Genomic DNA, 57,671 nt, shown 5'->3' on the forward strand with positions numbered 1-57,671 from the left:
AGGGTTCCCCGATCCCGTCATGCATCGGAATCGACTCTCGGAGTTCACATGCTCACCCCATCACTTCACTCGTCCCCATCACCGACCGTTCACCGATCCGATCTTCGGGGCGACTGCAGCCGCTGCTTCGCACTGTGTTGCACGGCTTTCGGATTCACGAGATCTTCGGACTTCGCCGAGGACAAGCCTGCCGGGTCGCCGTGCCGGCATCTCGATGCGCCCTTCTCGTGCACCATCCATGAGACGCTGTCATCCCGCGGCTTCCGCGGTTGCACGGTCTTCGACTGTTTCGGTGCGGGACAGGTGGTCTCCCAGCAGCTGTTCGCCGGCGTGAGTTGGCGGGACCGACCCGAGACCCGCGACCGGATGTTCTCGGCATTCGCCGTTGTGAAAGAACTGCACGAGATGATGTGGCACCTGCTCGAAGCCCAGCAACGTACCTACGATCCGGATATCGCCGACGACGCGCGGGAGCTCGTCGAATCCCTTGCCTCCCTAACCCGAAGGAGCGTGGACGAACTCGAGTCCCTCGAGATCGGCGGGATACGCGCATCCGTTCGACCGGTCCTGCTGGAGGTCAGTGCGGAGGTGCGCGCTTCGTACTTCGCGGACGACGAGGGGATGGATCCCGATCTCGTCCCGGGCGCCGACCTCGCGGGCACCGATCTGCGTGGCCACCGGTTGTGCGGCGCCGACCTGCGGAACGCACTGCTCATCGGCGCCGACCTCCGAGGATGCGACCTCGCGGGAGCGGACCTGCTCGGCGCGGATCTCCGCGGCGCGCGGGTGGAGGACGCCGATCTGTCCCTCGCGCTGTATCTCACCGGCCCGCAACTCGCCGCCGCGCACGGCAATCGACGGACGGGAGTACCCACGGGCGTGCCGGTACCGCGGAGTTGGTCGAGCGAGTAGCCGATCGGGAAGGGCGCGGCCACCCCGCGCCCTTCCTTTCGCTCAGGGAAACCCGATGCGGCGGCACACCAGCATGTGGTGGGCGCCCTTCTGGAATCGGTAGTCGACCTCCACGACCTCACCGTCGATACCGTGTTCCCGGAGGTCGTCGAGCAGTTCGTCCAGGTAGGGCCAGAGGACCGAGGTTCCGGACTCCACGAGCGGGAAGATGCGCAGTTCGTCCCGGGCGACACGCATCAGTTCCCGGATCGCGTCGAGGTGGAAGGTGCGGTCGAGTCGGTCGGCGTAGCTGAACAGCAGGTGCGAACTGAGCACGAGATCGAATGCCGCATCGGGGAACGGCAGGGAGGGCAACCACCCGGCGACATATCGGTGCGGATGCCGACGGATGTCCTCGGCGAAATCCCGGACCGCCTGCCGCCGCACCCGTGCGTGTTCGTCGGGGTCGGCGAAGAACGTCCAGTCGTAGTTCTCGGCGTGGTCCCGGATGTACCGGTTCCCGCGCTCGGCCTCAGCAGCGGCAACGACGGTGAGGTGCTCAGCGTCGGAGTCGGAGTAGGCCGTGTCGCAGGCCGTCACGTCACCACCGAGGCGGTTCACCACGGCGGTGAAGCCCGCCGCGCCGGCCGGGCAGTCCAGGATCCTCCGCGACAGATCGTCGTCGGAGAGGTCGAACATCGACCGGTACTCGTCCAGGGAGCGCGAGCTGATGAGGATCGCGCCGATATCTGCCGTGTTGGGAGTCACCGGGCCATCACCGCCCCAGTAAAGCACGGCCGAAAAGGGCATCGGATCGGGGCCGGACAAACGAAAACGAGGTCACGATCTCCGAAGAGTTCGTGACCTCGTCCGTCGCAGTTCGTGGAACTGCACACTGTGGGCGAAGGGGGACTTGAACCCCCACGTCCCGAAGGACACTGGCACCTGAAGCCAGCGCGTCTGCCATTCCGCCACTCGCCCGAGCAACGCCGAAAACAGTAACACACACCGGAGCCGAACAACTATTCGCCTGGTCAGAGGGCCGCGAACACTTCCGGCTCGATCGCCGAGCACATCCGGGCGAGACGTGCCGCATACCGCAGGGTCGAATCCGGGGAAAAGTGGATACCATGCAGTGACGAGATCTGCATTGCGACACGCTGAGTACGGAAAGGGGGTCGCCATGGGCATCGCCCAGCGCTTCGAGCGCAAACTCCAGGCCGCGATCGGCGACGCTTTCGCCCGCGTGTTCGGCGGCGGCGTCGTGCCCCAGGAAGTCGAGGCGGCGCTGCAGCAGGAGGCAACGGACGGCGTCCGACAGCTCGATCGGGGCCACATGCTCGCCCCCAATCACTACGTCATCACGATCAGCGAAACCGATCACGACGCCCTCGCAGCGGATCGGGACTTGACTGTGAAGGCATTCTCCCGTCACCTTGAGGACTTCATCCGAGAACAGGGATGGCAGACATACGGTGAGATCCAAGTCGTCTTCGAGTCGTCGTCGGCACTGCACACCGGGCAGTTCCGGACTCGCGGCTCGGTAGATCCCGATGCGGGGCGCTCAGCGACGCGTGCTCCGTCACCGCGGAACCCGCAGAACCGCCCACCCGTGACCTCTGAACCAGGAGCTGGCCCAATGACGCAGAACCCCGGCTACGACCCCAGCCGTGACCCCGCCGAGGCGGAACCGCAGTACGCACGCAACGGTCACGCGCACGTCGGCCAGGAGCAGCGCTACAACCAGGGCTACGGCAACGCCGGCTACGACCAGGCTCCCGGCGGTTACGACCAGCAGGGCGGTTACGACCAGCAGGGCGGTTACGACCAGCAGGCGTACGGCCAGGCATACAGCGAGCAGGACTACCAGCAGGGCGGCTACGACCAGGGTGGCTACGACCAGCAGGGTGGCTACGACCAGCAGGCCTACGGCGCTCGAGGCGCCCAACCGCAGGCGTACGGCCAGGACTACCCGCAGCAGGGCGGGTACGACCAGCAGGCGTACGGCCAGCAGGGTTACGCACAGCCCGGTTACGACCAGGCCTACCAGGACCAGGGCTACCAGCAGGGCGGCTACGACCAGCAGGCCTACGGCCAGCAGAGCTACGCACAGCCGGGTTACGACCAGCAGCAGGGCGGTTACGACCAGGGCTACGCCGCCGCGGCTCCCGGCTACGACCAGGGTTACCAGCAGGCCGGCTACCAGTCCCCGGCCGCCGGTCGGGTGCTGACCGCGACGCTCCAGCTCGAGGACGGCAGCGGCCGCTACTACCAGCTCCGCGAGGGCAGCAACATCATCGGCCGCGGTCAGGACGCACAGTTCCGCTTGCCCGACACCGGAGTCTCGCGTCGCCACATCGACATCCGCTGGGACGGCCAGGTCGCGATGCTCTCCGATCTCGGGTCGACGAACGGAACGACGGTCAACGGCGCTTCGGTGCAGGACTGGCAGCTCGCCGATGGTGACGTGATTCGCGCCGGGCACTCCGAAATCCTCGTGCGCATCCTCTGATCAGCCGGTATCGAAGGACCTACCGGACCCGTTCATACCGTCCGACGCGTGTGACAGCGCGTCGGACGCTGCATGGAGTCGTCCGGTGTCCGTATTGTGAGTGACCGCACGACCTGGAATACGACCGGTCGACTACCCCGAAGGAGGATGCACCGTGCAGGGGCTGATTCTGCAGCTGACCCGAGCGGGATTCCTCCTCCTGCTGTGGTTGTTCGTATGGGCGGTGTTGCGCACGCTCCGGTCCGACATCTACGCCGGTGCCGCGCGACCGCTCCCGCGTTACTCGCCCAAGCAGTCGGTGCTGCCGACGCTGAGCCGTAACAAGACCGCCAAGTACCTGGTGGTCACGCAGGGCGCGCTGGCCGGCACGAGGATCACGCTCGGCACCCAGCCGGTTCTCATCGGCCGTGCCGACGACTCCACACTCGTGCTGACCGACGACTACGCATCCACGCGCCACGCACGCCTGTCGCCACGAGGTTCCGACTGGTACGTCGAAGACCTGGGGTCGACGAACGGCACGTATCTCGACCGCGCGAAGGTCACCACCGCTGTCCGTGTCCCGCTCGGAACCCCGGTCCGGGTGGGCAAGACCGTGATCGAGCTCCGCCCGTGACCCTCGTACTCCGATATGCCGCCCGCAGCGATCGCGGCCTCGTGCGCTCCAACAACGAGGACTCCGTCTACGCCGGTGCCCGCCTGCTCGCCCTCGCCGACGGCATGGGCGGCCACGCGGCCGGTGAGGTCGCCTCACAGCTGATGATCGCGGCGCTCGCCCACCTCGACGACGACGAGCCGGGCGGCGACCTCCTCGGTAAGCTCGCCGCGGCCGTCCGCGAAGGCAACGCCTCCATCGCCGACCAGGTCGAGGAAGAACCCGAGCTCGACGGCATGGGCACGACGCTCACGGCCATCCTGTTCGCAGGCAGCAAACTCGGACTCGCCCACATCGGCGATTCCCGCGCCTATCTGCTGCGCGACGACCAGCTCACCCAGATCACCCGCGACGACACCTTCGTGCAGTCGCTCGTGGACGAGGGCCGCATCACCCCCGAGCAGGCGCACACGCACCCGCAGCGGTCGTTGATCATGCGCGCCCTGACGGGCAGCGAGGTCGAACCGACCCTCACCGTGCGCGAGGCCCGCGCCGGCGACCGCTACCTCGTGTGCTCCGACGGTCTGTCCGACGTCGTCAGCGACGAGACGATCGCCGACACCATGCGGCAGGGCACGCACGACGAGTGCGCCGACCGGCTCATCGAGCTGGCGCTGCGCAGCGGCGGCCCCGACAACGTCACCGTGGTCGTCGCCGACGTGATCGATCTCGACTACGGCCAGTCGCATCCCATCGTCGCCGGAGCGGCATCCGCGGACGACGACGAGGACACTCCCCCGCCGAACACCGCAGCGGGTCGCGCCGCCGCGATGCGGCCACCGCGCGCCACCCCGAAGCGGGTCATCAACAAGACCCCGGAGCCGGCGCCGAAGAAGAAGCGCAGCCGCCTGTGGTGGCCGGTCGCCGCCGTCGTGATCATCGCGGTGCTGGTCGGTGGTCTGTTCGTCGGCCGCCAGCTGATCCGCAACAACTACTACGTCAGCGCCGACGACGGTCGCGTGACCGTGCTGCGCGGCATCCCCGGCGACGTCTTCGGCTACTCGCTGCAGGAGGCCGCGCGCGTCGGGTGCATCACCGACGAGGGCGACCTCACGCTCGTCGACCCCGCCAGCGCGTCGTGCCGGGTGATGCTCGTCGACGATCTGTGGCCTGCCGCCCGCGAACAGGTCCGTGCCGGTCTTCCGTCGGGGTCGCTCGACGACACCCGCGAGCAGATGCAGCGGCTCGCCGAACTGGACCTGCTGCCGGTGTGCACCCCGGAGGAACCCGAGCCCACTCCCGCACCGGCCCCCGGGCCGGGCGAGCCGGCGCCGGCTCCCGGACCGAACGGCACCCCGCCCACCGAGACACCCACGGTGCAGCCGCCGGCGTCCGGTGAGCCGCAGCCGGGCCAACCGGCACCGGCCTCCCAGCCCGGCGAACTGCTTCCCGGCGAGCCGACTCCCGGCGAACCCGCTCCGAACACGGAGCCGGCTCCCGAGCCCGCGCCCCAGATCCCCGGTCAGAACTGCAGGGTGGGCGCCTGATGTCGGTGTCCCATGGTGTGGGGGACTTCCCGAGCCCTCCGGGAGGTTTCGCCCCGGCGCCCGTCCAGTCGACCCGGCGCAACACCGAACTGGCCCTGATCGTCGCGGCCATCGGTGTCACGACGGTGTCGCTCATGCTCGTCGAGGTCTCGATGGAGCAGGCGCTGACCCTCGACCTGCTCAAGTACGGGGTGACCTTCGCTGCGCTGTTCCTCGCCGCGCACCTCGCGGTCCGGCGCTTCGCGAAGTACGCCGATCCCCTGCTGTTGCCGATCGTCGCGCTGCTCAACGGTCTCGGACTCGTGCTCATCCACCGGCTCGACCTGTCCGATCAGGAGAACGCCCGTTACATGGGCCTGCCGCCGCCGTCGCCCGATGCGACGCAGCAGGTGCTGTGGACGGCGCTCGGCATCGCGCTGTTCATCGTCGTGCTCGTGTTCCTGCACGACTACCGTCTGCTCGCGCGGTTCAGCTACACGCTCGGTCTCATCGGCCTGATCGCACTCGCGATCCCGGCCCTGCTGCCGAGCAAATTCTCCGAGGTCAACGGCGCCAAGATCTGGATCCGGCTGCCCGGTTTCAGCATCCAGCCCGGCGAGTTCGCGAAGATCCTGCTGATCATCTTCTTCGCATCGGTCCTCGTGGCGAAGCGCGACCTGTTCACCACCGCAGGCAAGCACTTCCTGGGAATGGACTTCCCCCGCGCCCGCGATCTCGGCCCGATCCTGGCGGCCTGGATCATCTCGATCGGTGTGATGGTCTTCGAGAAGGACCTCGGCACGTCGCTGCTGCTGTTCACCACCGTGCTGGTGATGCTCTACATCGCGACCGAACGTGTCGGCTGGCTGATCATCGGATTCTCGTTGCTCGCCGTCGGCTTCTACGCGGCGTACCAGATGTTCGGTCACGTGCGGGTGCGCGTGGAGACCTGGCTCGATCCGCTCGCCGACTACAACAACACCGGCTACCAGATCTCCCAGTCGCTGTTCGGTCTCGCGACCGGCGGGGTCGCCGGCACCGGCCTGGGCAGCGGACGGCCGGGGCAGGTGCCGTTCGCGAAGACCGACTTCATCGTCGCCGCGATCGGTGAGGAACTCGGCCTGATCGGCCTGGCTGCCATCCTGCTGTTGTTCCTGATCCTCGTCGTCCGCGGCATGCGCACGGCGCTGGCGGTACGCGACAGCTTCGGCAAGCTGCTCGCCGCCGGCCTGTCGTTCACCCTCGCCGTCCAGCTGTTCGTGGTGGTCGGCGGTGTCACGAAGTTGATCCCCCTGACCGGCCTGACCACACCGTTCGTGTCCTACGGTGGTTCGTCGCTGCTCGCAAACTATCTGCTCCTGGCTCTGTTGATGAAGATCTCGCACGCTGCCCGCCAACCCGCGATCCCCCGTAAGAAGGCGCCCACGCCGATCGCCGAGGCCAAGACGGAAATGATGGGGCGCGAATGAACGGTCCGCTCCGCAAGGTCGCGATGGCCGTGATGTTCATGGTCGTCGCGCTGCTCGCAAACGCCACCTACGTGCAGGTCATCAAGGCCGACGATCTCCGTACCGATCCGCGCAACTCGCGTGTGCTGATCGACGAGTACTCCCGTCAGCGCGGACAGATCGTCGCGGCCGGTCAGGCTCTCGCGGTGTCGGTGCCCACCGACAGCCGCTACAAGTACCTGCGCGAATACCCGGCGCCGCCGACCCAGCCGATGAGCCCGCTGGCCTACGCGCCGGTGACCGGCTTCTACTCGATGCAATACGGCAGCACCGGACTCGAACGGTCCGAGGATTCGCTGCTCAACGGTTCCGACAACCTGCTGTTCGGACGTCGACTGTTCGACCTGGTGTCGGGCCGCAACCCACGCGGCGGAAACGTCGTGTCCACGATCGATCCGGTCGTTCAGCAGGTGGCCTACGACGAGCTGACCTCGAAGGGTTACACGGGCTCGGTGGTCGCGATCGAACCGAGCACCGGCAGGATCCTCGGGATGGTGAGCACGCCGAGTTACGACCCCAACCGGTTGTCGGGACACGACGGCGCCGCGACCTCGCAGGCCTGGGACGAGCTCAACGCCGATCCCGAGAAGCCGATGCTCAACCGCGCGATCTCCCAGACCTACCCTCCGGGCTCGACCTTCAAGGTCGTCGTGACGGCGGCCGCGCTCGAGAACGGCGTCACCCCCGACACGCAGTTCACCGCAGCGCCGCAGATCACCCTGCCCGACACCGCGACGACCCTCGAGAACTACGGCGGGGCCGCGTGCGGCGACGCATCGACGGTGACGCTGCGGGAGGCGTTCGCGCGGTCGTGCAACACGGCCTTCGTCGAGATGGGCATCGACGACGGACGCGAGGCCCTGGTCTCGCAGGCGGAGAAGCTCGGCATCGGCGAGACCCTCGACGTCCCGCTGCCCGTCGCGGCGAGCACCGTCGGCCCCATCCCGGACGGCGCGGCACTCGGCCAGTCGAGCATCGGCCAGCGGGATGTGGCCCTCACTCCGTTGCAGAACGCGTCGATCGCCGCGACCATCGCCAACGGCGGGGTGCGCATGAAGCCGTATCTCGTCGACCGTCGGCAGGGGCCCGACCTGACGGTGCTCGAGGAGACCAAGCCCGAATCGCTGGGCCAGGCGATCTCGCCGGAGGTCTCGGCGACCCTCACCGACCTGATGATCGGTGCCGAGAACAACGCCGGCGGTGGCGGTGCCATCCAGGGTGTGCAGATCGCGTCGAAGACGGGCACCGCGGAACACGGCAACGATCCGCGGAACACCCCGCCGCACACCTGGTACATCGCATTCGCACCTGCACAACAACCCCGCATCGCCGTCGCGGTGATCGTGGAGGACGGCGGCGACCGAGCACTCGCCGCGACCGGCGGTTCGGTGGCCGCCCCGATCGGACGGGCCGTCATCTCGGCCGGATTACAGGGAGGCTGACATGGCTCTGAGCAGCGGCGCCATGATCGCCGACCGTTACCGTCTCCAGCGACTCATCGCGACCGGCGGAATGGGTCAGGTGTGGGAAGGACTCGACACCCGACTCGACCGGCGGGTCGCGGTGAAGGTCCTCAAGGCCGAGTTGTCCGGCGACGAGGACTTCCTCGCCCGGTTCCGTTTCGAGGCCCGCACCACCGCCCAGCTCAACCATCCCGGCATCGCCGGGGTGTTCGACTACGGCGAGACCACCGACGCCGAGGGCCAGTCCATCGCCTATCTCGTGATGGAACTCGTACACGGCGAACCGCTCAACGCCGTCCTGTCGCGGCTCGGACGCCTGTCGCTGCCGCACGCGCTCGACATGCTCGAGCAGACCGGACGCGCCCTGCAGGCGGCCCACAACGCCGGCGTGGTGCACCGCGACGTCAAGCCCGGCAACATCCTCATCACCCCGACGGGCCAGGTGAAGATCACCGACTTCGGTATCGCGAAGGCAGTCGACGCCTCCCCGGTCACCCGCACCGGCATGGTGATGGGCACCGCACAGTACATCGCTCCCGAGCAGGCACTGGGTCAGGAGGCGACGTCCGCGAGCGATGTGTACTCGCTGGCCGTCGTCGGCTACGAGGTGCTGTCGGGACGCCGTCCGTTCCTCGGCGACAGCGTCGTGACCGTCGCGATGAAGCATGTCCAGGAGACCCCGGCGCCGCTGCCGACGGATCTTCCGCCCGAGGTGCGCGAACTCATCGAGATCGCGATGTCGAAGGACCCGGCCTACCGCTATTCGAACGGTGGCGAATTCGCCAACGCCGTCGCTGCGGTGCGGTCCGGACGGCCCGTGCCCCCGCCCGGCAACGTGCCGCCGGTGACCAGCGCCAACCGCGTGCTTCCGCCCGGCGTGCCCGGGACGACGGCCCACACTTCTTCGACCCGTGCCCTGCACCCGACGCAGTACGACCAGACGGCCTATTCGTCGGTTCCCCGCTCGGCTCAGCCGCCGACCGCCGGCCGTCCGCCGGTGGCAGGTCCGCCGACTACGGGAGTGCCCGCCGACGATGACGGACGACGGTCCCCGAGTCCCACAGCGCTGGCCTGGGCCGCAGGTGCGGCAGTGGTGCTCGCCCTCGTGACGCTGGGAATCGTACTGTTGGGTGGCGACGACGAGGAGACCCCGCGCGCTCCGTCTCCGACGACGCAACTCACCACGACCCGCGCGACCACCACGACGACCCGTCCGCCGCTGACCACCACGACGACGTTCGTGCCGCTGCCGCCGCCCGTCGAGACGGAGACCTTCACGCCTCCTCCGACCACGACGACGACGCAGCCGCCGACGACCACGGTGGAGCCGACGACCGAGCCGACCACGACGCAACCGCCCACCACCACGACCGCCCCGACCACGACGACGACCACCACCACAGCGGAGGACACGGGTGGCGGCGACGGCGGCACGGGCGGCGCGGAGGGTAACGGCGACGACGAGACCGACCCCGAGGCCGCCGGTGGAGGGGACGACAATTCATCCGAAACCAGCAACGGTACGAACAACCAAGGAACGTCATGACCACACCCCGCAAGCTCTCCTCCCGCTACGAGCTGGGTGAGATCCTCGGCTTCGGCGGTATGTCCGAGGTGCACCTCGCGCGGGATCTGCGGCTCGGCCGGGATGTGGCCATCAAGGTGTTGCGCGCCGACCTCGCACGCGACCCCACGTTCTACCTGCGCTTTCGGCGCGAAGCGCAGAATGCCGCTGCGCTGAACCATCCGGCGATCGTCGCCGTCTACGACACCGGTGAGGCCGAGACCGAGGCCGGGCCGCTCCCGTACATCGTCATGGAGTACGTCGAGGGCGACACGCTGCGCGACATCGTGCGCGCCGACGGGCCGATGACCCCCAAGCGGGCGATGGAGATCATCGCCGACGTGTGCGCGGCCCTGGACTTCAGCCACCGCAACATGATCGTGCACCGCGACGTGAAGCCGGCCAACGTCATGATCAACAAGGCCGGCGCGGTGAAGGTCATGGACTTCGGCATCGCCCGGGCCATCTCCGACGCCGCGAGCCCGATGACGCAGACCGCCGCGGTGATCGGCACCGCACAGTACCTCTCCCCGGAGCAGGCGCGCGGTGAACAGGTCGACGCCCGGTCCGACGTGTACTCGGTGGGCTGCGTCCTGTTCGAGATCCTTACCGGCGAGCCCCCCTTCAAAGGCGACTCGCCCGTCGCGGTGGCCTACCAGCACGTGCGGGAGGATCCGCCGCTGCCGTCATCGGTGAATTCGTCGGTGCCGCCCGAGCTCGACTCGGTGATCCTCAAGGCGATGGCGAAGAACCCCGCGAACCGCTACCAGTCGGCTGCGGAGATGCGCAGCGACCTGATCCGCGTGCTGAGCGGGCAGCGTCCGAGTGCGCCGATGGTGATGACCGACGAGGACCGCACGACGCTGATCGACTCCGTCGACAACAACACGGGGCGGCACGGCCGCGTCGCGGCCGCCGGTGCCGCCGGGGCACCCGCCGAGGATTCCGGCGGCGGCTCAGTTCTCAAAAAGGTGCTGCTCGGCATCGCTGCGCTCGCCGTGGTCGGTATCGTCGGCGTCTTCCTGTGGTCGCTCGGACCCGGTTCGACGGCCGCCCAGGTCACGGTGCCCGACGTCCGCAACGTCTCCGCCGAGCTCGCCGAGAGCCAGCTGCAGAACGCCGGCTTCCGGGTCTCGATCCAGCAGAAGAGCGATCCGGTCGTCGCGAACGGCAACGTCATCAACACCCGTCCCGTGCCCGGGAGCCAGGCCGAGGAGGGTTCGACCGTCACCCTCGAGGTCTCGACAGGACCGGAACAGGTGCAGATCCCGCGGCTCGAAGGCATGACGCAGGAACGCGCAGCCCAGGAGCTGTCCGCCGCCGGTCTCCGGCTCGACCCGAACGTCGGACGTGCTCCGTCGAATGCCGACGACGAGGACCTCGTCGTCGACCAGAGCCCCGGTGCGGGAGCCAGCGTCGACCGCGACAGCCCCATCACCATCACTTTGGGATCCGGCCCCGAACTGGTGCGCGTCCCCAACGTCGTGGGCCAGACCGTCGAGGTGGCGAGCGACAACATCGAGGGTGCCGGTTTCGAGGTCGTCGTCGAGAACATCGACTCCAGCGAGACCGAGGGCACCGTCGTGTCGACGAGTCCGGCCGGTGGCGCCTCCACCGAACAGGGGTCGACGGTGACGGTGCGGGTGTCCAACGGCGACCGCATCGAGATGCCCGTCGTCACCAACCGGTCGGTGTCGGATGCACTCGCCGCTCTGCGCGGCGCCGGCTGGACGGGCAACGCCTCTCAGCTCCAGCAGACGCGTGAGGCGACACTCGATGTCGATCTCGTCGGCACCGTGATCACGCAGGCCCAGCCGCCGGGTTCGGAGATCTCGAAAAACCAGCCCCTCACCGTGGGCGTCGGTGTGCTCGGCATCCGCTGAACGAGCTTTCGACGAAAGGCGCCGATCCTCGAAGGACCGGCGCCTTTCTCGTCGGAAATGGGGTGCGTCAGGCGGCTCCGCCGTCGAGCGCGCGTGCCATCTGCGCCTCGAGGCGCGCGACGAGCGTCTCGTCCGGTGCCTCGCCGCAGGCCGCGAGCCAGTTCGCGAGCATGCGGTGACCACCCTGGGTGAGCACCGATTCGGGGTGGAACTGCACACCGTGGATCGGCAGCTCGGCGTGACGCAGGGCCATGACGATGCCGGTCTCCGTGTGGCCGGTGGGCTCGAGTTCGGCGGGCATCGTCTCGGGCAGCACGGTCAGCGAGTGGTAGCGGGTCGCGGTGAACGGATCGGGCAGGCCCGCGAGCACACCGGCACCGTTGTGACGAACCAGGCTGGTCTTGCCGTGCAGCAGCTCGGGGGCGCGATCGACGGTCGCGCCGAACGCGACACCGATGGACTGGTGGCCGAGGCACACACCGAGCAGCGGAGTGCTGCTGTCGGCACATGCCTTGACCAGATCGATGCTCGCCCCGGCGCGTTCGGGTGTGCCCGGCCCTGGGCTGAGGAGGATGCCGTCGTACTCCTTCGCGACCCGCGCGAGAGCACCCGGTGCGGTGAGCCGCTCGTCATCGTTGCGCCACACGTCGGCCGTCGTTCCGAGCTGCCCCAGATACTGGACCAGGTTGAAGACGAAGCTGTCGTAGTTGTCGACGACGAGAATGCGCATGAGACGAGGGTACTCAGTGGCCGGTAGAGGGCGACCCGCCCGGTGACCGATTCGGACAGGGCTCCCGGGCACCGCTCAGCGCGCGGACGAACTACCGGTGTAGGCGGGGACCGACAGATCCTCCGACGCCTGCTGCGTGTAGCCGAGTTGATAGCGGGCCGCGTACTGCTTGTAGATGCGGATACCGGGCTCGGCGTCGAGCGCGGCCTGCAGCCGTGCCGGGTCGCCGAGCGCGGTGACGACATAGGGCGGTGAGTAGGTGCGTCCGTGCAGCAGCAGCGTGTTGCCGATGCAGCGTGGCGCCGACGTCGCGACGATCCGCTGATCCTGCATGGCCACGGCCTCGGCACCGCCGGCCCACATCGCGTTGAGCACGCTCTGCACGTCCTGCTGGTGCACGACGAGATCGTCGGGTGAGGCACCGGACGGATAGCGCCCGTTGGCGTCGCGGGGTGCGTCGGTGAGAGTGACGGTCACGCCCGGACCGCGGCGGGCCACGAGTCCGGCCGGATCCTCGATCGCGGACAGGTCGTCGAGCACCGCGGCGACGTCCTCGTCGTTCACCGCGGCACGGTCCTGGAGTTCGTCGATGCGGGTAGTGAGATCGTCTCGGGTGGCGGCCAGTTCGTCGGCCTTCTCCTGCGCGGCCCGGACCAGATCGGACAGTCGCGGGGAGTCGCCGGCGCGCAGTTCGTCGCCTTCGGACACTCCGCGGGTGGTACCCACGAGCAGACCGGCCACGAGGCAGACGACGAGGGTCGCGACACCCCACACGGGCGCGCGCAGTCGTCGTTCCGACACGTCGTACCTCCGATCCTGGCCTTACGTTAGCGTGATCTCAACAGGTAGTTGACCGACCACTCCATCCGTGTACGACGGGTGGAGACGTGAGAACGAGGACACCATGCCCAAGTCGAAGGTTCGCAAGAAGGACGTCTCCGCGACCCGGACGGTGAGCCGCACACCGGTGAAGGTCAAGGGCACGCCGTCGAGCACGTTGTACGTGACGGTGATGCTCGCCCTGATGGTCATCGGGTTGCTGTGGCTGATCGTCTACTACCTCGCGGCCGAGCAGATCACGTGGATGAACGATCTCGGTGCCTGGAACTTCCTGATCGGTTTCGGGTTCATGGTGGTCGGTCTGATCATGACGATGAACTGGCGCTGACCTCCACCCCGCTCGGGTTACACCGATGTTATTCATCCCCACCTGGGGATAACACTGTGCACAACCCGGTGAGAGGTCCCCGGGGAACGGATCGGAAGAGGACGCAGATGCCCGACGAGACACCGCTGCGGTGGGCGACGCCGCCCGCCGCGATAGCGGCGTTGTCGGCCGCCGGTATCGCCTTGGCCGTGACCGCCGCGGTTGCGGTTCCCGACGCGGCCGGTCGCGTACTGGTGGGTTTCGCGGCGGTGCTCGTCCTCGTGATGGTCGCGCTCGCGCTGCGGCAGCGTCCGCGTCTCGAAGTGCTCCCTGGAGGAACGGGGATCGCGACGATGCGGTTGACGGGTCGTCGCGAGTTCCCGCGCGCGGCCCTGCACCGCGTGCGGATCGTCGAGTACCCGCGCTTCGGGCGGCGCGTGCCGATGCTCGAGATCGACACGATCGACCCCGCGACCGGCACGGAGAACCTGATGATCTTCGGCCGGTGGGATCTGGGCACCGACCCGCGGAACGTGCACGCCGCGCTGGCGATGCGCGATCTCGCGCCCGATCAGACACCCAGTTGATCGCGTAGCCGCACGACGGCGAGCACGATCGCGACCAGCGTCACCGCGACGACCGCGACCAGCGCGATCCATCCGGTGCGCACGATGCGGTCCCGGTCGGTGCCGGCACCGAGATACTGCGGGGCGTAGAGCAGGGCCGCTGTCGCGGCGGCACCGGCGACGAGACCGCCCAGGTGACCCCACAGGGAGATGCCCGGGACGGTGATGCTGATGATCACGTTGAGGCCGACGATGGCCAGCACGGGTGCCGGGCTGCGACGCAGGCGCAGCAGGATGACGGCCTGCGCGCCGAGCAGACCGAAGACCGCTCCCGACGCTCCGGCGGTGACCGCTCCGGTCTCCATGAACATCACTGCGGCGGACCCGCCGAGGATCGACACGAGGTAGACCGAGAGGTACCGGGCGCGTCCGAGCACGAGTTCGGTGTCGCGTCCGATCACCCACAGGGCGAACATGTTGACGGCCAGATGGAGCAGGCCGAAGTGCAGGAATCCGCTGCCGAGGATCCGGATGTACTCGCCGTGCGCGGCGATGATGGGCGGCCACAACGCCCAGTCGAGGAACAGCGCCGAGCCCTGCTCGTTGGTCATCACGCTGCCCGACTGCGCGGCGGTGATGCCGAAGACGAGCACATTCAGCGCGATGAGCACGTACGTCACGATCGGCGAGGGCCGATCGGAACGGACGGGTGCGCCGGCGATGGTGCGGGCCTGCGGTGTCGACCGTTCGGCCGCGGCGACGCAGTCGACGCAGTGCTGACCGACCGAGGCGGGACGCAGGCACTCGGGGCACGCGGGCCGGCCGCATCGGGAGCAGGCGAGAAGGGTCGGGCGGTCGGGATGGCGAACGCACCGCGGCTGGGGTTGCGGGCCACCACCTTCGGCCGCGGAGCCCCAGCCGGGGTTCGTCATGGGAACTCTCTCAGGAGATGGTGATGCTGTTGATCACGACGTCGTCGACCGGGCGATCGGCGCGGTCGGTGGCGGTGGTCGCGATCGCGTCGACGACCTTCTTCGACTCGGCGTCGACGACCTCACCGAAGATGGTGTGGCGACGGTTGAGGTGCGGGGTCGGGCCGACGGTGATGAAGAACTGCGAGCCGTTGGTGCCCGGGCCGGCGTTCGCCATCGCGAGCAGGTAGCCGCGGTCGAACTGCAGCTCGGGGTGGAACTCGTCGGCGAACTGGTAGCCCGGGCCGCCGCGGCCGGTGCCGGTGGGGTCGCCACCCTGGATCATGAAGCCGTCGATGACGCGGTGGAAGACCGCGCCGTCGTAGAACGGACCGCTGGTCTCGCCCTTGGCGTTCTGGGTCTTGTACTCCTTGGTGCCCTGAGCCAGGCCGACGAAGTTCTCGACGGTCTTCGGCGCGTGGTTGCCGAAAAGCGCAATCGCGATGTCGCCGCGGTTCGTGTGGAGCGTGGCCGTTGCTGTCTGATGCGGTGAAGTCACCCCACCATGGTGCCATTGCCCGCTTCCCGGGCAGGACAGGCGGCGCGGGACACGCTCTCCGGTCACGACCACAGGTCCGGGCGGTATGGAAGAGTGGACGCATGAGCAAGCTGATTCATGCCGAGACCGACGACGTGTGGCTTCCGGCATTCGTGCGACGCCACGACGAATCCGGCAATCTCGCGGGTGCTCTCCGCGTGGCCGGCGAGGGCGCGGTAGCTCTCGCGCAGGGCTCGAGTGCGGCCGGACTGTTCGCAGCACGCAAGGGTCTGGACGTCGCGGGCGAACTGCTCTCGGTGGCCCGGCGGGCCGCGGCCGAGCGGTGTGCCGCGAAGTCGTCCTCTCGTCCGGAGCGCACGGGCAGGCGGTTCGGTCTCGTCGTCGCCGGCGCGGTTGCCGTCCTGGCCGCAGGCGGGGTCGTGTTCTACCGGCGACGACGGCCGGATCACCCTCCGATCGCTCCGGAACCGCCGCGCGTGCGGCCCGCGGAGTCCGCCGAGACGACGACCGACGAGGCCGCCTCGACGCCGGTCTCCCCCGAGTCCACCGACACCTCGGAGGTCTGATCGCCGCCCGCGGTGCCGAATTCTCGTTCCGCCGATCGGATCTCGCGGTCGACGATGAGGCACGCCGCGAAGTAGAGCGCGCCGAGGAAAGTGAGCAGGACGGGGACGAAGGCCAGGAATTCCATGGCCACCTCCGTTCCGATCCGCGATGGGGATCGGCGAGTGACGGGCGGGGCACGTCGTCGGTGACGATTCGAGCGTAGGCGCGTCCGGGAGTACCCGCACGTCCCCGACGACTTCCGCGGTAGTGATCTAGTTCACACCCCGACTGCTCCATGATCGACTCGCCCGAACCTGTGATAAGAGACACATCCGGGTGCATACTCACCAGTAGGCACGCGACCCGGAGGCAGTCATGGCAGAGAGCGCCGATGTCCGAACCCCACAGGTCACCGAGCGGCAGGCTCGTGAAGTAGCGGAGCAGGCGCGCGAATCCGAGTGGAACAAGCCGTCCTTCGCGAAGGAACTGTTCCTCGGACGGCTCACCCTCGACCTCGTCCACCCCTTCCCGCGACCGACACCCGACGAGGACTCCCGTACCGAGGAGTTCCTCGCACGCCTGCGCGCCGCGTGCAGTTCGATGGACGGCGGCCGCATCGAACGCGACGCGCGGATACCCGACGAATACGTCCGCGAGCTGGCCGAACTCGGCTGCTTCGGCATGAAGATCCCGCAGGAGTACGGCGGCCTCGGGCTGTCGCAGGTCGCCTACAACCGGGCCCTGACGGTCGTCGCCTGCGTGCATCCCAGCATCGGCGCGCTGCTGTCGGCCCATCAGTCGATCGGTGTGCCGGAACCGCTCAAGCTCGCCGGCACCCCTGAGCAGAAGCAGCGCTTCCTGCCGCGATGCGCGCGCGGCGCCATCTCGGCTTTCCTGCTCACCGAACCCGACGTCGGGTCCGACCCCGCCCGACTCGCGTCCACCGCCATCCCGGTCGAGGACGGCAGCGCCTACGAACTCGAGGGCGTCAAGCTGTGGACGACCAACGGGGTGGTCGCCGAACTGCTCGTCGTCATGGCCCGCGTACCGAAGAGCGAGGGCCATCGCGGCGGGATCTCCGCCTTCGTCGTGGAAGCGGATTCACCCGGCATCACCGTCGAACGCCGCAACTCCTTCATGGGCCTGCGCGGCATCGAGAACGGCGTGACCCGGCTGCACAAGGTGCGGGTTCCGAAGGAGAACCTCATCGGACGTGAGGGCGACGGGCTGAAGATCGCGTTGACGACGCTCAACGCCGGTCGCCTCGCCATCCCCGCGATGTGCTCGGGTGCCGGCAAGTGGGCGCTGAAGATCGCCCGCGAATGGTCGTCGGAACGGGTGCAGTGGGGCAAGCCGGTCGGTGAGCACGAGGCCGTCGCCGCGAAGATCTCGTTCATCGCCGCGACCACCTACGCACTCGAGTCCGTCGTCGAACTGTCGGGCCAGATGAACGACGAACAGCGCAACGACATCCGCATCGAGGCGGCACTGGCGAAGTTGTGGGCGAGCGAGATGGGATGCCTCATCGCCGACGAACTCGTGCAGATCCGCGGCGGACGCGGCTACGAGACCGCCGAGTCGCTGGCGGCGCGCGGCGAACGGGCTGTTCCCGCAGAGCAACTCGTCCGCGACCTGCGGATCAACCGCATCTTCGAGGGGTCGAGCGAGATCATGCGTCTCCTCGTCGCCCGCGAGGCGGTCGACGCCCACCTGCGCGCAGCCGGCGAACTCGCCGACCCCGATTCGACGGGCAAGGAGAAGGCGCAGGCCGCGGTACGGGCGAGCGGGTTCTACGCCCGATGGCTCCCGAAACTCGTCACCGGCAAGGGACAGCTACCGCGGACCTACAACGAATTCGATTCTCTGGCAACACATCTGAGGTACATCGAACGCAGCTCGCGCAAGCTCGCCCGCTCGACCTTCTACGGGATGGCCCGCTGGCAGGCCGGACTCGAGAAGCGGGAGAACTTCCTCGGACGGATCGTCGACATCGGAGCCGAGCTGTTCGCCGCGACCGCCGTGTGCGTGCGCGCCGAACGGCAACGCGTCGACGGGCACCCGGGAGCCGACGCGGCTTTCGAACTGGCCGACGCGTTCTGCAAGCAGTCGCGGCTGCGCGTGGAGAAGTTGTTCGACGCCCTGTGGACGAACACCGACGCCGAGGATCGTCGCACCGCGGCCGGCGTTCTCGAGGGCAGATACGAGTGGCTCGAGCGCGGTGTGCTCGATCCGAGCGAGGGCACCGGTCCGTGGATCTCCCGCTGGGAACCGGGCCCGTCGACCGAGACGAACGTCGCGCGCCGGATCATCGACACCCGTCACTCGGTGTAGACCCTGCACACGAATCCGGCCCGCACCCCCGGAAGGGAGTGCGGGCCGGATCGATTGCGGATTCGAAGGAGCGTCAGAAGGCTCCACAGTTCGACGGTGCGGGCTCACCGCGCAGTCGCGCTTCGATGTACGCGACGGAGTCGGGCAGTCCGCCGATCATGGGCACCGCATGGTTGATGATGAAGCCGGGCAGGATCGGCGGCGTCGTGTTGGGCAGGAACTGCACCGTCGCGCCCTGATCGCACCAGTCCAGCGCCAGCTGACGGCCCTGACCGTAGGGGACCGTGTCGTCCTGCGTGCCGTGCTGGAGGAGGACGGGCACGGCAGGCGTGCGGTTGCCGATGCGCTGCTCCGCGAGGATCTTCTGGACCTGGGGCAGGCGGTCGAGCACGACATCGAGGGGCTCACCCGTGCGGGTGTAGTCGCCGGTGCGCTGGAATGCGAAATTCGCCACCGTCTCCGGGACGCACTGGTTCGCCACGGCCGCGAGCATCTCGCGGCCGCGATCACTGATCTCGGCGTCGATCTCGTCGCGGATCTCCGGGTAGGCGTCGGCCAGGCCGTTGATCGTGTACCCGATGGCACCGGTGAGCAGCGTGCCGTCGATCTGCTTCAACGTGGCCACGAGGTCGGCGGGCGGAGCACCCACGTAGGCGCCGACGAGGTTCAGTTCGGGGGCGTACTCGGGTGCGAGTTCGGCCGCAGCACCCGACGCGCCTCCGCCCTGCGAGTAACCGAAGAGGCCGACCGGGCTGTTCTCGGTCACCGACGCGTTCTCGAGCTTCAGCGCCGCGCGCACCGAGTCGAGCACCGCGTGGGCTTCGGCGGCGCGGTTCACGTAGGTGTGGTGCCCCGGCGTACCGAGACCGTCGTAGTCGGTGACGACCACGGCGATGCCGCGCAGCAGCAGCGCGTTGATCGACAGCACCTCGTACTCGGTGAAGAAGTCGAGGGGCGGATTATAGTTCACGAGCGCGCCGAGATTGCGGGACGGCGCGCACTGATCACCTTGACCGTGGGTACCGACGGCCAGCGCGACGAGCGGCCGGTCGCCGGGACCGTTCCACGGCGTCGACGGCTCGATGTAGGTTCCGCTCACCGCATCGGGTGCGCCTTTGGCGTCAGTGCTGCGATACAGCAGCTTGGTGCCCTGACCCGGGAAGATGCCGTCGGCGATCGGTGCGCGCAATGCCAGATCGGACGGTGCCGTGCGCAGGACGTCGCCGGGAGCACCCGTCGGCAGTGGGTCGGGCGGGAGATAGAAGTCCGTCTCGGCTCCCGCTGTCGCCGTGGTTCCGAGAATTCCGCCGGCAAGGACGGTCGTCGTCACCGCCGCGGCCATCCACTTCCGAGCGCGCCCCACCATGTTGTTCCTCCACCTGGATCCACCGGAACCGTGTGTCCCTCGTCACGGCGGTACGGACTGTAACACGTACTTACCGGAAAGTAAGGTCGGCACTCCCCTCCCTGTCTGCCACAATCGTTCTTCGCGCCCGAAGCGGTGCATTTGTCCGGCGCACCCGGAGCGAGTCGGGTCCTCGGCAGCACGACGGACGAGCAGCCTCTCGAGGAAGGGAAGACATGGCAATCGGTGTCGGCCTCCGGATCGGGCGAGTCGTGTCCACGGCGGTCATCGCATCCAACGAACCCGGCACTCCCGACCCTGTCGTCCTCGCCCGCGACTCCGTCCTGCACGTCGACCACGACGGCAACACGTCGCTCGGCAGCGTGGCGCACGGGGACGAAGCACGCACGATCGCGGGCTTCCTCACGCGGGTCGGCGACGCCTCGGGCATCACCGCGAGCGACGGTCGCATGTACCGCGCCGAGGACGCGATGGCCACCGCCATCCACTGCCTGTTGCGGGAGTGCCACCCGTTGCCGACCTTCGGTGGCATGGACAGGGACAGCGACCCCGGCTACGCCGCCACCTACCCGTCGCACTGGGATCCGGACACCATCGCGACCTTGCGTGCCGCCCTGGACTACGCGAATCTGCGGCACGTGGATCTCGTGTCCGATGCGCAGGCGGCCGCCGCCTGGTACGCCTCCGAGATCTCCGAGACCCCTGGCCAACTCGTGGGGGTCTTCCATCTCGACGACGGCGGCTCGACCGTCACCCTCGTACGCTCGGGCGTGCCCGCCGGCAAGGCCTACCGCACCCCCGCTCAGGGCGCTCCGTCCCCGGCGGCCCAACTCGCCACGGCCCTCGGATCGTTCGGCTGGATACCGGACAATCTCGAGGCCGTCGTCGTCATGGGCGACGGTCTCGTCGCACGAGATCGCACCCACATCCAGGAGATCGCGAACAGCCTCGCCACGAAGCTCACGGTGCGCAGCCTCGTCGGGCCGGGCCCGGAACAGACGGCGGCGCTCGGCGCCGCGATCCTCGCGGCCGGATTCACGCCGGCACGCGAGACCAACAAGACCCGGATCGGACTTCCACCTTCCTACGACGAAACCGACGTGCTCACCGGCGGTTTCGCTCGGCTGCGCGAACTCGAGGAGAGACGTCTCGGGGCCGAGAGCACCGCCGAGAACCGCGGAGCCGCGAGGAAGGAGGCCGCACCCGTTCCGGTGCTCACCACGGGCACCGCAGACGAGAACACCGGCAACACGAGAACGGTCGTCATCGGGGTGGTCGCCGTTCTCGTGCTGATCGCGATCCTCGCCGGCATGCTGCTCTGATCGATCTCCTGCCTCCGATCGACCCTGCTCAGTCCGCCGGGGTGCGGTCGGGGGCCGGAACCGCAGCGAGCGCGGCGGCGTCCTCGTCCCCGAAACGGTCCTCGAGCACGGCGGGAGCGAAATCGAGATCGATCTCCTCCAGCGGGCGTCCGCGCGCGGATTCTATTGCGCCGAGCCGTCTCTGTGCCCGGTCGGCCGCATAGGAGATGAACTCGTCGTTGTCGAGACCGTAGGGCTGTTCGTCGAACTGCTCGTTCTGCCACTGGATCATTCCGGTCGCGAGGGGAAGCAACTCCTCCATCCGCTGCAACACGACGTTCCAGTTCGAGTCGTCCGCTGCCACATGCCGTCGGCAGGTGAACGTGCCCCAGGCCATGTGCCGGCGCTCGTCGGAGCCGATCCGCCGGATGATCTCCTGCATGCCCGGCAGGATCCCGTACTTGGTGCACACCTTCTGCCACGCGTAGTAGCCCGTCAGCGCGAGACTGCCCTCGATGACGTGGTTGTAGGTGACACTCGCGCGGACCTGATTGGCCGGGGACGGATCTCGATCGAGCACGCGCAGACTGTGCGGCAGTTCCTCGTAGAACAGCCGCCGGTAGTAGGGATTCTCGGCAACGAACGGGTGCAGGTCGGATGTCAGTCCCACGGTGTCCATCCAGCGACGGAACACCTGCACGTGCTTGGCCTCCTCGTAGCAGAACTGGGTCAGGTACATCTCGTCACCCAACCGGCCCTCCGCTTCCATGGCGCGGAGGAACGGAAGGATGTCCTGCGTGACGGCCTCCTCGCCGGCGACGAACAACGCGACCAGATAGGTCGAACTGCGGCGTTGTTCCGAGTTGAGCGACGCCCAGTCCTCGGCGTCGTGGGAGAAGTCGATGTCCATCGGATCCCAGTGCGCTGCGTTGCCCTTCGCGAAGAGCCGGAGCGGAAAGGCGTCCCAGTTCAGGCCGCCTTCCCGCAGCGACGCGAAACCCTGACGTATCTGTGTAATCTCGGTCACACCCTCGAGGTTAGACCTCGATTCCACATACGTCGCGGTCTTGTCTCAGTCACCCAGCAAGGTGTCGCCGGGATACCCCTTCGGACCGAATCCCGGAGGGACGAGAAAGACCGCCGACCCGATCGGCGTGATCCACGGATTCAGCGCGTCGTGCTCGGCGAGGCGCTGCTGCACCGGGACGAACTGACGGTCCACGTCCACCTGATAGGTGGCGAACAGCAATCCGGCGCCGTCCTGGTCGTCGTAGTTGTAACCCCGTCGCAGGAACTGCTCGTCGCCGGTGCGGGGACGTGCCCGCGCGACGTGCGATTCCGGCGGGATCACCGGGATACCGAACCGGTCGGTGGCCTCGAAGTCGGCGTCGTCGTGTTCCTCCGAACCCGTCAGCGGAGCACCGTTCGACAGTCGCCGGCCGACGGCGAGTTCCCGAGCGGGACGGTCCAGCTCGTCCCAGGTGTCGAGTTCCATGCGGATCCGGCGTAACACGAGTGAGGTGCCACCGGCCATCCACGGCGGGTCACCCGGATTCCACACCTGCCGGTCGAAGTCCGGGCTGTGCGGGGCAGGATTGACGGTGCCGTCTACCTGCCCCATGAGGTTGCGCATGGTCGTCCCGTCGGGTCGCGTGCCGGCCGCACGCCGGAACCCTCGCTGGATCCAGCGGACCGTCGCCACCGATCGCACACTCCTGGTGAGTGTGCGGACCGCGTGCGAGACGGTCACCGGGTCGTCGGCGCAGACCTGCAACAGCAGGTCGCCGCCGGACCATCGTTCCTCGAGCCGGTCGATCGGAAAGGCCGGCAGCGGCTTCAGCCACGCGGGTCGTCGGTCGGTCAGGCCCGCGGCGTCGAAGACCACGGGACCGTAGCCGACCGTGACCGTCAGCCGGGCCGGCTCGACGGCGAGTTCGGGTTCGGTGTCGCCCAGCGCCGGCGTCCCGGTGGTGAGTCGCCGCGAATCCTCGGCCCACACCCGCATGATCCCGACGAGCCCGTCACGATCGACACCCTCGGCGAGGTCCAGTGCCACGAACGACGCGAAGGACTGCGCGGGGGTGTCGATACCGGCCTGATGGGTGCCGTGGATCTCCACGGTCCGCGCGCCGATCGGTTCGGAGATGCGGGACGCGACCGCCGTCCCACCTCCGACCGCGCCGAGTCCTGCTGCACCCAGCGCGGCGACACCGCCCCCGAGCAGGGTGCGTCGAGTGAACCTAGCCATCGTGGGCTGCCCCGTCGTGGGACGGCACGTACTCCTCCTGTGCCCCGGCGAAGTCGCGGACCTGGGCCGTGAACTCCTCGGTCGATCCGTCCGCGAACTCGAGTGTGAAGGTCACCGTGCTCCCGGGTCGCAGAGGCTCCACGAGGTCCATGAGCATGAGGTGGTCGCCGCCGGGCGCGAGGCTGTGCACGGTGTCCGCGGGGATGACGAGCCCGTCCCCCATCTCCTGCATCACCATCGAGGCGCCGCCGGACGACACCATCTCGTGCAGTTCCGTGGTGGCGGATGCAGGACTGGACGCGCCGACGATGTGCACGTCACTGCTGCCGGTGTTCTCGATCTCGGCGAAGGCACCGGTCATCCCGGTGTCGGATGCCTTGACCCAGGCTTCGGACACGACGACGGCCTCGGCCGAGTCGGTGGTGCCGGTGTCGGAACCGCAAGCGGCGGCGAGCAGGGCCGTTGCGGCGATCGCAGTGCCGAACATGGTCTTCTTCATGATTCTCCGTAAGTGTCGGTGCCTCTGCGGGCACACGGAACGAGCGGTCGCCGGCGGCGGCGACCGAGAAGGTTGACCTAGCGGAGAACAACGGGAGGTGCGCGGCTGCCGGTTCCGCCGACGAGTAGTACGCCGGGACCGATATCGGGTCGGTGGATCGTCGGGACAGGTTCGGCGACGGCCACGGGCAGCGTGCGGTACGTCTCGGGAACGATCCGGCGCAGCGCTGCGAGTGCTGCTTCGCAGCCCTTCTCGGCACCCCGTACCAATACTGCGGCGAGGAGGACGGCAACCGCGTGGGCGGACATCATTCCGGATCCCGGTGTGTGCAGGTGACCGTCGTGGAGTCCCAGCACGAGGTGGCCGGCGACCTGCCCGAGGACGAGGACGAGCGGCACCGGAAGCCTGGTTTCGCCGGTGAGGACTCCGACAGCGAAGGCAAGCCCGAGGAGGAACACCAGGGCGTCCTGGTGGGGAATCGCTCCGCCGGCGAAGGCGTGCGCGGCGATGCTCAGTGCGGCCGAGATTCCGCTCACGAAGACCGCGCGCATGCGCATCACGGAGTTCACCTCGGCCATGAAGTCAGAATACTTCCCTCACCTGCGATTACTACACCATGTAGTAACCATCACCAAATATAACGACAGCGCGTCGGTAAGATATCGACGTGCCGTCGAGAAGATTGGGCACATATCCGGTCCAGCCCACGAAGGACTCCGCATGTTTCTTGCCATGCGCGAACTATGGTTCGCGCGCACCCGCTTCCTGTTGATGGGCGCCGTCGTCGCGCTCATCTCGATCCTCATGGTGATCCTGTCCGGTCTGTCGTCCGGTCTCGTCGTCGACGGCGTCTCCGCACTGCAGCGCACACCGGTGCAGGCATTCGCCTTCGCCGAAGGAACCAAGGCCGACTCCGCATTCTCCCGATCCGTGGTCACGGAAGACCAGGCCGACGCCTGGCGTGCCCGCCCGGACGTCGCTCGCGCCGAACTGTTCGGCAACACCATCGTCAACGCGAAAACCGAGAGCGGGGTCCCCGTGGACCTCACACTCTTCGGCATCCGGCCGGGCTCGTTCCTCGAACCCTCGGTCTCCGAGGGGGCACCGCTCGGTGGTGACACCGATGTCTTCCTCAGCGACAGCGCCCGCGCCACCGGCGTCGAACTCGGCGACACGATCGTCGTCGATCGTCTCGGTACCCGGTTGGACGTCGTCGGGTTCACCTCCGACAAGCGCACCTTCGGTCACGTCGACGTCGCCTACCTTCCCCTGAGCACCTGGCAGGAGATCCACGCCGGTGTCCGGCTCGGTGAGCAGGTCCCTCCGAGCGCGTACACCGAAGCCAGTGTGGTCGCGATCGAGGGTGTGGACGGAGCACTGCCCGATCTCACCGCGGGTGACGCAGCAGCCGGTACGACAGCGAAGATCCTGGAGGAATCGTTCGATTCCTCCCCCGGCTACAGCGCCGAGATGATGACGATGTCGATGATCACCGCCTTCCTCTACGCGATCTCAGCCCTCGTCGTAGGAGCGTTCTTCACGATCTGGACCGTGCAGCGCAGCCGTGAGATCGCCGTCCTCCGCGCGATGGGCGCCTCCACCGGATTCCTCCTGCGCGACGCCCTCCTGCAGGCCGTGATCGTGCTCGTCGGCTCCGTGGCCGTCGGCGTGCTCGTCGGTCTCGGACTCGGGTCGGGCCTCGAGGGCAGCGGCATGCCGTTCGTCCTCGAATCCGGCCCCGTCGCTCGAGGTGCCGTTCTGCTCGTCGTCCTCGGCCTGCTCGGCGCCGCCCTCGCCGTGGTCCGCATCGTCCGTGTCGATCCGCTCGCTGCCCTGGGAGAGAACAGATGACCGTCACCACCTCCACCGGCCTCGCACTGTCCGACGTCTGCCTGTCCTTCGGCGACGGCGACAGCACGGTCCACGCCCTCGATCACGTCGACCTCGGCGTCGAGCCGGGTGAGCTGGTCGCCGTCGTCGGGCCGTCCGGTGCCGGCAAATCGAGTCTGCTGGCGGTCGCCGGTGGCCTCAGCCGACCCACTTCCGGCACCGTGAGTGTCGACGGTATCGAGATGACCGCACTCGACCCGCGGGCGACCGCGAAGCTGCGCCGAGAGCGGGTCGGCTTCGTATTCCAGTCCGGCAATCTCCTCCCCGCCCTGATCGCGCGCGATCAACTGCTCCTCGTCGAGAAGATCGCCGGACGCCCCGGACGGAACCCTGACGAGCTGCTCGCCTCGGTAGGTATGGAGCACCGCGCCCATCGGCGACCCGGGCAGCTCTCGGGCGGTGAGCGTCAACGTGTCGGCATCGCGCGGGCCCTGATGGCCGAACCGTCGTTGTTGCTCGTCGACGAACCCACCGCCGCCCTCGATCGAAAACGCAGCCACGAGGTCGTCGAACTGCTGGCACGGGAAACCCACACCAGTGGAGTGGCTACGATCATGGTCACCCACGACCACGAAATCCTGCGGCACTGCGACCGCGTGCTCGAAATGGTCGACGGAAGACTTCGACCACACGACTGAACGGTCGACAGCCGAACGAGGAGGGCCGGCGGTGCCGAAAATTTCCGCAGCGACGGTCGCGGAGCACCGCGCAGCGCAGCGCCGTGCCCTCCTCGACGCGGCGCTCGAACTCCTCGCCGAGAAACCGGAACAGGCACCCTCGCTCGGCGACGTGGCGCGTCGTGCGGGTCTGGCCCGGTCGAGCGTCTACAACTACTTCGATTCGCGCGACGACCTGCTGCACGCGGTCGTCGTCGACATGTTCCCGCGCTGGAACACGCGCGTGATCGAGGCGATGGAGAAGGTGTCCGATCCGACGGAGCGGGTGCTGACGTACATCGACGTCAATCTGCAGCTGGTCGCCGAGGGAGAGCACGCGATCGTCGGTGCTCTCGCCGCTTTCACCCCTCAGGCGTTCAGTGACGAGAGCATGCACGCCATGCATCAGGACCTCGTCCTCCCCCTCGTCGAGTCGCTGCGGGTCCTCGGAGTCGCGGATCCCGAACTCGATGCCGAGCTCGTCACCGCGCTCGTGCACAAGGGAACGGAATTGATCGAATCCGGCCGCAAGCTCGACGAGGTGCGCTCCTCGATCCGCAGGGTTCTCACCACCGCGCTCTCCTGATGTTTCACGTGAAACGGACCGTCGATTCGGGACCGTTCACGATCACCTCGGGGTGACAAGCTCCCGGAGCGGGTCACCACCGTCGACGAACAGGCGCGCATCCGGCGGTGTCGCCGCCGCGATCGGCTCCAGAGCGACCCTGCCGGCTTCGGGTGCCGACCGTCGAGTGCACCGACCCTGATCCAGCACACGTAGGTGCGGCTCCAGCGGCAGCACGGCGACGATCTCGGCGAGTCGCGGAGAGAGGCGGGGCGTCACCCTTCGAGTGTGGAATGTGGGCAGACGGGCCGAGGCAGCAACAGAGAAAGGGCGCTTCCGAAAGATCGGAAGCGCCCTTTACCTGCATTCATGTGATTGTGGAGCCTAGGAGATTCGAACTCCTGACATCTGCCTTGCAAAGGCAGCGCTCTACCAACTGAGCTAAGGCCCCGTCCGCCGCGTCAGCGACTGGGAACCGCGTGCCATTCGTCTTCGCTCCGAAGCATGCGAGCGATTCCGAGAACGATCAGAATCCCGGTTCCCACGAGTGCGAGAACCCTCATTCCGATCATCCTTTCGGCACGGGAGTGGGCCTAGGAGGACTTGAACCTCCGACCTCTTCGTTATCAGCGAAGCGCTCTAACCGCCTGAGCTATAGGCCCTCGAACCGAGATGGAACACTACCCCACCGGGGTCGCCGGAAACAAATCGCCTCGGCGGGGCAGCGTTCCGGCAGGTCAATCCGGGTCGGCGAGGGTGGCCTGAACGCCGCCGACGAGATCGGTGCAGAGGTTGTAGATGAACGCACCGAGGGTCGCGAGAGCCGTCAGCAACACCGTGTTGGCGATGCCGATGATCGTCGCGTAGCCGAACACCTGGCCGGCCGAGACGAGCGCACCGCTACCGGCGTCGGAGACGATGTCGGTGAACGCACTGTTGAGGCGTTCCCATACCCCCATGCCGGCCAGCACGCCGTAGAGTAGGCCGACCGCGATCATCCACACGAAGAACAACGACACCGAGATCACCGACGAGATCTTCAGCATCGACCAGGGGTCGATACGGCGGATCTGCACGGTGGCCCGCAGCGGTCCGGCGGCGGGGATCGCCGTGGGCACCGCGGTGGTGGCGGGGGCGCTCACCTGCGGGGTCTCCCCCGTGCTCGGCGAACCGGTCGACGGATGCTTCACTGCGGACAGATCCGGCAGGTCCTTGGCGAGATCCTTGCGTTCGATGTGCCGTGTCGGGCCGTCGATTACCGCGGACTTCGCCTTCGCTGCAGCAGCCCGGTCGCGCGTCCCGCGCGCGGCGTCTCCGCCCCCGGCCGGGCCAGCTCCTCCGGCGGCATTGGGAGCCGCTGTGCCGGTCACGACGGGACGCGTCGACGGCTCCGGGCCTCCGGCCGCAGAGCCCTTGGCCGAGGCCCCAGCGGGGCGCTGAGGCGCTCCACCCTGCTTGGACAGACCCTGACCCACACCCGGAACGTTCGTCTGCGGAGCGTTCTGCGGGGAGCCCGACTGCGCCGACGCCGCTCCCCGCTGCCAGGGAGGGGTCGGGCCGCCGGAGCGGGGCATCTGGGCGGTGCGTTGCTGACCTGTGGCCGGCTGATCGGCCGCAGCCGATCCGTTCTTACCGTCCGCTGAGGCACCACCGGACTTCTGGGAGCCGCCCTGAGCAGGCGTGTCCTGCGCCGCCTTCGCCGTCGGCTCGGCGGCCTTCCTGCCTGCTGCCGGCTGCTGGTCGGCCGGACCCTGCACGGGTGCCGGGTCCGCTGCTCCCGCTGCGGGAGCGGACGAACCCTCCGCCGGTGCCCCAGGAGCCTGCGAAGGCTGGGCCGGTGACGACTGCGACGGCCGGTTCTCCGGCGCCGGTTTCTGCTCCGAGGCCGGGCCCTGCTGCGTGCCCTTGTTCTCGGGCTTCACCTCGTTCTCTGTACGGTCCTCCGGCTTCCGACCGGTTTGCCCGCGATCGGCCCCGTTCGGTCCCTGGGGAGTGCTCACTTACGACTCCTTAGCTCCGGCTGCGTCGGCTTCGTCCGGCTCGTCGGCGTTGCGCGCGATCGCGAGCAATGTATCGCCCTCGGCCAGGTTCATGAGCCGCACGCCCTTGGTCTGACGGCCTGCCTTGCGCACCTGCTTCGCCGCAGTGCGGATGACACCGCCGCTCGAGGTGATGGCGTACAACTCGTCGTCGTCCTCGACGATGCGCGCCCCGACCAGGTTGCCACGCTTGCGGTCGTACTGGATGGTCAGAACACCCTTACCGCCGCGACCTTGGACCGGGTAGTCCTCCATCGGGGTGCGCTTGGCGTAACCACCCGAGGTCGCGACCAGCAGGTACGTGCCCTCCTTGACGACGTTGAGCGAGAGCAGCTTGTCCTCGCCGTTGAACCGCATGCCCTGCACACCGGAGGTCGCGCGGCCCATCGGACGCAGCGCCTCGTCGGTGGCCGAGAAACGAATCGACTGGCCCTGCTGCGAGACGAGCAGCAGATCGTCCTCGGCGGAGCACAACACCGCGCCGACGAGCTCGTCGTCGCCGCGCAGGTTGATCGCGACGATGCCGCCCGAACGGTTGGAGTCGAAGTCCGACAGGCGCGACTTCTTGACCAGGCCGTTGCGGGTCGCGAGCACCAGGTACGGCGCATCCTCGTAGGTTTTGAGGCGGATGACGCCCTGGATGCGCTCGTCGGGCTGGAAGGCCAGGAGGTTCGCGACGTGCTGACCACGCGCCGTGCGATTCGCCTCGGGCAGCTCGTACGCCTTCGCGCGGTAGACGCGGCCCTTCGTCGTGAAGAACAGCAGCCAGTCGTGCGTGGACGTCACGAAGAAGTGCTTGACGATGTCGTCCTGCTTGAGCTCGGCACCCTTGACGCCCTTGCCGCCGCGCTTCTGCGAGCGGTACAGGTCGGTGCGCGTGCGCTTGGCGTAACCGGTCTCGGTGATGGTGACGACGACGTCCTCACGTGCGATGAGGTCCTCGTCGTTGACATCGCCGTCGGCCGCGACAAGCCGCGTGCGGCGCTCGTCGCCGTACTTGTCGACGATCTCCTTCAGCTCGTCGCGGACGATGGCGCGCTGCCGCTCCGGACGGGCCAGGATGTCCTTGTAGTCCTCGATCTCGCGCTCGATCTCGGCGAGGTCGTCGACGATCTTCTGACGCTCGAGAGCAGCCAGGCGACGCAGCTGCATCGCCAGGATGGCGTCGGCCTGGATCTCGTCGACCGTGAGCAGATCGATCAGGCCGGCGCGCGCGATGTCGACGGTCTGCGACGCGCGGATGAGCGCGATGACCTCGTCGAGCGCGTCGAGGGCCTTGACCAGGCCGCGCAAAATGTGGGCGCGTTCCTCGGCCTTGCGCAGCAGGTACCGCGTACGCCGGACGATGACCTCGATCTGGTGGTTGACGTACAACCGGATCATCTGGTCGAGGCGCAGCGTGCGCGGCACCCCGTCGACGATCGACAGCATGTTGCAGCCGAAACTCGTCTGCAGCTGCGTGTGCTTGTAGAGGTTGTTGAGAACCACCTTGGCCACCGCGTCGCGGCGGACAGTGACGACGATGCGCATGCCCACGCGGTCGGACGACTCGTCGTGGATGTCGGAGATGCCCGCGATCTTGCCGTCGCGGACCTGTTCGGCGATCGACGTGATGAGGTTGTCCGGGTTGACCATGTACGGCAGCTCGGTGATGACGATGCTGGTGCGGCCCTTGGAGTCCTCTTCGATCTCCACGACGCCGCGCATCTTCACCGATCCGCGACCGGTCGTGTAGGCATCGTGGATGCCCTGCGTGCCCGTGATCAGGCCGGCGGTCGGGAAGTCCGGTCCCTTGATCCGCTCCATGACCGCGGCGAGGGTGGTCTCCTCGTCGGCCTCGAAGTTGTCGAGCGCCCAGTAGATGGCCTCCGCAACCTCCCCGAGATTGTGCGGCGGGATGTTGGTGGCCATACCGACCGCGATACCGCCCGAACCGTTGATCAACAGGTTGGGGATACGGCTGGGGAGAACCGTCGGTTCCTGCGTGCGGCCGTCGTAGTTCGGCTGGAAATCGACCGTTTCGTGGTCGATCTCCCGCAGCATCTCCATCGCGAGCGGCGTGAGCCGGCACTCGGTGTACCGCATGGCGGCGGCGCCGTCGTTGCCGCGGGAACCGAAGTTGCCCTGGCCGTCGACGAGTGGATAGCGCATCGACCACGGCTGCGCCAGACGCACGAGCGTGTCGTAGATCGACGCGTCGCCGTGCGGGTGGTAGTTGCCCATGGTCTCGGCGACCGCGCGCGCCGACTTCACGTACCCGCGGTCGGGGCGGAAGCCGTTGTCGAACATCGCATAGAGCACGCGACGGTGCACCGGTTTGAGACCGTCACGCACGTCGGGCAGAGCACGGCCCACGATCACGCTCATCGCATAATCGATGTAACTGCTCTGCATCTCCTGCTGGATGTCGACGGGCTCGATGCGGTCGTGCCCCGGCCCCTCCGGAGGCAACGTGGTGTCGGTCATGAGCTCCTTCTTCTACTCGGCTCGCACGCCCGGCTCCGGCCTTCGGCCCGACGGACGTCTCGCAACCACACGAGTCTATAGGTGCAGGTCAGCCGATGCCGAGAAGGACAGGCACTTCACAGCCCGAGATCTGTCCGGAACCGAGTTCTCACATGTGGGATCCGGTGACCGGGTCGCGGTCCACCTGCCGTTCCGCCTCCGACGCCCACTGCCCGAGCCGGGCGTCGCGCACGGCGTCCTCCGGGTCGGAGGCGAGCAGCAGCGCGGTGATCGGCACGGCCAGGACGATGATGCCGAGGACGAACGCAGGGAACAGCAGCGACATCACGGTCATGCCTTCGGGCGCGGGCAGGCTCGGATCGAGGGTGACCCGCACGCCGGCCATGCCGGTGTAGTGCAGCGCCACGACCGCGCATCCCATGACGAAGGCCGCGACGACGCGGATCTCGAGACGACGCGTGCGGCGGGCCAGTGCGAGCGCGGCCGTGGAGGCGACGACACCGATGATCACCGAGGCGATCACGTACCCCGTCTCGTGTTCGATCGCGCCCCGGATGCGGATGGCGTACATGCCGCTGTAGTGCATCATGCTGACGGCGGCGCCCATGAGCAGACCGCCGATGAGCAACCGCACCGATTCGGGAATGCGGTGCTTGCTGACGTCGTGCACGTCGGCGATCCGCAGACCCAGGAGGGTCGCGACGACGGCGAGCACGACAGAGAAGACCGTCGGTGCCAGTTCGTATCGGATGGTCCTACCCGGCACGGAGAAGCCCATCATGCCGATGAAATGCATGAGCCAGATGCCCACGCCGCCGATGGACAACGACGCCATGAGGAGCCACCAGTTACCGCTGCGCCGCGGCTCTTCGAGCGACCGCCGGACACAGGACAATCCGACGAAGGAACCCATCACAGCGGTGGCGTAGGAGAGGAGGAAAACTCACATCCCCATGGAGAAGTGGTGTACGTCGTGCGACACGTGAGGTCCTCACAGCGGCGCGCTGTCACCACCGCGCTCGGAGGGCACGCGCCACGACCTACCCGATGCGGGCTGCACCCCGACTTTCAGCAGCGTAAGCGAGCTTATCGCGCTGTGGGTGTTCACATCACATCACCGTTTCACATGTCGCCCGTAAGGACGGGAGACCGTCTCGGGGCCGTCCCCACCGAGCCAGATCGCCATCTCCCGCTCCTGCTCGAGGTCCTGTGTGCTCGCCGATGCCATCAGAGCTACGACCGGCACCGCGAGCAGCGCGACACCGATGATGAATCCAGGGAACAGCAGGGTCATGATGGTCATCCCCTCCGGATTCGGAGCGGACGGATCGACGGTCACCGCGATCCCGGCCATGCCCGTGTAGTGCAGTGCCACCACGGCGCATCCCATGACGGCGGCGGCCGGGATCCGCACAGCCGGCCGTTCCGCGACCCGCGACAGCCACAACGCGACGATCGACGCGACGACACCGATCGCGACGGACGCCGCGACGTACGACCGTCCCTGCTCGAGTTCGCCCTGGATCCGCACCGCGGCCATGCCGCTGTAGTGCATGCCGGCGACCGCGAAGCCCATGATCACGCCGCCGACGAGAAGCCGGACATCCGACGGCAACCCACGGATCCACTGCACGTCGGTGTCGAGGATCCGCAATCCGACCAGCGTGGCCGTCACGGCGAGCGCGACCGACAGCAGCGTCAGTCCGAGGTCGTAACGGATCGCGGAACCGGGTACGTCGAAGCCCATCATCCCGATGAAGTGCATCAACCAGATTCCGACGCCCCCGATGGACAGGGCTGCCATGAGTGTCCATCGGGTCCGGGCGACCGACGTCCATGCGTTCGCAGCCTTGCGCGCGCAGGACAGACCGGCATAGCACCCCACTGCGGACGTGATGTAGGCGAGTGCGAAAAGCCAACCGCCCATGGAAAAATGGTGAACCTCGTGCGACATGTTGCCCCCCAGGAAGCGGCACGCACGGCACATCGATCCGTGTCGTGCCGAGTAGACCGACAGCGACCCCCGACGCTGCACAGAAGACTACTCCACTTCCGGGATTTCAACCAGATATGTTGACTTACAACATGTTCGGACGATATTCAGAAGGTCCGACCGTCGACGGGATCTACCGGGCCGTCGGCCGCCCACCGCTCGGATTCCTCTTCCAGTTCCGCCGCAAGACGATCCGGGGCCTGGAGCACCAGGACGATCGGAACGGCCAGCAGCAACAGGCCTACGACGAAGAGCGGGAAGAGAATGGAGAAGACCTCGATCCCACCGGAAACCACCACGGCGGGGTCGATCTCCACACGGACCGACGCGGCGGCGAGGAAGTGCACCGCGATCACGGCGACGCCGGCCAACGCACTGCTCAGCAGGCGCTTGGGCCACGTGTCCGCCGTCTTCACCTGGGCCAGGAAGCCCACGGCCGTCGCGATCGCCAGCCCCACCGCTGCGGCGACCCAGAGCGGATCGAAGGTCAGCGATCCCTGGATCCGCACCGCTGCGAGGACCGAGAACGGCGCGCCCGCAAGGCCGGCGCCCAGCACGAGAGCACCCGTGACCGTCCGGGCGAGGGTGGCGGGAGCGTTGTCCGGGATCGCGACGAGCAGCGCCACGTACACCGACACCAGCGCGACGAGCATCGAGAACACGATGGTGACGGTGTCGAACCGCACCACACTGTCCTCGACGTTGAAGCCCGCCATCGGAAGGAACATAGCGAGCCAGACACCGACGCCACCGCTCACCAGGGCAGCGAGAATCATCCAGTACGAACGCAATCGGTCGCTGGAGGTGGTACGGACCCGTCGAGCACCGGTGACCCCGATGAACACCCCGATCGCCGAGGTCAGATAGGCAAGGACCGTGACCCACGAGCCCATCGTGAAGAGTTCGAGGCCCTCCCCCATTACTGGGTCACCGGCTGGTGCAGCTTCCGCAGAGCGTATTCGGTGACGGTGACCAGGGCCTGCTTCGCCGACTCACGTGCTCGCGCATCGATCGACACGATCGGCACATCCGCCGAGATCGCCATCGCCTGACGGATGTCCTCGAGCGGGTACCGGGGAGCATCGTCGAATTCGTTGATGGCGACGATGAACGGGAGATTGCGCGCCTCGAAGAAGTCGACGGCGGCGAAGCTCTCATCCAGGCGACGCGTATCGATCAGCACAATCGCCCCGATGGCGCCGCGGATCAGGTCGTCCCACATGAACCAGAAGCGGTGCTGTCCGGGCGTGCCGAACAGGTAGAGGACGAGGTCGTCGGCCAGACTGATACGACCGAAGTCCATGGCGACCGTGGTGGTCGCCTTCTGCGGTGTCGCAGAGAGGTTGTCGACGCCGTCGCTGGCGTTCGTCACGAGCGCCTCGGTACGAAGCGGCACGATTTCCGACACCGTCCCGACCAGAGTCGTCTTACCGACGCCGAAGCCTCCGGCGATCACGATCTTGGTCGAGGTCACGCGCTTCGTGGCGTTAGAGTTCGCGAAGTCCACTGAGGACCCTTTCAATCAGCTCACGACGCTCCGCGTCGCTCGAATCGTCTTTCAGCGTGGCCAGGATCTGTACGTGTCCGGCTTCGACGAGATCGGCGACGAGCACGCGTGCCACGCCGATCGGCACCCCCACGCGCGCGGCGATCTCCGCGACGGACGGTGATTCCTTGCACAGCTCCAGGATCGTGGCATTGATGTTGTCCAGATCCCGGGACCGATCGTCGGTTCCCGGAATGGCCTGGATGAGCGCCTCCAACGCCAGTTCGACCGCAGGACTCGTACGTCCCGAAGTCAGGGAGTAGGGCCGGACCAGACTGGGCTGATCCGGCACGGACTCCGGCTTCCGCGATTCCATGGCCACCTCGACGTCAGGACCCTAGACCGACCCGCGGGGTGGCTTCGACCGAAGCACCCACTCGATCGACCAAGAGCGCCATCTCGTAACCGACCTGTCCGATGTCGCACTCGGAGGCGGTCAGAGCCGCCAGGTGCGAGCCGTCGCCGACGCTCATCAGCAGCAAGTAGCCGTGCTGCATCTCCACGACGGACTGCAGCACACCCCCACCGTCGAACAGCTGCGACACACCGTTGGACAGGCTGGCCAGGCCCGAGGTCACCGCAGCGAGCTGCTCGGCACGATCCACCGGGAGGTGGGCGCTGGCGGCCATGAGCAGACCGTCGGCGGACACGAGCACGGCATGCGAGACACCCGGGACTTCGCGCGCGAAGTTGGAAACCAACCAGTCCAATGGACGAGCTGCGTCGGATCCATGATCAATATTCATCGAACTCCCTGTTCGTCGTTCTCGCGATTGCTGGAATTCGCCGAGGCGCGTCCGTTGCGGACACCCTGCTGATGGCGGCTCAAGTTGGCCCGGATGGCTTCCGGGTCTCGACGTCGAATGGTCCTCGGCAGCTCACCCGTTGCCGGTGCCCGAACAGCACCCGGCACCAGACGCTCGCCGGGAGCGCGCCGCGGAAGACCCGCGGTGGTGTGCTCCTCCACGGGGGACTCGGTAGCACGCTGTGCGGCTTCCCAACCCGCGTCCGCCGCGGAGCGCCACTCCCGCTTCCTGCGATCCTCCGGAAGGCTCGTCGGGTCGACGAGCCAGTCCGACATCATCGTGGTGAAGATCGGGGTGTTCGCCGGCTGCGGACGGGCCGACGCGAGGTCGGACCGCGGCTGGAAGAACGATGCGGTCTTCGCCGAGTTGGTCCGGTAGCGATGGCGGGCCGCCTGCTGCGCGTCGCTGTGCGGCGAGACGGAGCCACCGTCGGCGATGCTCGGGCCGGAGACCGCTGCGGCCGAATCGGGTTCGGAAGCGTTGGTCGACGCAGCGGGTTGCTGCGGAAGCCCCGGCGTGCTGCCCGGCTGACGACGCGGCAGACCGGGCGTGCTTCCCGGACGACGCTGCGGGAAACCCGTCGAGGGTTCCTGCTGCCGACGGTCCGCATCCTGCTCGGGGGCGCGCTGTGCGTCCGGCGCGGGGGCGCGCTGTGCGTCCGGCGCGGGGGCGCGCTGTGGCAGGTCGGGACGGTTCGGTGTGTCCGAGCGACCCGCGGCGTCGCCACCTGCGAGCGGTCCCGCCGACGGCTGTTGCTGCGGCCGGTTCTGCGGGACGGACGGGGACGATCCGGAAGCCCGTCCCGGCAGGCCGGGAGTCGTGCCCGGCCGACGCTGCGGAAGACCGGGGGACGCGGGTCGCTGCTGCGGGGCGGGTGCACGATGCGCCGAACCCTGCTGGGGCTCACGGACCGGCAAGGACTGCGACTGCGACTGCGACTGCTGGGAGTCCGTCGGCGACAGGCCCGGTGTGGCACCGGGACGACGCTGCGGAAGACCCGAAAGCCCTTCCCGGCGAGACCGATCGGCGTCGGGTCGTGGCCCGGCACCGTTGCGGCCGTCGCCGTTGCGGCCGTCGAGCGGGTGACCGTTGGTCTCGTCCGGCCCGCGACGAGGACCGCGCGGAGGCAGCGACGACGCGAAGGCTGCTGCGGCGTCCGGCTCGATCCGGCGCGGCTGCGGCGACCGGGGTGGAGTCGGGAGACCAGGCGTCTCGCCCGGCTGACGCGTGGGCAGACCCGGAGTTCCACCCGGGCGACGCTGCGGAAGACCCGACGGGCCGAACTCGCGGGATGCCGGCGGTGCCTGATTGTCGCGCTGCGGCTCGTCGCGTCGCTCGTCGTCGTAGGACGGCTCCGCATCCCATGCGGCGGAAGCGCTCTCGTCGACATCGGCGGCGTAACCGTTGTTCGCGTAGCCGTTGCCGTAGGCATCGTCGGACTCGTCCGCACGGACATCGTCGGCGGAGTCGAGCGACTGCGAGGACGCGTACTCGTGCCGGTCGTCGGCCGCGGGCAGACCCTGCGGGGCGACGGGCGCCGAGAGCGCCTGCGGTGCCGAGTACTCCTCCGCTTCGATCTCGATGCGCGGCTGGGGACCGGTGTGCGACAACGCCAACGGGGAGACCAGCAGGACGTCCGGGATGTGGACGCTCGCGGTGATACCCGGGTTGCGCGCGGTGTCGAAGGTCGGGCGCAGGCGCACGGTGAGACCGTGCCGCTCGGCCAGTCGCGAGACCACGAACAGACCCATGTGGCGTGCGGTGTCGGGACCGACCTCGCCGCCCTTGGCGAGACGCTGGTTGATGGACTCGAGTTCGTCGGCCGGGATACCGATACCGCGGTCGGCGATCTCGACGAGCAGGCCACCGTCGACGGCTCGCGCGAAGCTGAAGGTGACGTTGCTGTCGGGCGGCGACGCGCGCAGCGAGTTGTCGACCAGCTCGGCGAGCAGATGCACGATGTCGGTCGCGACCGCGCCGCTGAGGGCACCGTCGGGAGTCGAACCGATCTGCACGCGCTGGTAGTCTTCGACCTCCGACATCGCGGCGCGCAGGATGTCGCCGAGCTGCACGGGCGCGGAGTGACCGCGGCGCGTGCGGGTACCGGAGAGAATCAGCAGGTTGTCGCCGTTCCGGCGCATACGCGCGGCGAGGTGGTCGAGGCGGAACAGGCTCTCGAGTCGGGCCGGATCCTTCTCCTCGTACTCGAGTCGTTCGATGAGGCCGAGCTGCTGCTCGACGAGCGACTTGGAGCGACGTGCGAGTGTCTCGAACATGTCGCTGATCTGCAGGCGGAGGTGTGCCTGCTCGCCGGCGAGACGCAGTGCCTGCCCGTGCATGTCGTCGACGGCGCGGGCGAGCTGACCGATCTCCTCGGTGGTGTGCACCGGGACTCGGGTGAACTCGATATCCTCGATGTTGTCGCCGACCTTGATGCGGTCGATGGCCTCGGGCAGCTCCTGCCGCGCGACCTTCAGCGTGCCGTAACGCAGGCGGCGGATCGGGCCGACCAGTGAGCGGGACACGAGCAATGCGAGCACGAGGGCTGCGAGCAGGGCTGCGAGCACGATCGCGGTGTCGCGGAGAGCGGCCGAGCGGGTTTCCGCGGCGCGGTCCTGAATCGTGGTGCTGACCTGCGACGACGCTTCGTCGATGATGGTGCCGTAGATGTCGACACTGTCGAGCAGCGACGCGCGGATGTCGAGGATCGGGAGCGGACCGGAACCGGCCGCGTCGACCATGTCGGCACGTTCCTGGACGCCGGCCCGCAGTTCGGCGATCTGCTGATCGGCCATCAGGTAGGAGCGGGCGAGCAGGTCGAGCATCGCGAGCTCGGCGCCGGAGGCGGACACCAGCGCGGTGCCCGGCTGGGTCGGGTCGTCCATCAGCTGGAGCAGACCGAGAACCTGACCGAAGAGGTAGCGCTGCGAGTACCACGCGTTGATCAGCTGGTCGCCGTAGCCGATGATCTCGCGATCGTCGACCTCGCCGAGGATGGCCTCGACGACACGGTTGAGGCTGTCGCGCACCTCGTTGGTGACGGCACCGATCTCCTCGATCGGCACCGGACCCGCCTGAATCTTCGTGTAGAGCGACTGGGCCGTGGCGGCGGTGCGGCTGAGGTCGGCGGTCACGGCGGGATCGAGCTCGGGGTTCTCCGTGATCGCGGCGATCATGCCGAAAGCGTCACCGAGAGCCGCCATTTCCTCGGGGGTCGCCGTTCCGACCGCGGCATCCGCGGTGGCGGTGGCGAACGCCGTCGAGAAATCCACGATGTCCGGCACGGCTGCGACCTGATCGGCTGCGGACGAGAAGTGGACGGCGTTGCTGAGCTCGTTCTCGACCCGAAGACCACCGAGGACCATTGCCACAGTCACGGGGACAGCGAGAACGGCGGTGACCTTCCTGCGAAGACCCCACCCCTCGATGTTCCACCACCGCTGCTGGGGCGGCGACTTGTCACTCATGGATCACAGCTCTCCTTCCACCCCGTCCGCGCCGGGCGACGAACACCAGTCGGCACTGCACTCCGTTGAGCGCGTTTTCGATCGAGTGCAGTCGAACGAGACGTTTCGGGTGAGGGCACCATATCGGGACATACAGCGGATACGGAAGAGTGAGTTCTTCCCGTACCCCGCGCTGCCCCAGCCCCCTCGTCGGCAGCCACACGTACAGATGGCCGATAGAAGTGTACTCACGAGTAACGAAGAAGGCTAACGGCCCTGCCCACTTCCGGGCGCACGACATGCGAATCCCCGCCATGATGTACGACACAGCGGGGATTCGCATGCAGTTCTCCGGCGCTGCCGGCCGTGATCAGACGTCGAGGAAGCGGACATCCTTCGCGTTACGGGTGATGAAGCTCCGTCGTGCCGCGACGTCCTCACCCATCAGAACGCTGAACAGCTCGTCGGCGGCAGCGGCGTCGTCAAGGGTCACCTGACGCAGGACGCGGACGCTCGGATCCATGGTGGTCTCCCACAGCTCTTTGGCGTTCATTTCACCGAGGCCCTTGTAGCGCTGGATGCCGTCGTCCTTGTTGATCCTCTTGCCGGCCTTCAGACCCGCCTCGAGCAGGGCGTCGCGCTCGCGGTCGGAGTACGCGAACTCCGGCTCGCTGCGCTGCCACTTGAGCTTGTACAGCGGCGGCTGCGCCAGGAAGACGTGGCCTTCCTCGACCAGCGGCCGCATGAAGCGGAAGAGCAGCGTGAGCAGCAGCGTCGCGATGTGCTGACCGTCGACGTCGGCGTCGGCCATCAGGACGATCTTGTGGTACCGCAGCTTCGAGATGTCGAATTCCTCGTGGATGCCGGTACCGAACGCCGTGATGATCGACTGGACCTCGGCGTTCTTGAGGACCTTGTCGATCCGGGCCTTCTCGACGTTGATGATCTTGCCGCGCAGCGGAAGGATCGCCTGGTACATCGAGTCGCGACCCGACTTGGCGGAGCCACCCGCGGAGTCGCCCTCCACGATGTAGATCTCACACTTGCTCGGGTCCTTCGACCGGCAGTCGGCGAGCTTGCCGGGCAGACCACCGATGTCGGTCGCGCTCTTGCGGCGGACGAGCTCGCGCGCCTTACGAGCGGCGACACGCGCGTGCGCCGACGACACGGCCTTGGTGACGATCGTCTTCGCGTCGGCCGGGTTGGCCTCGAACCAGTGCGAGATGTGCTCGTTGCACGCCTTCTGCACGAAGGACTTCACCTCGGTGTTGCCGAGCTTGGTCTTCGTCTGGCCCTCGAACTGCGGCTCAGCGACCTTGACGGAGATGATCGCCGCGAGACCCTCACGGATGTCGTCACCCGTGAGGTTCGGGTCCTTGTCCTTGAGGAGTTTCTTGTCCTTCGCGTAGCGGTTGACGACCGTGGTCAGCGCCGCACGGAAGCCTTCCTCGTGCGTACCGCCCTCGTGGGTGTTGATGGTGTTGGCGAAGGTGTGGACGGACTCGGAGTAACCCGAGTTCCACTGCATCGCGACCTCGAGTTCGTGGCCGGTGCCCTTGGCGGTGAACCCGACGACGGAGTTGTGGATCGGCGACTTCGTGCGGTTGATGTGGCGCACGTAGTCCTCGAGACCACCCGGGTAGTGGTAGGTGCGGACCTTGAGCTTGTGCACCTCGGGCTCGGTTGCCTCGACGGCCTGGTCCTCGGCGGTCTTCGGCGCCTCGGCGGTCTCCGGGACGTCCTCGTCGGTGACCTCTTCGGGAGCGACCCGCTCGTCGGTGAGAGTGATGGTCAGTCCCTTGTTGAGGAACGCCATCTCCTGCAGGCGACGCGCGACGGTCTCGAAGTTGAACGTCGTGGTCTCGAAGATCTCCGGGTCCGGCCAGAAGCGGACGGTGGTACCGGTCTGCTTGGTGGCCTCACCGCGGACGAGCTCGCCCGGCTTCGAGGCGGTGTACGTCTGCTCCCAGTGGTAGCCGTCGTTGTCGATCTCGACCTCGAGGGTTGTGGACAGGGCGTTCACCACGGAGATACCGACACCGTGCAGACCGCCGGAGACGGCGTAGGCATCGGAGTCGAACTTGCCACCCGCGTGGAGCTGGGTGAGGACGACCTCGACGGTGGGCACACCGGAGGCGTGCATACCGACGGGGATACCGCGACCGTCGTCGACGACCTGGACACCGCCGTCGGCGAGGAGGGTGACCTCCACCTTCGACGCGTAACCGGCCATGGCCTCGTCGACGGAGTTGTCGACGACCTCCCAGATCAGGTGGTGCAGGCCACGCTCTCCGGTGGAACCGATGTACATACCGGGGCGCTTGCGCACCGCCTCGAGACCCTCGAGGACGGTGATGGACGACGCACCGTACTCACTCTTGTTGTTGTTCGACTTCTGGGCAGCCACGGGTGGGTAGCTCTCCTTCTCCGATCGGCCCCGCGCACGCGCGCGACGCATTCCTGTCCATCCTACGTGCCCGTGAGCCTTGCGCCGGGGCGGACACGAAAGCGGGCGTTCCGTACCGCTGACGTCCCCGTAGCGGCCTCTTCGCGACCCGGACAACGTGATTTCCTACGCGCTCCGATTTTCGCCCCTCGTACGGGCCGGGAGCGAGCCCGGGATCACCCGTAGGTGTCGCGCGGTCCGCGGCCGCGGATGTGGCGTTCGCCTTTCCGCCAGCTCGGAGCCGTCGGGCCGGTGATCCGCAGTTCCTTGACCACCCCGTGCCCCACGGCCGCGGCGATCTTGGCGAGAATCTGCGATTGCATCATCCGCAGCTGGGTCGCCCAGGCGGTCGACTCGGCCGAGACGTGCAGGATCCCGTCGCGCAGTGTGGTCGGCTGGGCATGGCTCGCGATGTCGTCGCCGACGACCCGCGCCCAGCTTCCCATGACGGTGCCCTCGGACGCGTGCGCCGACCAGCCCCGCTGTTTGGACAGCGACTGCGCGAGCGAACCGAGGGTCTGGGGATCGCGGTCGTCCGGCCCGGGCCCCGACCAGCCACGACGTCGGCGCTTCGGGCGCAGCGGCCCGCGCGACGCGCGTCCCTGGCCGACGGCCTTACCGCTCGCCTTGGCGGCAGCTCGAGCCTCCTCGAGCGCGCGGCGGGCCAGATCGATGCCCTTCGGCTCCGGCTCGTCCGCGCTGCGCTCCGGCCCGGCACCGCGTTCGGGACCTGCTTGTTCGTCGTTCATCCGACCTCCCCGGTGAGCGGGTCCGTCTCCCGTTGCACCGATCCCAGCACAGAGATACGACCTTCTTCGGTGTCCTCGGCATGCACGGGGTATCGGGCGCCGTTCAGTTCGGCCGGCACGTCCTCCGGCACGGCCGCCGTGATCAGCACCTGTTCGGCCGTCGCGGCGACCTCGGCGAGGGCGGAGCGGCGCCGTCGGTCGAGTTCGGCGAAGACGTCGTCGAGCATGAGAACGGGATCGGTGCCGTCGGTGCGGAGCAGGGCGAATGCCCCGAGCCGCAGTGCGAGCGCGAACGACCACGATTCGCCGTGGCTCGCATAGCCTTTCGCGGGTTCGGCACCGAGCGTCAGGTCGAGATCGTCGCGGTGGGGTCCGACGAGGCAGACGCCGCGTTCGATCTCCTTCGACCGCACCTCCGCGAGGCGGTGGAGGAAGACGGTCTCGAGAAACTCCCGGTCGTCGGGCGCGGGCGTGCGGGCCGGGTCGGAGAACTCCGGCGGCAGCGCGTCGGCCAGGCTGCTGCGATAACGCAGGCTCGCCGGACGCGACTCGGGTGCGATCGACCGGTACGCCTCGGACACGTGCGGGGCCAGTTCGTGCAGCAACGCGATGCGCGCGGCGAGCAGCTCGGCTCCGTGGGCCGCGAGATGACCGTCCCACACGTCGAGGGTCGCCAGAGCGCCCGCCCCGTCGCTCGAGCGACCCCCTCGCCGCAGTGCTCCCCCCGCGGTCTTGAGCAGGGCGGATCGCTGGCGCAGCACCTTGTCGTAGTCGGCCCGAACCCCGCTCATCCGCGGAAAACGCGTGCTGAGCAGTTCGTCGAGGAACCGCCGGCGATCGCCCGGGTCGCCGCGAACGAGCGACAGATCCTCCGGGGCGAAGAGCACCGTGCGGAGGATGCCGAGGATCTCTCGAGGACGCCGGGCGGGCGACTGATTGATCCGCGCCCGGTTCTGCTTGCCCTCGTTGATCTCGATGTCGATACCGAGCTCACGACCGTTGTTGACGACCAGCGCCCCGGCGAACGCCCGCGACGTGCCGGCCCGCAGCAGCGGGCCGTCGGAGGACACCCGGTGCGACGACAGCGTCGACAGATATCCGAGGGCCTCGAGCAGATTGGTCTTCCCGTGTCCGTTGCGCCCGACGAAGACCGTCGCCCCCGGAGTGAGGTCGACGGAAACCGTTCTCCACGAACGGAAGTCGCGCAGCGAGAAGGTGCGAACGTACACGGGGGTCCAGTCTCGGGGCCGGTCAGCCCGGCAGGCGCACCGGCATCAGAAGATAGGTGTAATCGCTGTCCGGAGCGGCGAACGTACCCGAGGAATCCGGCACGGGCTCCTCGTCGAGCGCCGGCCGCAGCACGGCCGGACGACTCGAAGTGGTGAACCCGAATGAGACCTTGTCGGTGTGCAGCGACGTCAGACCGTCGAGCAGGTAGCCGGGGTTGAACGCGATGATCAGCGGCTCACCGAAGAACTCCGCGGGATGCGATTCCTCGGCGCGGCCGGCGTCGTCGCCACCGGCGGACAGCATCACGCTGCCCTCGGTGAACTCGAGTCGGACCTGCGCACCGCGCTCGGCGACCAGCGCGACACGCTTGATCGCGTCGACCAACGGTGCGATTTCGACGGTCGCCATCGCGGTGTGCTCGTTGGGGAGCAACTGGCGGAACTTGGGGAATTCGGCGTCGAGCAGGCGCGTGGTGGTGCGGCGACCTTCGGCGACGATGCCGAGCAGGCCCTCGGCGCCCACCGACGACCCGCTGCCGAGCGCGAGCTGGACCGGGGAGTTGGACGACCCGCCAACAGTTTTCGCGGCCTCGGAGAGGGTCTTTGCGGGCACGAGCACGGCCGAGCTGGTGGACTCCGCGGTGGGCATCCACTCGAGCTTGCGCACTGCGAGACGGAAACGGTCGGTGGCAGCGAGCACCATGTCGGTGCCCTCGATCTCCACTCGGATGCCCGTGAGCATGGGAAGCGTGTCGTCCTTGCCGGCGGCGACGGCGACCTGGCTGATGGCCTCGGCGAACAGATCGCCGGAGAGTGCACCGGTCTGCTGCGGGAGCGCGGGCAGCTGCGGGTAGTCCTCCACAGGCATGGTGGGGAGCGAGAACTTGGCGCTACCGCACGTGATGAGCACACGGGTGCCGTCGAGCACGACATCCACAGGCTTGTGGGGCAACGCGCGGGTGATGTCGGCGAGCAGCTTGCCGGACACCAGCACCTGACCGGGGGTGATGACCTCGGCCGAGACGTGGACCTGCGCGGATACCTCGTAATCGAAGCCCGAGACCGTCAGCCCGCGTTCGTCCGCTCCGAGCAGGACACCGCCCAGGACGGGAACGGGGGGTCGCGACGGAAGGCTTCGGGCAACCCATGCAACGGAATCAGCGAAGTCCTCGCGAGGCACACGAAACTTCATACTTCCCAGCTCCATCGCCCGGTGGATCCCTTCGATCGTGGTCTCGACAAGTCTACGAAGTCTGTCACAGAACCCCGACACCGATGAGAGCGGAGCCGGGGGATGCGGGTCCACGTTATGCCTTCCCTCGCTGCTTGGAAAGCCGGGAGGCTCGAGGCGTGAGCCTCACTCGAGGGCCTGTGGACCGACGCTCTCCACACACCTGTTTTGAAAGAAGATTTCTGAAGAGAACTCACAGAAGTAGTAATAGGGCCTGTGGAATCTGTGGACGAACGACCGTCTAGGCTGGTGGGGCAACGTTCTCGAGGGCGTCGAACTCGAGGATGAACTCGAGGAGTTCTCGAGGATGAATGTGGATTCCTCGAGACTGTTCATTCTTTGTCCACCGTTCGTCCACAAAGATCCCACGTTCTGCACACCCTTGTCCACAGGTGTGGGGACCGGAAATTTCTCGAGATACGGGACAGGGAGCGCCCTGTGGACGCTCCCTGTGGATGGAAACTCGAGGCTCGAGGAATCAGCGCTTGGACCGCTGTTTGATACGCGCGGTGAGCTCCTGCACCTGGTCGTAGACCTTGCGACGCTCGGTCATCTCCTTGCGAATCTTCTTGTCCGCGTACATGACTGTGGTGTGGTCGCGACCGAAGGTCTGCCCGATCTTCGGCAGCGACAGGTCGGTGAGCTCGCGGCACAGATACATCGCGATCTGGCGGGCCTGCGCCAGCGGCCGTGCCTTTCCGGGGCCGCACAGGTCGTCTATCGACGTCCCGAAGTACTCCGCGGTCACAGCCATGATCGTGGCGGCATTGATCTCGAGAGCCGAGGAATCCGGCATCAGATCCCGCAGCACGACCTCGGCGAGGGTGAGATCGAGCGGCTGCCTGTTGAGCGACGCGAAGGCCGTCACACGGATCAGGGCACCCTCGAGTTCGCGGATATTGCGTTCGATCCGGCTCGCGATCAGCTCGAGCACGTCGTGCGGCACGTTCAGACCGTCCATGCGCGCCTTCTTCGACAGGATCGCGATGCGCGTCTCGAGTTCCGGCGGCTGGACGTCGGTGATCAGGCCCCACTCGAACCGGGTCCGCAGTCGTTCCTCGAGCGTCGCGAGCTGCTTGGGCGGCCGGTCGGACGAGACGACGATCTGCTTGTTGGCGTTGTGGAGGGTGTTGAAAGTGTGGAAGAACTCCTCCTGGATGCCTTCCTTGCCCTCGATGAACTGGATGTCGTCGACGAGGAGGATGTCGGTCTCGCGGTAGCGCCGCTTGAACGCGACCTTGCGGTCGTCGCGGAGGCTGTTGATGAAGTCGTTCGTGAACTCCTCGGTGGAGACGTACTTCACCCGCATGCCCGGGAAGAGGCGCTGTGCATAGTGGCCGGCGGCGTGCAGCAGATGGGTCTTCCCCAGGCCCGAGGCGCCCCAGATGAACAGGGGGTTGTAGGCGCGCGCCGGTGCCTCGGCGATGGCCACCGCCGCGGCGTGCGCGAACCGGTTCGACGCACCGATCACGAAGGTGTCGAAGGTGTACTTCGCGTTGAGGCTGCTGCTGCCGATGGGCGGCGTCTCGGGCGGCGGGGGCTGGGTGAAATAGGACGGCCACGACTCGCGGACGGCGGTCATCGCCTCCCGGTCGTCGTCGACCTCCTCGAGTTCGCCGTGGTCGGCCTCGAGCATGTCGTGCTCGCGCGAGGAGATCAGGCGTCGCCGATAGGCCGCACCCTCACCGGGAAGCATGCCGTCCCGGGTGAATCCCCCGTCCCTCGGCCCGACGCCGTCCCTGGCCACAGCCCCGTCCCGCGCGCCGGCGACATCCCGGGGCATCGGAGGGTCGCGACGCAGATCACGGCTGCGGGGCTCTGCCGTGCGCGGGTCACGGCTGCGGGGCTCTGCCGTGCGCGGGTCACGGCTGCGGGGCTCTGCCGTGCGCGGATTCACAGGCTGTGCATCTTCCGGCAGACCCTCGAGGGGCAGCGTGTCGCGGGGTTCGGCGTAGGGATCCTCGGCGGGGTCGTCCATGCGTTCCCGCGGTTCGACACGCACACCGAGACCCTCGACCCGGTGACCGAGGTGCCGGTTGAGGGTGCGGAGGATGGGTTCGCGCAGATCGCGTTCGATCGATTGCTGGGCGAGGGTGGACGGCACCGAGAGCAGCGCGAATCCCTGTGCGAGCGTGATCGGTTTTACCAGCGCGAGCCATGCCTTCTGGCTCTTCGTCAGCATTCCGTCGTCGATGGTCAGCTCGGATACGACGTCCGTCCACACATCGGCCAGCGCGTTCGGCTCGTCGCTCACGCAGCTTCCCTCCCTTTGGTCACCGGTTTTCCACACGATTATCCACAGGTGTGGACAACCGGGAGAATCACCCGGTGGATGTGTGGATGGGAGGTGTGTATTCGCTCGGCGGGGCTCGTGGGCCCGGGCGGTCTGCGGGGATCAGTGTGACACACGGTGCGACGCGGTCCGACTCCGTGTTCGGTGAACGCGCCCGGAGAAGCTGCGCGACGACGCCCGAAGAGGCGCGGGGCAGCAGGCCGTCACCGGCCGGCACATCGTCGTCGAACGGAGCGAGACGCGGGACTGCACAGGTAGTCGCGATACGCCGTCGAAGACATGGCCCAAAGCGTACCCGAGCTGTGCTCCGGATCACATATCTTCTCGGCGAGTAGTTTTCGCCGAACAGGTCCGGCGTGTCGCGTTGATCGGCGCTGTTCGTCGCGGTTTGATTTCGCGCCTGCGTCCGAGTAGCCTCGAACAGTCACTCATACCGAGGTGACGGGTTCGTCCGGCTCGAGTCGAGCAATACGAATCCTGCGAATTCACGTACACGTTGGACGACGGTGCTTGCCGCGCCGTCGCAGAATTATCGAGGAGTGTCGACCGTGGCCAAGGGCAAGCGGACGTTCCAGCCGAACAACCGACGCCGCGCGCGCGTTCACGGCTTCCGTCTCCGGATGCGCACCCGTGCGGGTCGCGCGATCGTTTCGGCGCGTCGCCGTAAGGGCCGCGCTTCTCTCACCGCCTGATTCCCTAACGGGAGCTCGGGGTGCTACCTGAGCCGTATCGACTGCGGCGCCACTCGGATTTCTCGGATACCGTCCGCCGAGGGCGTCGTCAGGGGCGGCGGGATCTGGTCGTTCACGTTCTCGAACGCGATCGCACCGAGTCCTTGGTGAGTGTCGGCGGTCCGCGTTTCGGACTGGTCGTGAGCAAGGCTGTCGGGCCGGCGGTGATTCGACATCGAGTCGCACGCCGGCTTCGTCATATCTGTGCAGGTCTCGTCGAGGCTCTGCCCTCCGAGACCGACATCGTGTTGCGCGCACTACCCGGCGCTGCCATCGCGGATTCCCGTGAGCTCGACAAGCAGGTGCGGTCGGGTCTCACCCGCCTCGGACTGCTCGACGCCGGTGCTTCCGCCTCGCATGGGAGTGCTCGCGCATGACCGAGCCCGAGCGGAGGTCGTGGTGGCGGTCCCTGCGGTCCGCCCCGGCCCGGGCATTGATCTTCTGTATCGAGCTCTATCGCACCTATGTGTCGCCCACACGGATGCCGACCTGTCGATTCACCCCGACTTGTAGCGAGTACGCCGTGGAGGCGCTGCGCACGCGGGGTGTCGTCGTCGGTGCGGTCCTGGCATCGGTGAGACTGCTCAAGTGTGGCCCCTGGCACCCTGGTGGGTGGGATCCGGTACCCGAACGGAAACATCGGTCGTCCCCAGTGGGTACCTGACCGGAGCCGAGACCCGAGACCGACGCCTCTTCGTGGCGATCATGGACGACCAGAGGAGTACATAGAGCCGTGCTCGACTTCATCTACTATCCCGTGTCCTGGATCCTCTGGGTCTGGCACAAAGTCTTCGCCGCGATCCCGTTCCTAGGACCGGACAGCGGTTGGACCTGGGCGCTGTCGGTGGTGTTCCTCGTGTTCACCCTGCGCGCGATTCTCTACAAGCCCTTCGTCAAGCAGGTTCGCACGACCCGCCAGATGCAGGAGCTGCAGCCGCAGATCAAGGCACTTCAGAAGAAGTACGCCAAGGACCGGCAGCGCCAGGCACTCGAGATGCAGAAGCTCCAGAAGGAGCACGGCTTCAATCCGTTGATGGGCTGTCTGCCCGTTCTGCTGCAGGTCCCGGTCTTCATCGGCTTGTTCCACGTGCTGCGCTCGTTCAACCGCACGGGTACCGGCTTCGGCCAGCTCGGGCTGACTCCGGAGGAGAACGCGCAGATCGGCAACTATGCGTTCAGCCCGGAGGACGTCCAGTCGTTCCTGAGCGCCCGCCTGTTCGGTGCTCCGATTTCGTCGTGGATCACGCAGCCGATGGCGTCGCTCGAGGCGTTCGAGCCTTTCGGCGGCATTCCGACGCGCTGGCAAATTGCCGCCGTCGCGGTGCCGCTCATGATCGTCGCCGGCGTCGCCACGCACTTCAACGCTCGTGCCTCGGTCTCCCGCCAGAGCGCGCAGGCCGCCGCGAACCCGCAGGCCGCGATCATGAACAAGCTGGCCCTGTACGTCTTCCCACTCGGTGTGCTCGTCGGTGGTCCGTTCCTGCCGATCGCCGTCATCATCTACTGGGTCAGCAACAACATCTGGACCTACGGACAGCAGCACCTCGTCTTCCGCCGTATCGACAAGGAGGAAGAGGAGAAGAAGGCTGCGGCTCTGGCCCGCCGGAACGAGAACGCACCGAAGCCGGGTGCTCGCCCCGACAAGTCCAAGAAGAAGGGCTCGGCCGCAGCGTCCGACGCCGTCGATGCCACGGTCGACGAGACCGGCGAGGTGTCGCTGCAGAAGGACGCCGCGGCCGGCGACGGCTCCCCTGCGGCTTCGAAGTCCGGTGCGTCCGCTCCCAAGCCGGGTAGCCGACCCAAGAACTCCAAGCGCAAGCGGCGCTGACCGAAGTAGAAGAGAGCTGAATATGGCCAGTGACCTGGACAAGGTGGAAGAGGACCTCGCGGTGGCACCCGAGGAGCGCGACACTGCGGCGGACGCCGATCTCGATGACGACTACCTCATCGAAGAAGGCGAGATCGCCGGCGACTACCTGGAGCAGTTGCTCGACGTTCTCGATTTCGACGGTGACATCGACCTCGACGTCGAGGGCGACCGCGCGGTCGTGAGCATCGACGGCGGTAAGGATCTGACCAAGCTGGTGGGTCGCAACGGTGAGGTTCTCGACGCTCTGCAGGAGCTCACCCGTCTCGCCGTGCAGCAGGCGACCGGCGAGCGCAGCAAGCTCATGCTCGACATCGCCGGGTGGCGTGCAGGCAAGCGTGCCGAGCTCTCCTCGCTCGGCGCGTCGGCCGCGAAGCGCGTGCTCGAGACCAGCAAGCGCGAAGAGCTCGAGCCGATGACGCCGTTCGAGCGCAAGATCGTGCACGACGCCGTCGCGAAGATCGACGGTGTGTCCAGCGAGAGCGAGGGTGCGGAACCGCACCGCCGTGTGGTGATCGTCAAGGATTGAGTCGGCCGTGCCGACCGAAGAGGGACTCTGCGTCGTCAGGGTCCCTCTTCGCCTTTTCGTAACTGATGCTGTGGGTCCCGATGTTGTTTCGGGTGAGCCGACAGGAAAGGATGTTTCACGTGGAACAGCACGAGGCGGAACTGTCGGCGGTCGCGCAGCGGGTCTTCGGGGATCGGACCGAACTTGCCGAGCGGTACCACCATTCGTTGTCGACGGCAGGTGTCGAGCGGGGGCTCATCGGGCCGCGTGAGGTGCCGCGCCTGTGGGAACGACACATTCTCAACTGCGCCGTGGTGGGCGAACTCATCCAGGAGGGTGAGACAGTCGTCGACGTGGGCAGCGGTGCCGGTCTGCCGGGTATTCCTCTCGCACTTGCCCGTCCCGACCTCCAGGTCACGCTCGTCGAGCCGCTTCTGCGCCGCACCGTCTATCTGGCGGAGTTCGTCGAATCCCACGGGATCGAGAACATTCTCGTGGTCCGTGGCCGTGCTGAGCAGCCGAGCGTCCTCCAGGAGGTGGGCGGCGCAGACGTCGTGACTTCCCGTGCCGTCGCACCTCTCGCCAAGCTCGCCAAGTGGTCGCTCCCCCTTGTCCACGAGGGAGGCCGGATGCTGGCGTTGAAGGGTTCGTCCGCTCGAGAAGAGATCGACCGCGATCACGACGAACTCGCTCGCCTCGGTGCCGGCAATCTCGAGGTGCTCGAGTGCGGAGGCAATCTCCTTCCGACACCCACGATCGTCGTGAAGGCCGAGCGGATTCCGCGGCCGGCGCGGCGTCGCAAGAAGCGCTGAGCGAATCGCCTGGCACGACGATCGCCCCGACACCCTCCCCTCCCCTACCGGGTCGGGAGGGTGTTGCCGTTTCCGAGACATTCTTTCCGACTCGAGGAATCTACTCGAGTACATTACCGGTGCAAAACGGTTGTTTCGGACGTTGTCACACCAGACCCGATCACCCCATGACGTTTCGTCACTGTGATGTTTCAGATTCTCTGAAATGTGTTTATCAAACGAATTATCTTCCTGTGCACTACGATTGAAACTCACTAATGTGAATAGCATTGCGGACCAGAGCATTTCAGTCTGGGTGTTCGCGGTTCTCGAGCCCACTCGTATGGGTCGGGATTGTTTCACGTGAAACAACGAGCCGCTCCTTCGCCTGTTTCACGTGAAACAACTCCGCTTCCCGTTTCACGTGAAACGTCACCCGGCCATGTCGCCGACGGAACCTAGAATGCGGATGGGATACTGAACCAACTGAGAATGCGTGCGCGTGGTCGGAAGGCCGGGGACAGCTCCGGGCCCGGGACTCGCATTCTCCCTTCGGCGCCTCGACCCGGTCTTCGAAGTCGCGACCGGGAAGCGACGAGGATGTAGCGTGCGAACCGAGCGGATCTACGTGTAAGGAGTGTTCTATGACGGGTGGATCTGAATCCGCTGTTTCACGTGAAACCGGAGGCGCCGAGGACGACTTCTCCCCCGTACCCTTCGACGGTTTCTCCACCGTCGACACCCCGATCGGCGCGGCTGCTCATCGCGCCACCCAGGTCCTGCATCCGAGCGACGCCAACGCACTGCCCAAGCCGCGCGAGCGTCGCGTCTTCACGATCGCCAATCAGAAGGGCGGGGTCGGTAAGACCACCACGGCGGTGAACATCGCTTCCGCGCTCGCCGTGCAAGGATTGTCGGTCCTCGTAGTCGACCTCGATCCGCAGGGCAACGCGAGCACCGCCCTGGGCGTGCCGCACTATTCCGGTGTGCCCTCGAGCTACGAGATCCTCCTCGGCGAGATCAATGCCGCCGAGGCCGTGCAGCAGAGCCCGCACAACGAACGCCTCTTCTGTATCCCCGCCACGATCGATCTCGCCGGTGCCGAGATCGAACTCGTCTCGATGGTCGCGCGCGAGAACCGCCTCCGGAACGCCCTCACCAAGGAGGCGCTAGGCGACCGCGAGTTCGACTACGTGATCATCGACTGCCCGCCGTCGCTCGGTCTGCTCACGGTCAACGCGCTCGTCGCGGCGAAGGAAGTTCTCATACCCATCCAATGCGAGTACTACGCACTCGAAGGTGTCGGGCAGCTCCTGCGCAACATCGAGCTCGTCCAGTCGCACCTCAACCCCGAACTGCACGTCTCCACCGTCCTCCTGACGATGTACGACGGTCGCACCAAGCTGGCCGATCAGGTCGCCGCAGAGGTGCGTGCGCACTTCGGCAGCGCGGTGCTGCGTTCGGTCATTCCCCGCAGCGTGAAGGTTTCCGAAGCTCCCGGTTACGGGATGACCGTTCTCGACTACGATCCTGGATCGCGCGGCGCGATGAGCTACCTCGACGCCGGGCGCGAGTTGGCGGCACGCGGGGTACACGAGAATCAGGGGAACGGATGAGCGCGACACGTAAAGGCGGGCTCGGTCGAGGTCTGGCAGCGCTCATCCCCACCGGTCCCCCGGTGGATGCAGAGCAGAAGCCCACGGCCGCCCCGAGTTCCACTGCCGCCGCCCCCACGGCCACCGCTCCCACCAATACCGCGGCTCCGGCCGTTCCTGCGCCGGCCAAGTCCGCACCGGCCGCGGGTGAACCGTCGAAGCCTGCTTCGGGCGGACAGTCCAAGTCGGCTGCGTCGCGTCGCCCCGGCTCGTCGGTCCTGAACCTCCCGTCCTCGGGTCTGGGCATGGCAGCCGCCGATCTCATCATCGGCGACGGCAGGACGCCGGCGCCCGCGTCCCCGGCGGAGCCTGTCGAGGACGACGCGGCACGGGCGTCCGGAGCGGCATCCGAAAGCGAACCCCTCCCCTCCCCCACCGGAGCGGTGTACCTCGAGATCCCGATCGACCGGATCGAGCCCAACCCGAAGCAGCCGCGGCAGGTCTTCGACGAGGAAGCGCTCGCCGAGCTCGTCCACTCCGTCCGCGAGTTCGGGCTCATGCAGCCGGTCGTGGTCCGCCGTCTCGAAGGCGACCGATTCCAGCTCGTGATGGGTGAGCGTCGGTGGCGTGCCGTCCAGGAGGCAGGCCTCGGCACGATCCCCGCGATCGTCCGCGACACCGAGGACGAATCGCTGTTGCGCGACGCGCTGCTCGAGAACATCCACCGGGTGCAGCTCAACCCCCTCGAAGAGGCCGCGGCCTATCAGCAGTTGCTCGAGGAGTTCGAGGTCACCCACGAGGAACTCGCGAGTCGGCTCGGACGGTCGCGGCCGGTCATCACGAACATGATCCGGCTGCTCAAATTGCCGGTCGCGGTGCAACGACGCGTGGCGGCCGGAGTGCTGTCGGCCGGGCACGCGCGTGCCTTGTTGGCGCTCGAGGCCGGTGCCGACGCTCAGGAGGCACTCGCCGCACGCATCGTCGCCGAGGGCCTGTCCGTGCGGGCGACGGAAGAAGCCGTCGTGCTCGCCAACCGCAACGAGACCCCCGACGCTCCGCAGCAGAAGCGTCGGAAGCCCATCCAGATGCCGGGGCTGCAGGACGTCGCGGAGCGCCTGTCGAACTCCTTCGACACGCGCGTGACCGTGAGCCTCGGCAAGCGCAAGGGCAAGATCGTGGTGGAGTTCGGTTCGGTCGACGACCTCGAACGCATCGTGAAGATGATGGAGTCTCAGACCGACCTTTCTTGACTCCTCGTCGGAGCAAGACAACAGTCTGTAGACGAAAGACGTGGAGGCGAGCTATCCCGTGTCGACCCGAGTATCACCGCTCACGTTGAGTGGGATCGAGCAGTTGCCTGCTCATGCGCGACGGTGCGTTTTCTGGGAGCTGGATCCCACCTCATCGCCCGACGTTCAGCAATTCGCCGACCCCGAATTCGAGAAGGAAGCATGGCTGTCCATGGTCCTTCTCGAATGGGGGTCGTGCGGCCAGATCGCGACGATCGGCGACAAGGCCGCCGGGTGCGCGCTCTACGCTCCGCCGGGCATGGTTCCCCGCGCGCAGGCCTTCCCTACCGCGCCCGTCAGCGCCGACGCGATCCTGCTGACATCCATGCGGACCGAACCGCACGCGGACGAGCCGGATGTCGGAGCCGACCTCATCCGCGGTGTCGTCGCCGATCTCGTCCGTCGTAACGTCCGTGCCATCGAGGCCTTCGGGATCCGACGTACCGCCGACGTAGAAGCGAGCGATGTGCCGCACGCGACGGCCACACTCGGGTGCTCCGACACGGAGTGCATGATCGACGCAGACTTCCTCGAGGACATGGGCTTCGAGGTCGTCGCCCCGCACTACCGCTACCCGCGGCTGCGTCTCGAGCTCGACCGCGACCACGAGTGGAAGTTCGCCGTGGAGGCCGCCCTCGATCGGCTCCTCGAGGAGTCCTCTCTCACCGTTGCGGATCTGACCGCAGGTTCGGCCGTCGGCGCCCACTGACGTACACCGGACACCGACGAAGAAGGACCGCCCCGCAGACTCTGCGGGGCGGTCCTTTTCTCGTCTACGGGCCTGCTAGCGACTGTCGGAGATGGACAACTCTTCGGCAAGCAACTCGGCGAAGGTGTACGTGCCGGTCGGCTGGTCGTCCTGGCCGAGCAGGTACAGCCGCTTCACCGCGATGAGGATCGCCTCGGCGATGATGTCGCGGCTGCGCGGATCGGCGAGCAGCGCGGCGTCCTGCTCGTTGGTGAGGTAACCGAGATCGATCTGCACCGTCGGCATGTTCGTCAGGCGCAGCAGATCCCAGGTGCGGCCGTGGCTGCGGCAGTCCTGCAGGCTCGTGCGGGCGACGATCTCGCGCTGGATGTAACCGGAGAGCACCTGTCCGATCATCGACTCGGACCCGTGCGAGTTGCCGTAGTGGAAGCTCGCGATGCCGTTCGCGGCGGGGCTGTGGCTCGCGTCGCACCGCAGCGAGATCATGAGGTCGGCACCGAACGCGTTGGACGTGCCCGCGCGTTCGACGTCGGTCGGATTCACGTGGTACGGCCGCGACAGGAAGGTCTCCATGCCCGTCGCCGCCATCCGGCCCTCGAGCCGACGCGCGAGATCCCACAGGATGTCGGCCTCGGAGATCGGGCCGTGGGGGCTCGGCACGATGATGCCGTGGGTGTTGCCGCCGAGACCCGGGTCGATGACGATGCGCTTGCCGCTGAGCTGCGGACCGGAGCGGCGCACGATCTCCTCCTCGGAGATCGCGTGGGGCGACCCGCCCGACACGCGCGTGCCGAGCAGTTCGAGCGAGCGCAGTGTCTCGGCACCGCAGATGCCGTCGGAGGCGAGTCCGATCTCGCGCTGGAAGGAGCACAGACCCTCGTGGGTCTTCGGACCGAAGTAGCCGTCCACGCGGTCGACGTAGAAGCCGAGATCCTGCAGACGGGTCTGCAGGGCCGCGACGTCGTCGCCGTAGAGCGGAGCGGAGAGCTGATACATCAGGGTGCGCGCACCGAGCTTGTACGACGCTTCCTTCAAGGAACGGTAGGTCGCGGGGCCTACGGTCCCGTCGACTAGCAGACCGCGCTGCTGCTGGAACGCGCGCACGGCTCCGTCGAGTTCACGATCGAAGGGGACGTCCGATCCCATCCAGTCGCCCGACTCCTCGGGCTCGTTGTGCAGGAAGCCCAGGCCGGCCAAGGTGCTCCGGATCTCGGCGACCGCCGGACCGTGGTCGCCGTGACGAAGAGGGCGCATGTATCGGGCCTTTCCGTGCTGACAGGATCGGTGCCCGGCGTGAGGGCTGGGCAGCATCGAACGGAGTGGGATGAAGGATGTGCCCGTGAAGACGGGCTCACGGGCACATCCGAGAGGTTGATCCTGGGACGGTACTACAGGACGTCCGCGAGATCCCGAAGCAACGCCGCCTTGCCCTTGGCCCCCACGATCGTCTTCGTCGGCTTGCCACCGGAGAAGAGGATCATCGTGGGAATCGACATGACCTGGTAGTCGCGTGCGGCCGACGGATTGGCGTCGATGTCGAGCTTGGCGACGGTCAGCTTGTCGCCGTGTTCGGCCGCGATCTCCTCGAGAACCGGAGCGACCATCTTGCACGGACCGCACCAGGTGGCCCAGAAGTCGACGAGGACGGGCTTCTCGGACTGCAGTACGTCCTCGACGAACGACGAGTCGGTGATGGTGACGGTGTTCTTGTCGGCCACGGATGTCTCCTGAATCTCGGGGTGGAATGTGGAACGGGGTGGTGGATCAGGCCTCGGCGAGCGTCGGCGCCTCGACCTCGCGGTTCGCGACGAGCCACCGCTCCGCGTCGATGGACGCCGAGCATCCGGTGCCGGCGGCGGTGATCGCCTGGCGGTAGGTGTGGTCGACGAGGTCGCCCGCGGCGAAGACACCCGGCACGGAGGTCGCGGTGGACGGCGCCGAGACCTTCACGTAGCCCTCGTCGTCGAGGTCGACTTGACCCTTGACGAGCGAGCTGCGCGGGTCGTGGCCGACGGCGACGAACAAGCCGGTGACCGGCAGGTCGCTGCGCTCGCCGGTGACGGTGTCCTCGAGGACGAGGTTGGTGACGCTGTTCTCGCCCTGCACCTCGGCGACCTTCGCGTTGGTGACGAAGCGGATCTTCTCGTTGGCGCGGGCGCGCTCGAGCATGATCTTCGAGGCGCGGAACTCCTCGCGGCGGTGGATGAGGGTGACGCTGCGCGCGAAGCGCGTCAGGAAGGTCGCTTCCTCCATCGCGGAGTCGCCACCGCCGACGACGGCGATGTCCTGGTCGCGGAAGAAGAAGCCGTCGCAGGTCGCGCAGGCGGAAACGCCGCGGCCGAGCAGCTGCGACTCCCCGGGCACACCGAGGTAACGCGGCTCGGCGCCCATCGCGAGGATGACGGCGTGGCTGCGGTAGGTCTCGCCATTGGCGACGACCGTCTTGACCGGGCCCGTGAGGTCCATCTCGTCGACGTCCTCGGTGCGCAGATCGGCGCCGAAACGCAGTGCCTGCTCGCGCATCTGGTCCATGAGCTCCGGGCCCATGATCCCGTCCTTGAAGCCCGGGAAGTTCTCGACCTCGGTGGTGGTCATGAGCTCGCCACCGAACTGCGTTCCCTCGAAGACGAGCGGGGTGAGTTCGGCGCGGGCCGCGTAGATGGCGGCGGTGTATCCGGCC

Annotated in this window: 53 protein-coding genes and 3 tRNA genes (1 of these 56 cut by a window edge); 25 read left to right on the forward strand and 31 right to left on the reverse strand. The window is 67.4% G+C overall.

Going from position 1 to position 57,671, the window contains the following annotated elements; genetic code table 11:
* Positions 1-303 precede the first annotated feature (303 nt).
* Positions 304-912 carry a pentapeptide repeat-containing protein gene (locus tag NVV99_RS11745; RefSeq protein ID WP_041803503.1) on the forward strand — a complete coding sequence of 203 codons (609 nt, stop codon included), beginning with the start codon at positions 304-306 and terminating at the stop codon, positions 910-912.
* A gap of 42 nt (positions 913-954) precedes the next feature.
* Here the strand turns inward: NVV99_RS11745 and NVV99_RS11750 are convergent, their stop codons facing one another.
* Complete coding sequence (locus NVV99_RS11750) at positions 955-1,659, reverse strand: methyltransferase domain-containing protein (RefSeq protein ID WP_024102569.1); 705 nt, start codon at positions 1,657-1,659, stop codon at positions 955-957.
* A gap of 130 nt (positions 1,660-1,789) precedes the next feature.
* A tRNA-Leu gene (locus NVV99_RS11755) sits at positions 1,790-1,872 on the reverse strand.
* A gap of 202 nt (positions 1,873-2,074) precedes the next feature.
* Here NVV99_RS11755 and NVV99_RS11760 point away from each other — a divergent pair.
* From NVV99_RS11760 to pknB, 7 genes are all read left to right on the forward strand, one after another.
* The gene (locus tag NVV99_RS11760; protein WP_024102568.1) at positions 2,075-3,403 is read left to right on the forward strand and encodes a DUF3662 and FHA domain-containing protein; all 1,329 of its coding nucleotides are present in this window, start codon (positions 2,075-2,077) and stop codon (positions 3,401-3,403) included.
* A gap of 154 nt (positions 3,404-3,557) precedes the next feature.
* Positions 3,558-4,019: an FHA domain-containing protein gene (locus NVV99_RS11765; protein ID WP_006550946.1), complete on the forward strand. Its 462-nt coding sequence runs from the start codon at positions 3,558-3,560 to the stop codon at positions 4,017-4,019.
* Positions 4,016-5,545 (forward strand): PP2C family serine/threonine-protein phosphatase, encoded by a 1,530-nt coding sequence (locus tag NVV99_RS11770; RefSeq protein WP_024102567.1) that lies wholly within the window; start codon positions 4,016-4,018, stop codon positions 5,543-5,545. Before NVV99_RS11765 ends, NVV99_RS11770 begins: the two co-directional genes overlap by 4 nt.
* Positions 5,545-6,993: an FtsW/RodA/SpoVE family cell cycle protein gene (locus NVV99_RS11775; RefSeq protein WP_024102566.1), complete on the forward strand. Its 1,449-nt coding sequence runs from the start codon at positions 5,545-5,547 to the stop codon at positions 6,991-6,993. Before NVV99_RS11770 ends, NVV99_RS11775 begins: the two co-directional genes overlap by 1 nt.
* Positions 6,990-8,474, forward strand: coding sequence for a penicillin-binding protein 2 (locus tag NVV99_RS11780; RefSeq protein ID WP_006550943.1), 1,485 nt, complete (start codon positions 6,990-6,992; stop codon positions 8,472-8,474). Before NVV99_RS11775 ends, NVV99_RS11780 begins: the two co-directional genes overlap by 4 nt.
* A gap of 1 nt (position 8,475) precedes the next feature.
* Complete coding sequence (locus tag NVV99_RS11785) at positions 8,476-10,041, forward strand: serine/threonine-protein kinase (protein WP_024102565.1); 1,566 nt, start codon at positions 8,476-8,478, stop codon at positions 10,039-10,041.
* Positions 10,038-11,942: a Stk1 family PASTA domain-containing Ser/Thr kinase gene (pknB, locus tag NVV99_RS11790; RefSeq protein ID WP_006550941.1), complete on the forward strand. Its 1,905-nt coding sequence runs from the start codon at positions 10,038-10,040 to the stop codon at positions 11,940-11,942. The genes NVV99_RS11785 and pknB overlap by 4 nt, the downstream gene beginning before the upstream one ends.
* 67 nt (positions 11,943-12,009) lie before the next feature.
* Here the strand turns inward: pknB and NVV99_RS11795 are convergent, their stop codons facing one another.
* Together NVV99_RS11795 and NVV99_RS11800 are read right to left on the reverse strand one after the other, a co-directional pair.
* Complete coding sequence (locus NVV99_RS11795; RefSeq protein WP_006550940.1) at positions 12,010-12,672, reverse strand: aminodeoxychorismate/anthranilate synthase component II; 663 nt, start codon at positions 12,670-12,672, stop codon at positions 12,010-12,012.
* Between the two features lie 75 nt (positions 12,673-12,747).
* Positions 12,748-13,473 (reverse strand): DUF881 domain-containing protein, encoded by a 726-nt coding sequence (locus NVV99_RS11800; RefSeq protein ID WP_024102564.1) that lies wholly within the window; start codon positions 13,471-13,473, stop codon positions 12,748-12,750.
* Between the two features lie 103 nt (positions 13,474-13,576).
* Here NVV99_RS11800 and crgA point away from each other — a divergent pair, with 103 nt between their 5' ends.
* Together crgA and NVV99_RS11810 are read left to right on the forward strand one after the other, a co-directional pair.
* Positions 13,577-13,840 (forward strand): cell division protein CrgA, encoded by a 264-nt coding sequence (gene crgA, locus NVV99_RS11805; protein ID WP_006550938.1) that lies wholly within the window; start codon positions 13,577-13,579, stop codon positions 13,838-13,840.
* 107 nt (positions 13,841-13,947) lie between these two features.
* Positions 13,948-14,406: a PH domain-containing protein gene (locus NVV99_RS11810; protein WP_006550937.1), complete on the forward strand. Its 459-nt coding sequence runs from the start codon at positions 13,948-13,950 to the stop codon at positions 14,404-14,406.
* Here the strand turns inward: NVV99_RS11810 and NVV99_RS11815 are convergent.
* The gene (locus tag NVV99_RS11815; RefSeq protein ID WP_024102563.1) at positions 14,391-15,317 is read right to left on the reverse strand and encodes a rhomboid family intramembrane serine protease; all 927 of its coding nucleotides are present in this window, start codon (positions 15,315-15,317) and stop codon (positions 14,391-14,393) included. The two genes, NVV99_RS11810 and NVV99_RS11815, sit on opposite strands and share 16 nt — an antisense overlap.
* 10 nt (positions 15,318-15,327) lie before the next feature.
* Complete coding sequence (locus NVV99_RS11820; protein WP_024102562.1) at positions 15,328-15,855, reverse strand: peptidylprolyl isomerase; 528 nt, start codon at positions 15,853-15,855, stop codon at positions 15,328-15,330.
* Between the two features lie 101 nt (positions 15,856-15,956).
* Between NVV99_RS11820 and NVV99_RS11825 the strand changes: the two genes are divergently transcribed.
* Both NVV99_RS11825 and NVV99_RS11830 read left to right on the forward strand, forming a co-directional pair.
* Positions 15,957-16,421 (forward strand): hypothetical protein, encoded by a 465-nt coding sequence (locus NVV99_RS11825; protein WP_024102561.1) that lies wholly within the window; start codon positions 15,957-15,959, stop codon positions 16,419-16,421.
* A gap of 355 nt (positions 16,422-16,776) precedes the next feature.
* On the forward strand, positions 16,777-18,732 hold the full coding sequence (locus NVV99_RS11830) for an acyl-CoA dehydrogenase family protein (protein WP_024102560.1): 1,956 nt from the start codon (positions 16,777-16,779) through the stop codon (positions 18,730-18,732).
* A gap of 73 nt (positions 18,733-18,805) precedes the next feature.
* Here the strand turns inward: NVV99_RS11830 and NVV99_RS11835 are convergent, their stop codons facing one another.
* Positions 18,806-20,098, reverse strand: a complete 1,293-nt coding sequence (locus tag NVV99_RS11835; RefSeq protein WP_024102559.1) for a lipase family protein — start codon at positions 20,096-20,098, stop codon at positions 18,806-18,808.
* Positions 20,099-20,313: 215 nt separating this feature from the next.
* Here NVV99_RS11835 and NVV99_RS11840 point away from each other — a divergent pair, with 215 nt between their 5' ends.
* On the forward strand, positions 20,314-21,420 hold the full coding sequence (locus NVV99_RS11840; RefSeq protein WP_024102558.1) for a hypothetical protein: 1,107 nt from the start codon (positions 20,314-20,316) through the stop codon (positions 21,418-21,420).
* A gap of 28 nt (positions 21,421-21,448) precedes the next feature.
* On the opposite strand, the gene NVV99_RS11845 is transcribed toward NVV99_RS11840, so the two are convergent.
* From NVV99_RS11845 to NVV99_RS11860, 4 genes are all read right to left on the reverse strand, one after another.
* The gene (locus NVV99_RS11845; protein ID WP_016931505.1) at positions 21,449-22,426 is read right to left on the reverse strand and encodes a R2-like ligand-binding oxidase; all 978 of its coding nucleotides are present in this window, start codon (positions 22,424-22,426) and stop codon (positions 21,449-21,451) included.
* 45 nt (positions 22,427-22,471) lie between these two features.
* Positions 22,472-23,647: a Dyp-type peroxidase gene (locus tag NVV99_RS11850; protein WP_024102557.1), complete on the reverse strand. Its 1,176-nt coding sequence runs from the start codon at positions 23,645-23,647 to the stop codon at positions 22,472-22,474.
* Entirely contained in the window at positions 23,640-24,146 is a 507-nt protein-coding gene (locus NVV99_RS11855) for a copper chaperone PCu(A)C (RefSeq protein ID WP_024102556.1), read from the reverse strand. Before NVV99_RS11855 ends, NVV99_RS11850 begins: the two co-directional genes overlap by 8 nt.
* Before the next feature lie 77 nt (positions 24,147-24,223).
* A complete protein-coding gene (locus tag NVV99_RS11860; protein ID WP_024102555.1) occupies positions 24,224-24,724 on the reverse strand; it encodes a hypothetical protein in 501 nt (166 codons plus the stop codon).
* A gap of 142 nt (positions 24,725-24,866) precedes the next feature.
* Between NVV99_RS11860 and NVV99_RS11865 the strand changes: the two genes are divergently transcribed.
* From NVV99_RS11865 to NVV99_RS11875, 3 genes are read left to right on the forward strand one after another with little or no spacing between them, the layout of a single operon-like run.
* Entirely contained in the window at positions 24,867-25,997 is a 1,131-nt protein-coding gene (locus tag NVV99_RS11865) for an FtsX-like permease family protein (RefSeq protein ID WP_024102554.1), read from the forward strand.
* The gene (locus tag NVV99_RS11870; protein WP_024102553.1) at positions 25,994-26,674 is read left to right on the forward strand and encodes an ABC transporter ATP-binding protein; all 681 of its coding nucleotides are present in this window, start codon (positions 25,994-25,996) and stop codon (positions 26,672-26,674) included. The genes NVV99_RS11865 and NVV99_RS11870 overlap by 4 nt, the downstream gene beginning before the upstream one ends.
* Positions 26,675-26,705: 31 nt before the next feature.
* Entirely contained in the window at positions 26,706-27,278 is a 573-nt protein-coding gene (locus tag NVV99_RS11875) for a TetR/AcrR family transcriptional regulator (protein WP_024102552.1), read from the forward strand.
* A gap of 42 nt (positions 27,279-27,320) precedes the next feature.
* On the opposite strand, the gene NVV99_RS11880 is transcribed toward NVV99_RS11875, so the two are convergent.
* The 17 genes from NVV99_RS11880 to dnaA form a co-directional block, all read right to left on the reverse strand.
* Positions 27,321-27,536: a hypothetical protein gene (locus NVV99_RS11880; RefSeq protein WP_024102551.1), complete on the reverse strand. Its 216-nt coding sequence runs from the start codon at positions 27,534-27,536 to the stop codon at positions 27,321-27,323.
* A 99-nt stretch (positions 27,537-27,635) separates the two neighbouring features.
* A tRNA-Ala gene (locus NVV99_RS11885) sits at positions 27,636-27,708 on the reverse strand.
* A gap of 137 nt (positions 27,709-27,845) precedes the next feature.
* Positions 27,846-27,919, reverse strand: a tRNA-Ile gene (locus NVV99_RS11890).
* Positions 27,920-27,994: 75 nt separating this feature from the next.
* Entirely contained in the window at positions 27,995-29,257 is a 1,263-nt protein-coding gene (locus NVV99_RS11895) for a DUF3566 domain-containing protein (RefSeq protein WP_024102550.1), read from the reverse strand.
* Positions 29,258-31,762 (reverse strand): DNA gyrase subunit A, encoded by a 2,505-nt coding sequence (gene gyrA, locus NVV99_RS11900; RefSeq protein ID WP_024102549.1) that lies wholly within the window; start codon positions 31,760-31,762, stop codon positions 29,258-29,260.
* A 148-nt stretch (positions 31,763-31,910) separates the two neighbouring features.
* Positions 31,911-32,675, reverse strand: a complete 765-nt coding sequence (locus tag NVV99_RS11905) for an MHYT domain-containing protein (RefSeq protein ID WP_242411667.1) — start codon at positions 32,673-32,675, stop codon at positions 31,911-31,913.
* Between the two features lie 201 nt (positions 32,676-32,876).
* A complete protein-coding gene (locus tag NVV99_RS11910) occupies positions 32,877-33,689 on the reverse strand; it encodes an MHYT domain-containing protein (protein WP_006550921.1) in 813 nt (270 codons plus the stop codon).
* 173 nt (positions 33,690-33,862) lie between these two features.
* Positions 33,863-34,675, reverse strand: a complete 813-nt coding sequence (locus NVV99_RS11915) for an MHYT domain-containing protein (RefSeq protein WP_006550920.1) — start codon at positions 34,673-34,675, stop codon at positions 33,863-33,865.
* Positions 34,675-35,229 (reverse strand): ATP/GTP-binding protein, encoded by a 555-nt coding sequence (locus NVV99_RS11920; protein WP_024102547.1) that lies wholly within the window; start codon positions 35,227-35,229, stop codon positions 34,675-34,677. Before NVV99_RS11920 ends, NVV99_RS11915 begins: the two co-directional genes overlap by 1 nt.
* Positions 35,230-35,242: 13 nt before the next feature.
* Positions 35,243-35,617 (reverse strand): DUF742 domain-containing protein, encoded by a 375-nt coding sequence (locus NVV99_RS11925; RefSeq protein ID WP_006550918.1) that lies wholly within the window; start codon positions 35,615-35,617, stop codon positions 35,243-35,245.
* 13 nt (positions 35,618-35,630) lie between these two features.
* Positions 35,631-36,047, reverse strand: coding sequence for a roadblock/LC7 domain-containing protein (locus tag NVV99_RS11930; protein WP_006550917.1), 417 nt, complete (start codon positions 36,045-36,047; stop codon positions 35,631-35,633).
* Complete coding sequence (locus NVV99_RS11935; protein WP_024102546.1) at positions 36,044-39,574, reverse strand: ATP-binding protein; 3,531 nt, start codon at positions 39,572-39,574, stop codon at positions 36,044-36,046. The genes NVV99_RS11930 and NVV99_RS11935 overlap by 4 nt, the downstream gene beginning before the upstream one ends.
* 349 nt (positions 39,575-39,923) lie before the next feature.
* Positions 39,924-41,960: a DNA topoisomerase (ATP-hydrolyzing) subunit B gene (gene gyrB, locus NVV99_RS11940; protein WP_024102545.1), complete on the reverse strand. Its 2,037-nt coding sequence runs from the start codon at positions 41,958-41,960 to the stop codon at positions 39,924-39,926.
* 215 nt (positions 41,961-42,175) lie between these two features.
* Positions 42,176-42,748 (reverse strand): DUF721 family protein, encoded by a 573-nt coding sequence (locus NVV99_RS11945; protein WP_260782884.1) that lies wholly within the window; start codon positions 42,746-42,748, stop codon positions 42,176-42,178.
* Positions 42,745-43,977, reverse strand: a complete 1,233-nt coding sequence (recF, locus tag NVV99_RS11950) for a DNA replication/repair protein RecF (RefSeq protein ID WP_024102544.1) — start codon at positions 43,975-43,977, stop codon at positions 42,745-42,747. Before recF ends, NVV99_RS11945 begins: the two co-directional genes overlap by 4 nt.
* 22 nt (positions 43,978-43,999) lie before the next feature.
* The gene (gene dnaN, locus NVV99_RS11955) at positions 44,000-45,184 is read right to left on the reverse strand and encodes a DNA polymerase III subunit beta (protein WP_024102543.1); all 1,185 of its coding nucleotides are present in this window, start codon (positions 45,182-45,184) and stop codon (positions 44,000-44,002) included.
* Positions 45,185-45,686: 502 nt separating this feature from the next.
* Positions 45,687-47,462: a chromosomal replication initiator protein DnaA gene (gene dnaA, locus NVV99_RS11960; protein WP_260782885.1), complete on the reverse strand. Its 1,776-nt coding sequence runs from the start codon at positions 47,460-47,462 to the stop codon at positions 45,687-45,689.
* 587 nt (positions 47,463-48,049) lie between these two features.
* On the opposite strand from dnaA, the gene rpmH reads away from it, so the two are divergent.
* The 9 genes from rpmH to NVV99_RS12005 all read left to right on the forward strand — a co-directional run bounded on the left by rpmH (position 48,050) and on the right by NVV99_RS12005 (position 54,991).
* Positions 48,050-48,193 carry a 50S ribosomal protein L34 gene (gene rpmH / locus NVV99_RS11965; RefSeq protein ID WP_006550910.1) on the forward strand — a complete coding sequence of 48 codons (144 nt, stop codon included), beginning with the start codon at positions 48,050-48,052 and terminating at the stop codon, positions 48,191-48,193.
* A gap of 20 nt (positions 48,194-48,213) precedes the next feature.
* Positions 48,214-48,609, forward strand: coding sequence for a ribonuclease P protein component (rnpA, locus tag NVV99_RS11970; RefSeq protein WP_024102541.1), 396 nt, complete (start codon positions 48,214-48,216; stop codon positions 48,607-48,609).
* Complete coding sequence (yidD, locus tag NVV99_RS11975) at positions 48,606-48,896, forward strand: membrane protein insertion efficiency factor YidD (RefSeq protein ID WP_006550908.1); 291 nt, start codon at positions 48,606-48,608, stop codon at positions 48,894-48,896. Before rnpA ends, yidD begins: the two co-directional genes overlap by 4 nt.
* A 69-nt stretch (positions 48,897-48,965) precedes the next feature.
* Positions 48,966-50,060, forward strand: a complete 1,095-nt coding sequence (gene yidC, locus NVV99_RS11980) for a membrane protein insertase YidC (protein WP_006550907.1) — start codon at positions 48,966-48,968, stop codon at positions 50,058-50,060.
* A 22-nt stretch (positions 50,061-50,082) separates the two neighbouring features.
* Positions 50,083-50,628 carry a R3H domain-containing nucleic acid-binding protein gene (locus NVV99_RS11985; protein WP_006550906.1) on the forward strand — a complete coding sequence of 182 codons (546 nt, stop codon included), beginning with the start codon at positions 50,083-50,085 and terminating at the stop codon, positions 50,626-50,628.
* 110 nt (positions 50,629-50,738) lie between these two features.
* A complete protein-coding gene (rsmG, locus tag NVV99_RS11990) occupies positions 50,739-51,419 on the forward strand; it encodes a 16S rRNA (guanine(527)-N(7))-methyltransferase RsmG (RefSeq protein WP_024102540.1) in 681 nt (226 codons plus the stop codon).
* Positions 51,420-52,042: 623 nt separating this feature from the next.
* Entirely contained in the window at positions 52,043-53,014 is a 972-nt protein-coding gene (locus NVV99_RS11995; RefSeq protein WP_006550904.1) for a ParA family protein, read from the forward strand.
* Positions 53,011-54,243: a ParB/RepB/Spo0J family partition protein gene (locus NVV99_RS12000; protein ID WP_024102539.1), complete on the forward strand. Its 1,233-nt coding sequence runs from the start codon at positions 53,011-53,013 to the stop codon at positions 54,241-54,243. Before NVV99_RS11995 ends, NVV99_RS12000 begins: the two co-directional genes overlap by 4 nt.
* A 58-nt stretch (positions 54,244-54,301) precedes the next feature.
* Positions 54,302-54,991 (forward strand): hypothetical protein, encoded by a 690-nt coding sequence (locus tag NVV99_RS12005; protein ID WP_024102538.1) that lies wholly within the window; start codon positions 54,302-54,304, stop codon positions 54,989-54,991.
* 75 nt (positions 54,992-55,066) lie between these two features.
* Here NVV99_RS12005 and NVV99_RS12010 read toward each other — a convergent pair whose 3' ends face one another.
* From NVV99_RS12010 to trxB, 3 genes are all read right to left on the reverse strand, one after another.
* Positions 55,067-56,245, reverse strand: a complete 1,179-nt coding sequence (locus NVV99_RS12010; RefSeq protein WP_024102537.1) for an N-acetylmuramoyl-L-alanine amidase — start codon at positions 56,243-56,245, stop codon at positions 55,067-55,069.
* 134 nt (positions 56,246-56,379) lie between these two features.
* Positions 56,380-56,709, reverse strand: coding sequence for a thioredoxin (gene trxA, locus NVV99_RS12015; protein WP_006550900.1), 330 nt, complete (start codon positions 56,707-56,709; stop codon positions 56,380-56,382).
* A gap of 46 nt (positions 56,710-56,755) precedes the next feature.
* Positions 56,756-57,671, reverse strand: partial view of a thioredoxin-disulfide reductase gene (trxB, locus tag NVV99_RS12020; protein WP_006550899.1) — the 3' portion only. Its footprint extends 50 nt past the window's final position; 916 of the gene's 966 nt are visible here — the last part of the coding sequence; the start codon falls outside the window, past its right edge — the gene reads right to left on this strand; its stop codon occupies positions 56,756-56,758.

Origin of the sequence: Rhodococcus sp. PAE-6 (genome assembly GCF_025290685.1) — a bacterium.
GTDB lineage: Bacteria > Actinomycetota > Actinomycetes > Mycobacteriales > Mycobacteriaceae > Rhodococcus > Rhodococcus pyridinivorans.

Bases quoted from the DNA above. Each gene is read 5' to 3' on its own strand.
- NVV99_RS11835 (WP_024102559.1), bottom strand. From the start codon at position 20,098: ATGGTGGGGCGCGCTCGGAAGTGGATGGCCGCGGCGGTGACGACGACC.
- dnaN (WP_024102543.1), bottom strand. From the start codon at position 45,184: ATGGAGCTGGGAAGTATGAAGTTTCGTGTGCCTCGCGAGGACTTCGCT.
- NVV99_RS11870 (WP_024102553.1), top strand. From the start codon at position 25,994: ATGACCGTCACCACCTCCACCGGCCTCGCACTGTCCGACGTCTGCCTG.
- NVV99_RS11775 (WP_024102566.1), top strand. From the start codon at position 5,545: ATGTCGGTGTCCCATGGTGTGGGGGACTTCCCGAGCCCTCCGGGAGGT.
- NVV99_RS11865 (WP_024102554.1), top strand. From the start codon at position 24,867: ATGTTTCTTGCCATGCGCGAACTATGGTTCGCGCGCACCCGCTTCCTG.
- NVV99_RS11785 (WP_024102565.1), top strand. From the start codon at position 8,476: ATGGCTCTGAGCAGCGGCGCCATGATCGCCGACCGTTACCGTCTCCAG.
- NVV99_RS11840 (WP_024102558.1), top strand. From the start codon at position 20,314: ATGGCAATCGGTGTCGGCCTCCGGATCGGGCGAGTCGTGTCCACGGCG.
- NVV99_RS11795 (WP_006550940.1), bottom strand. From the start codon at position 12,672: ATGCGCATTCTCGTCGTCGACAACTACGACAGCTTCGTCTTCAACCTG.
- rsmG (WP_024102540.1), top strand. From the start codon at position 50,739: ATGTTTCACGTGGAACAGCACGAGGCGGAACTGTCGGCGGTCGCGCAG.
- NVV99_RS11945 (WP_260782884.1), bottom strand. From the start codon at position 42,748: ATGAACGACGAACAAGCAGGTCCCGAACGCGGTGCCGGGCCGGAGCGC.
- NVV99_RS11855 (WP_024102556.1), bottom strand. From the start codon at position 24,146: ATGAAGAAGACCATGTTCGGCACTGCGATCGCCGCAACGGCCCTGCTC.
- NVV99_RS11905 (WP_242411667.1), bottom strand. From the start codon at position 32,675: ATGGGTTCCTTCGTCGGATTGTCCTGTGTCCGGCGGTCGCTCGAAGAG.
- NVV99_RS11915 (WP_006550920.1), bottom strand. From the start codon at position 34,675: ATGGGGGAGGGCCTCGAACTCTTCACGATGGGCTCGTGGGTCACGGTC.
- NVV99_RS11995 (WP_006550904.1), top strand. From the start codon at position 52,043: ATGACGGGTGGATCTGAATCCGCTGTTTCACGTGAAACCGGAGGCGCC.
- NVV99_RS11850 (WP_024102557.1), bottom strand. From the start codon at position 23,647: ATGGCTAGGTTCACTCGACGCACCCTGCTCGGGGGCGGTGTCGCCGCG.
- NVV99_RS11910 (WP_006550921.1), bottom strand. From the start codon at position 33,689: ATGGGCGGTTGGCTTTTCGCACTCGCCTACATCACGTCCGCAGTGGGG.
- crgA (WP_006550938.1), top strand. From the start codon at position 13,577: ATGCCCAAGTCGAAGGTTCGCAAGAAGGACGTCTCCGCGACCCGGACG.
- NVV99_RS11925 (WP_006550918.1), bottom strand. From the start codon at position 35,617: ATGGAATCGCGGAAGCCGGAGTCCGTGCCGGATCAGCCCAGTCTGGTC.
- NVV99_RS11760 (WP_024102568.1), top strand. From the start codon at position 2,075: ATGGGCATCGCCCAGCGCTTCGAGCGCAAACTCCAGGCCGCGATCGGC.
- yidD (WP_006550908.1), top strand. From the start codon at position 48,606: ATGACCGAGCCCGAGCGGAGGTCGTGGTGGCGGTCCCTGCGGTCCGCC.
- NVV99_RS11930 (WP_006550917.1), bottom strand. From the start codon at position 36,047: ATGAATATTGATCATGGATCCGACGCAGCTCGTCCATTGGACTGGTTG.
- NVV99_RS11860 (WP_024102555.1), bottom strand. From the start codon at position 24,724: ATGGCCGAGGTGAACTCCGTGATGCGCATGCGCGCGGTCTTCGTGAGC.
- gyrA (WP_024102549.1), bottom strand. From the start codon at position 31,762: ATGACCGACACCACGTTGCCTCCGGAGGGGCCGGGGCACGACCGCATC.
- NVV99_RS11810 (WP_006550937.1), top strand. From the start codon at position 13,948: ATGCCCGACGAGACACCGCTGCGGTGGGCGACGCCGCCCGCCGCGATA.
- NVV99_RS11815 (WP_024102563.1), bottom strand. From the start codon at position 15,317: ATGACGAACCCCGGCTGGGGCTCCGCGGCCGAAGGTGGTGGCCCGCAA.
- NVV99_RS11935 (WP_024102546.1), bottom strand. From the start codon at position 39,574: ATGAGTGACAAGTCGCCGCCCCAGCAGCGGTGGTGGAACATCGAGGGG.
- NVV99_RS11830 (WP_024102560.1), top strand. From the start codon at position 16,777: ATGGCAGAGAGCGCCGATGTCCGAACCCCACAGGTCACCGAGCGGCAG.
- NVV99_RS12010 (WP_024102537.1), bottom strand. From the start codon at position 56,245: ATGCGCCCTCTTCGTCACGGCGACCACGGTCCGGCGGTCGCCGAGATC.
- NVV99_RS11985 (WP_006550906.1), top strand. From the start codon at position 50,083: ATGGCCAGTGACCTGGACAAGGTGGAAGAGGACCTCGCGGTGGCACCC.
- NVV99_RS12000 (WP_024102539.1), top strand. From the start codon at position 53,011: ATGAGCGCGACACGTAAAGGCGGGCTCGGTCGAGGTCTGGCAGCGCTC.
- pknB (WP_006550941.1), top strand. From the start codon at position 10,038: ATGACCACACCCCGCAAGCTCTCCTCCCGCTACGAGCTGGGTGAGATC.
- NVV99_RS11780 (WP_006550943.1), top strand. From the start codon at position 6,990: ATGAACGGTCCGCTCCGCAAGGTCGCGATGGCCGTGATGTTCATGGTC.
- NVV99_RS11825 (WP_024102561.1), top strand. From the start codon at position 15,957: ATGAGCAAGCTGATTCATGCCGAGACCGACGACGTGTGGCTTCCGGCA.